We start from the raw sequence: 57,122 nt of genomic DNA, 5'->3' as shown, positions 1-57,122 counted from the left end.
CACCGGCCGCGGTGGTGACCGCCGTCCGCCAGGACAACGCGGTGCTCGGCGACACGGCGGTGCTGCGAATGGCCAGCCGGGTCCGGGACGAGCTGATCGGCGCCGGGCCACTCGCCCCACTGCTCGCCGACCCGCGGGTCACCGACGTACTGGTGAATGATCTACGGGTCTGGGTCGACCGGGGTGCCGGGCTGGAACTCACCACGATCCGGTTCACCGACTCGGCCGAGGTGCGGCGGCTCGCCCAGCGGCTCGTCGCGGCGTGCGGGCGGCGGCTCGACGACGGGCAGCCCTACGCCGACGCCCGGCTGCCCGACGGGACCCGCCTGCACGCCGTGCTGCCGCCGATCGCCACCGACGGGCCGCACCTGTCGCTGCGCACCTTCCGGCAGCGGCCGTTCCGACTCGACGACCTGGTCCGGCACGGGACGGTACCGGCGGACGCGGCCGAGGTGCTGGCCACTGTGGTCGCCGGGCGGCTGGCCTACCTGGTGACCGGTGGTACCGGCAGCGGCAAGACGACACTGCTGGCCACCCTGCTCGGGCTGGTGCCGCCGACCGAGCGGATCGTGCTGGTCGAGGACGCCGCCGAACTCCGGCCGGTGCACCCGCATGTGGTGGCGCTCCAGGCGCGTACCGCCAACGTGGAGGGCGCCGGCGCGATCGGCCTCAGCGATCTGGTCCGGCAGGCGCTACGGATGCGGCCCGACCGGCTGGTCATCGGTGAGTGCCGTGGTGCCGAGATCGTCGACCTGCTCGGCGCGCTCAACACCGGACACGAGGGCGGAGCCGGGACGCTGCACGCCAACGCGCCCGCTGACGTGCCGGCTCGACTCGAAGCGCTCGGCCTGCTCGGGGGACTTCCGCGGGCGGCGCTGCACGCCCAGGTGGTTGCCGCGCTTCAGGTGGTTCTTCAAGTTCGGCGTACGGCCGGCGGGCGCCTCCTCGAGTCGATCGGTGTGCTCGTGCCCTCCGGCGAGGACCGGCTGGCCACCGTGGTTCCGGCGTGGCGACGGGAGCACGGGCCCGGACCGGGTGCCCCGATGCTGGCCCGTCTGCTGGCCGACCGTGGTGAGACCGTCCCGGCCGCCCTGCGCTCACCGGTGCGGTCGTCGTGAGCTGGGTGCTCGCCGGGGTTCTGATCGCCGGGGCGGTGCTGGTCGCCTGGACGGGGGAGTCGGCCCGGAATCGGCTGCCCGGCCGGCGGGGACGGATCGACGTGACCGGGCTACGGCGTACCGTCCTAGGCTTTCTCGACGGATCGGTGTGGCGGCCGGTGCTCGCCGGGTCCGCGTCGGCCGGGGCCCTGGCCGGGTTGTCCGGTGGGCCGGTCGCCGGACCGGTCGCGGCGATCTATGCCGGACTGGCCGTGTACGAGTGGCGTCGCCGGGCCGGACGGAAGCGGGCGGCCGGGCAGCGGGCCGCCCACCTCGACGACCTGGCGTCCCTCGTCGCCGACCTGCGGGCGGGTATCCCGCCCGCGGCCGTCGCGACGTCGTCCATCGGCTCCGGCCGGATCAGGCGGTTGACCGAGGCCGTGTGGCGACTCGCCGAACGCACTGGCGCGCCCGCTGCTGACCTGCTCGAACGGATCGAGTCGGATGCCCGGGCGGCCGAGCGGTCGGCCCGGACCGCGCACGCTCACGCGGCCGGCACCCAGACCACGGCGGTCATGTTGGCCGCCCTACCGCTGGCCGGGATCGCGCTCGGTCACGCGATCGGCGCCGATCCCTCGGGCATCCTGCTGCACACGCCGCTCGGTGCCGCCTGCGTGTTCGCGGCGATGGTCCTGCAGTGCGCGGGGCTGAAGTGGGCGCAGCGACTCACCGAGGGAGCGACCCGATGACCGCCGGTTGTGGGGTGGCGGCGCTGCTGCGGCCGGGTGGCCCGGTCCGGGTGCCACTGCGCGAATGTTGTGTGGCCGCCCTGGTCGGTGCGGACGGTGCGGTCACCCGGTGCACGGTGGCGCCCGTGCCGGCGTCTGCGAGTTCGGAGCCGGTCTGTCGAGAGCCGATCGAGGTGTCGCCGTGAGTGGCCTGGTCGTGGCCGCGTGCACGGTGACGGCCGCCGTGCTGGTGATGCTGCCGCGCGGTCGCCGACGACCGCTCCGGGCCGTGCCCCGCCGGGAGTCGACGGAACGGACCCGGTTGCTTCTGTCCCTGCTGGCCGGGCTCGCCGTCGCCGGTCTGATCGGCACCACGTGGGGCCTCGCCGCCGGGGTCGCCGCCGGTGTCGGCACCGACCGATTCCTGCGCGGCCGTGAACCCGCCGTGGTCCGCCGTGAACGCCAGGAGGCCCACCTCGACCTGTCCCTCGGTGCGGATCTGCTGGCCGCCGCCCTCCGCGGCGGAACCGCGGTGGACCAGTCGATCAGCGCGGTCGCCGAGGCGCTCGGCGGCCCGCTCGGCGATCGGCTCCAGCGGACCGCCCGATCACTTCGGCTCGGCGCCGAACCCGCCGAGGCGTGGGCGCACCTGGCCGGCGTGCCGCAGGCCGAGCGCCTGGTCGCCGCGGCCGTCCGGTCCAGCGCGAGCGGCGGCGCGCTGGCCGGAGCCCTGGAGCGGCTCGCCGGTGACCTGCGCGCCGACCGCGCGGTGGCGATCGAGGCCGCCGCCCAGCGCGCCGGTGTCCTGATCGTGCTGCCGCTCGGGCTGTGCTTCCTGCCGGCGTTCCTGATCACCGGGCTGATGCCCACGGTGATCGCGATCCTCGGCGACGTCCTGTGAGACCTCGCCGCCCCGATTCGAGGCGGCGTGCTGTGAAACAGCCGGTACGGCGTGTGGTCGCCGTGCCGGCAAGGAAACAAGGAGGTCCTGTGTACAGACTCATCGCCCGCTACCGGCGGCTCCAGACGGAAGCCGTGGACGCCGGGATGAGCACCGCCGAGTACGCCATCGGCACGCTCGCCGCGGTCGCCTTCGCCGGGGTACTGCTCAAGGTTCTGACGAGCGGCCCGGTGTCGGCGGCGCTCAGCGGAATCATCGGCCGGGCGCTGAAGTGAGACAGCGCCGGCAGCCCGGCTGTGACCGAGGCTCGTTCACCGCCGAACTCGCGGCCGGGCTGCCGGCGCTCATGCTGCTCCTCGGCTTCGGCATCACCTCGGTCTCGGCGATCGCGACCAAGATGCAGTGCCTCGACGCGGCCCGGGAGGCGGCGCTGGCCGAGGCCCGCGGCGCGGCGCCGGATGCGGCGGCCGCCGGGCTGGCTCCGGACGGCGCGAGCGTACGTGTCGGCGGTACCACGGAGAGCGCCGTGGCCGAGGTGTCCGCGCCGATCCGGATGTTCGGCGTCGACCTGCCGGGCGCGATCGTCAGCGGGGACGCGACCGCCGCCCGCGAGCCGGACGGGGTGACCGTCCCGTGAGGCGGTTGCGGGACGACCGCGGGGCGGCGTCGATCCTCATGCTGGCGGTGGGCCTGGTGCTGGTCGGAGTGGCCCTGATCGTGGTGACCGGCGGGGCCGCCCGGGTGGCTCGGCACCAAGCCGGGGTGGCGGCGGATTTCGGTGCGTTGGCCGGTGGCGCGCACACCATCGAGGGGCAGGCGACGGCGTGTGCGGTGGCCCGGCGATACGTGGAGGCCAACCACGCCCGGATGCTGTCGTGCACCGTCGAGGGGCTGGAGATCGTCGTCCGCGCCGAGGTCCGGCTCCGGATCTATCCGGCGAGCGCCGATGTCGCCGCCCGGGCCGGCCCGATCATCGCCGTCCCGGGCCCGGTCCTGCTGGCCGGGGACCCGCGGCCGTCACGGATCCGGCCCGACGCCGAAGGGCTCCGACCCGGCGGGCCGTCAGCGGCCGACATCCTGGAAGACGGACCTGTCCGATGACGGCGAAGCAGACGAAGACGAAGCGGGTTTGCGCGGTGCCGGGCCGACGGCGGCCCGGCGCTCCGGGAACCCTTCGCTGTGCCCGGCGCGGGAACCGCCGGCGGCCGAGATCGCCTCCGCCTCCGAAACCCGCCGCACGTCGGCGACCGCCCGGCGCAGCACGGTCCGCAGCCATCGGCTCAGCGGCCGCTCGGCGAACCGGTGCACGAGCCACGCCAGTCCCAGCACGATCAGGATCGCGCCGAGGAGGAGGACCCACACCGGCAGCGTGGTGCGTTCGTGGGCGTGCCGGATCAGGCCGTACCCGACGCGCTGGTGAAGCAGGTAGAAGGGATAGGTGAGGGCGCCCGCGGTGGTGAGCCACGACCAGCGGATCCGGTCGGTCCAGCCGAGCGCGATCACCAGAACGAGCAGGTAGCAGAGGCTCACGATGGCGATGCCCGGCCAGGTCGGCACCTCGAAGCCGGGGTTGATGTCGGCCACCCGGTGTTCCACCCGGTTGATGCTGACCAGCCAGGAGAATCCGATGATCGCGAAGAGCAGCGGCGACCGCCCGAACCGGTGAATCAGGAACATCGCGATCCCGGCGATGAAATACGGCGCGTATTCCGGGACGGCGATCATATTGATGATTTTGCTGTCGAGAGTCGGTCCGATCACCGAGGCGATCATCCAGGTGACACAGAAAATCACCGTCCGGCGGTACGTGAGACCGATCGCCACGAGAGCGGCGAACACCAGATAGAACCGGAGTTCGACGAAGAGCGTCCAGTAGACCGTGTCGACCGCGGGAATGCCGAGTGGCTCGTGGAGCATGGTCATATTGGCCGCGATCTCGCGCGGCTGCGGGATTCCGGTGATCGGCACACCACCCGCCACCGGCAGGATCGTGACCACCGCCACGGTGATCAGAATGCACACCCAGTAGGCCGGGTAGAGCCGGCTGACCCGCGACACGAAGAACTCCCCGAGGCTGCGCCGCCAGCTGCTCATACCGATGACGAAGCCACTGATCAGGAAGAACAGCTCGACGCCCAGAAAGCCGTAGGCGGCGAGCGGCGCGAGGTCGGGCAGATAGTGCGTGGGTGGGCTCTGGCCGTCGAGGCGCCAGGAGACGCTGAGATGGAACACCGCGACGGCCAGCGCCGCGAAGAGGCGAAGGCCGTCGAGTGCCGCGAGGCGAGGACTGGTGTTTGCTCGGTCTCGATTCATCGGGAACGCAGGCTACCGCTTCCACTATTGGAGATCGTCAGGTCGGGGGCGAGATGTGAGTCTTCCCCGAAGCCGTAACCAATAAACGGCAGTAAATGATCACAGTGCGCCGAGCACGATATCCAGCACTTTCACGGCGTCCTCTTTATTCAGAGGATTGTTTCCGTTTCCGCACTTGGGTGACTGCACGCATGAGGGACACCCGGCCTCGCACCCGCACGAGGAGATCGCCTCCCGGGTGGCCCGCAGCCACTCGGCCGCCGTCCCGTAGGCGCGCTCGGCGAACCCCGCGCCACCCGGGTGACCGTCGTAGACGAAGACGGTCGGTGCCTCGGTGTCGGCGTGACCGGCCGTGGACAGCCCGCCGATGTCCCACCTGTCGCAGGTGGCGATCAGCGGCAGCAGACCGATCCCGGCGTGTTCGGCCGCATGCAGCGCCCCGGGGATCTCGCCCGGTTCCACCCCGGCGGCGGCCAGCGCCTGCGGCGACACGGTGAACCAGACCGCGACCGTACGCAGCTCACGCACCGGCAGATCGAGGGGACGAGTGTCGATCACCTCGCCGCTGCCGAGCCGCCGCCGCTGGTAGGAGACGACCTGGTTGGTGACGTCGACGTCACCCAGGAACAGGCCGACCGGGCCGGCGTCCACGTACGACCGGACGTTCACCACCGACAGGTTCGTCACGTCCCGGGCGTGCGTGGTCCAGTCCGGTTCCTCCTGGTGCACCAGCGCGATGGCGTCCTCCAGATCGAGGTCGTCGACCACGAACGTGACGCCCTGATGCAGGTAGACCGCCCCGGGATGGAGCATCGCGTGCGACGACCCGTGGTCGACGGTGCCGAGCAGTCGTCCGGTGGCCGCCTCGACCACCGACACCGGTGCCCCGCCGGTCCCGCGCAGGTCGACCTCGGGCCGCCCGCGATGGGTCCAATACCAGCCGGACGGCCGGCGCCGCAGCAGGCCTTCGGCGGTGAGCTGCTCGACGAGCGCGTGGCCGCCGAACAGGTCCAGGTCGGCGTCGGTGAGGGGTGCCTCGGAGGCGGCGCTGCAGAGCTGCGGGCCGAGCACGTACGGGTTACCCGGATCCAGCACGGTCGCCTCGACCGGCCGCCCGAACACCGCCTCCGGATGGTGCACCAGGTACGTGTCGAGTGGATCGTCGCGGGCGATGAGCACCGCGAGCGCCTCGTCACCGGCCCGCCCGGCCCGACCCGCCTGCTGCCAGAGCGACGCCCGGGTGCCCGGATAGCCGCAGATCAGCACGGCGTCCAGCCCGGTCAGGTCGACGCCGAGTTCGAGCGCGTTGGTGGACGCCAGCCCGAGCAGTTCGCCGGAGAGCAGCGCCCGCTCGATGGCCCGCCGGTCCTCGCGCAGGTATCCGCCCCGGTAGGCGGCCACCCGATCGCCGAGCCCGGGCACCGCCTCGTTCAGCGACTGCCGGGCTGTCGACGCGATCACCTCGGCCCCGCGTCGGGACCGGACGAACGCGATCGTCCGGGTACCGGCGATCACGGAGTCGGTGAGCAGATCGGCGGTTTCGCGCAGGGCTGATCGCCGAATCGGCTGCCCGAAATCAAGATCATCAGACGCGGGGGAGGCGGAGTCCGCGGGGGAGGCGGAGGCTGCGGAGGACTGCGGCAGCAGCGGGGGCTCCCAGAGGGCGAAGGTGACGGCCCCCCGGGGGGACGCATCAGAAGTGATCTCTGTCACCGGAAGGCCGGTCAGTCGGGCCGCCGAGCCGCCCGGATCGCCGGATGTCGCCGACGCGAGGATGAATGTCGGCGACGCCCCGTACCGCGCGGTGGCCCGCCGCAACCGCCGCAGCACGTGCGCCACATGCGACCCGAACACGCCGCGATAGGTGTGACATTCGTCGATCACCACATACCGCAACCTGCGCAGGAACACTCCCCAGCGCCCATGGCCGGGCAGGATGCTGTGGTGCAGCATGTCCGGATTGGTCAGCACGAACCGGGCGTGCTGCCGGATCCACTCCCGCTCCTCGCGCGGGGTGTCACCGTCGTACGTGGCCGGCCGCACCCCGTCCAGCCCGAGCCGGGCCACCCCGCGGAGCTGGTCGGCGGCGAGCGCCTTGGTGGGTGACAGATAGAGCACTGTCGCTCTAGGGTCCGTGGCGAGCGCGTTCAGCGCCGGCAGCTGGTACGCGAGGGACTTGCCCGACGCGGTGCCGGTGGCCAGCACGACGTGCGTGCCCTCCCAGGCGAGGGTGGCCGCGGCCGCCTGATGCTCCCACGGCATGCCGATTCCCTGCGCGACGAAGGCGTCCCGTACGGTCGGGTCGGCCCACGCCGGCCACGGCGCCGTACGGCCCTCGCGGGCGGGCACTCGCTCGATGTGTGTGACCGGGGACACTGCCGTCCCACTGCCACGGGCCCGCAGCCGGTGCAGCAGCTCAGCAGGACCGAAAGCGGTTGAGGTCACGCATTGCACTGTGACACCGGTATGCCCCGAACCTCAAACGGGTAGGACGGTGGGTGCCACGCGTCGCCCCCTTCCCGTCGGTGGTTAGATTTCGCGGGGGGAGAGATCAGGGAGGAGGACCGATGGAGCTGTCTCTCACGACACGGACCGTCGCCGGGCACACCGTGCTCGAGGTCGGCGGTGAGGTCGACGTTTACACCGCCCCCCGGCTGCGTGAGCGCCTCATCGAGCTGGTGGACGCGGGTGCGCGTGATGTGGTCGTCGATCTGGAGCGGGTCGACTTCCTCGACTCCACCGGGCTCGGCGTGCTGGTCGGCGCCCTCAAGCGGCTGCGTACGGCACATGGCACCTTCGGCCTGGTCTGCGCCAAGGAGCCACTTCTCAAGATCTTCCGGATCACCGCGCTGGATCAGGTCTTCCCGATCTTCCCGACGGTCGATGCGGCGACGGAGCGCGACGGCAGCGGTCCCGCTTCGTGATGGCTACCGTTCGGCTCTCCTTCTCACCGGCCCCGGTGCACGTGCGCACCGCTCGGCTCGTCGGCGTCGCCGTCGCGCGCCGCGCCGGGGTCGCGGAGGAGTTGCTCGACGAGGTCCGGCTCGCCATCGGTGAGGCCTGCACCCGGGCGGTCACCCTGCACCGGCAGTATGGTCTGACCGACCTCGTCACCGTCGAGATGTCCGACTCGGACTCGTACACCGTCCGCGTGATCGACCACGCGCCGATCGAGGCGAGCGTGGGCCTGGCGAAACTGCCTCCGGACGAGCTGGCTGCCGAGTCGCTGACCGACGACGCGCTGACCACCGGCGTCGGCTTCGCGCTGCTCGCCGGTTTCGTCGACGACCTCCAGGTGCGGCCGGTGGACGACGGCCCGGGCACCGAGGTCCGGATGGTCTGGCCGGTCACCCGCCGCTGACGCGGCCGCGCCAAAAATGATCGACGACCCAGTGGGTACGGCACAGCGCCGCGCCCACCATGGGCGATATTTCCGCAAATGACCGACAATTTCGGGCGAGAATCCCGACACTGGCGTCTACCCGTGTACCCGAGATCGACTCCGGACTAACACAGTGGCGTTCATCGCCGCGACACGGCTGGTGCGACATGTGACGACCACCACGTAAGCCCTATACAGTACGCGAGTTGTCAGCTACTTACCGGCCTCGCGTCCGCAGGTCTGGTCGGTCGTTCCCCTTTCCCCGGGGAATGCGCCCGGGAGGTCTCGTCCGCCCCCGGACGCCATCGGTGTACAGGAGGACATTGATGTCCGGGAGATTGATACTCGCCGCCGAGGGTGGCGGGGTATCCCTGAGCGGGTCAAACGTCACATTCGTCGTCGTCGCGCTGGTGTTCGCCCTCGTGGCGCTCGGTTTCGCCGCCGCGTTCGTCCAATCCGTGCTGCGTACCGCCCGCGGCACACCGAAGATGCAGGAGATCGCGGGCGCCGTACAGGAAGGCGCCTCGGCGTACCTGTTCCGGCAGTTCAAGACGCTGGGCATCTTCGTCGTCATCGCGGTCGTCCTGCTGTTCCTCCTACCGGTGCACGAGACCGACAACGAGACCTGGGTCAAGATCGGCCGCTCGCTGTTCTTCATCGTCGGCGCGGTGTTCAGCTCGTTCATCGGTGGCGCCGGCATGGCCCTGGCCACCCGGGCCAACCTGCGGGTCGCAGCCGCGGCCGGGGAGAAGGGCGGCCGGGAGACGGCGATGGGTATCGCCTTCCGCACCGGTGGTGTGGTCGGCTTCCTCACCGTCGGCCTCGGCCTGTTCGGTGGCGCGCTGGTCGTGCTGATCTTCCGCGGTGACGCGCCGACCGTCCTGGAGGGATTCGGTTTCGGTGCGGCTCTGCTGGCCATGTTCATGCGGGTCGGTGGCGGCATCTTCACCAAGGCCGCGGACGTCGGCGCGGACCTGGTCGGCAAGGTCGAGCAGGGTATCCCGGAGGACGACCCGCGCAACGCGGCGACCATCGCCGACAACGTGGGCGACAACGTCGGTGACTGTGCCGGCATGGCCGCCGACCTGTTCGAGTCCTACGCGGTCACCCTGGTGGCGGCACTGATCCTGGGTTCGGCCGCGTTCGGCCAGGACGGTCTGATCTTCCCGCTGATCGTCTCCACGATCGGTGTGCTGATCGCGATCATCGGTGTCTTCATCACCCGGCTGCGGGCCAGTGACCGTAACGGTCTCACCGCGATCAACCGGGCGTTCTACATCTCGGCCGCGATCTCGGCGATCGCGGTGGCCGTGGTCAGCTTCCTCTACCTGCCGAACAGCTTCGCCGGGTTCGGTGACGCCGGCATCGCCGAGGACATCCTGAACAGCGGCCAGAACCCGCAGCTCGTCGCGGTCGGCGCGGTTGTGATCGGCATCGTGCTGGCCGCCGCCATCCAGGCGCTGACCGGCTACTTCACCGAGACGAACCGCCGCCCGGTGCAGGACATCGGTAAGTCGTCGCAGACCGGCGCGGCCACCGTCGTGCTGGCCGGCATCAGCGTCGGCCTGGAGTCGGCGGTCTACTCGGCGCTGTTGCTCGGCGCCGGTGTCTTCGGCGCCTTCCTGCTCGGTGGCTCGTCGCTCACCCTGTCGCTGTTCGCGGTCGCGTTGGCCGGTACCGGCCTGCTGACCACCGTCGGCGTGATTGTGGCGATGGACACGTTCGGCCCGATCTCGGACAACGCGCAGGGCATCGCCGAGATGTCCGGTGACGTCGACGAGCACGGCGCGCAGATCCTCACCGAGCTGGACGCGGTCGGCAACACCACGAAGGCGATCACCAAGGGCATCGCCATCGCCACCGCGGTCCTGGCCGCCACGGCGCTGTTCGGGTCGTACACCAACAGCCTGGCCAGCGCGCTGACCGAGGCCGGCGTGACGAACGTCGGCGACGAGATCCTGCAGCAGCTGAACATCTCGAACCCGCGCAGCCTGGTCGGTCTGCTGATCGGCGCGGCGGTGGTGTTCCTCTTCTCCGGCCTGGCGATCAACGCGGTGTCCCGTTCGGCGGGTGCCGTGGTGATGGAGGTCCGCCGCCAGTTCCGGGAGTTCCCCGGCATCATGGACGGCACGCAGCGCCCGGAGTACGGCCGGGTCGTCGACATCTGCACCCGGGACGCACAGCGTGAGCTGCTCACCCCGGGTCTGCTGGCGATCATGGCGCCGATCGCGGTGGGCTTCGGTCTGGGCCCCGGCGCTCTCGCGGCGTACCTGGCCGGTGCGATCGGTGCGGGCACGCTGATGGCGGTCTTCCTGTCCAACTCCGGCGGCGCGTGGGACAACGCGAAGAAGCTGGTGGAGGACGGATCGTTCGGCGGCAAGGGCTCCGAGGCACACGAGGCGACGATCATCGGCGACACCGTCGGTGACCCGTTCAAGGACACCGCCGGTCCGGCGATCAACCCGCTGCTCAAGGTGATGAACCTGGTCTCGCTGCTGATCGCCCCGGCCGTGGTGACCTGGAGCTACGGCTCGGACGCGAACACGCCGCTGCGGATCGGCGTGGCGATCCTCGCGGTCGCGGTGGTGACCGCCGCCGTGGTCTGGAGCAAGCGCAAGCCGGTCGCGATCGGTGACGACAGCTCGTCGGCCTCGGCCGCCGGCGCCGCCGACACCGCCCGCGCGGTCCAGGACGCCCGCACCACCGAGGCGTCCCGGGTCAAGGACAACGTCTGAGGTAGACAAACGAGGGAGAGGCACCCGGGTCGACCGGGTGCCTTTCTCTTTGGTCGGCGATCGAGGCGTGGTTTTGCTCTGGCCGAGGCGTGTTTTGCTCTGGCCGAGGCGTGTGGAGTGTCCTACCGGAGTCGTACCCTGCTTCCATGCGCGCGGTCCGACCGATCTCCCTTGCTCTCGTCCTGGTGCTCGCCGCACCTCTGGCCGCCTGTTCCGGTCAGCCCGGCGCGCACGCCTGGGCCGCGCTGGTCTGCACCACGCTGAGCCCGTGGCGCAGCGAGATCGACACCCTGACCAGCCGCACCCAGCAGACGATGACGACCAAGACCACGCCACCCGAGGCGAAGGAGAATCTGGCCCGCCTCTTCGACGGTGCCGCGACGGCGAGCGAGAAGGCCCGCGAGGGTGTGGAGAAGGCGGGTGTCCCCGACGTGACGAACGGGCAGGCCATCGCCGACGGCTTCCTGTCCTCGCTGGCCGGCATCCGGGACGCCTACGGCCACGCCCGTACCGGTATCGAGGGGCTCGCCACCGCACCGCCGCAGGCGTTCTACGACGAGGTGGGCAAAGTGGTGGCCCAGCTCACCACCGATTACGAGGCCAGCAGCCTGGACACCACGAAGCTGGAGTCGGTCGAGCTCAGACAGGCCTTCGACGCCCTGCCCGAATGCCAGTGACACGATGACCGAGACCGGCTGGCCGCTGATCCCGCGCGAGGTCCTTCCCCCGGCGGTCCCGGTGGCGAAGAGAGCTGTCCCGCGCGGCGTGCCCGGTCCGCCCGGCGGTCGTCAGCTGTCGATGTTCGGCGCCGAGACGACCGAGCCCTCACCGGCCGATCTGGCCGGCCTGCTGGCCGGTCCCGGCCATCTCGGCCGGATGGGTGGCACGGCCCGCGTCTCGGTCCGGGTGGATGCCGCCTGGCGGGTGCATGTCCTGGTCAGCGAGTTGGTCGCCCGAGGCCTTGCGGCCACGTGGGAGCCGATCGAGGAGGTACGGGCAATCGACCTCGCAGATCACAAAGAGGCGATCGTCACGCCGGAACACCAGTCGACGCTGGAACCGGCCCGACACGCCGACGAGGGCCCCCGTGAAACGGGCGAGAACGGAACAGGCGAGAACGGGGCAAACGAGAACGGGGCGAGCGGTGACGAGGCCGAGGGCCCGGAGGACGACCGTGCCGAAGAGCTCGATCCAGCCTACGAGTCGCCCCCGGAGCCGCCCCGGCCGGTCTTCGAGGTGCGGACGGCGTACTCCCGAAGGTTGAACGCTCTTGCCCGCGCCTGGCCGGACGCATCCGCGCAGCTCTTCCTCTCCGGCCCGCGGTTACGGCTGTGGGTGGCCGCCGCCGGCGGCCCGCGTCCCGGTGGGTGGGTGCTCGGCCTGGATCCGGCCAAGGATCGTCACGCGGTGGAAGCCGCGCTGGTCCGGGCCGGTCTGGCCGGTCGGGTGTCGGAAGACGGACGGCGATACCTCATATCGGGTGCCCGGCGGCTGCGCCGGCTCGCCGAGTTGGTGGGTGAACGCCCCTCAGCAGCCCCGGAGGAATTCTGGCCGGGCGGCATGGTCGCGTGATCTTCCGGGATTGTGTCCGACATAACAGTGTCTTCCCGGTGTACGGTGTCGCGGTCAGACGCATGCGGTGGCCGGACCGTTACCATCCGACTGCGGGCTTCCCCGGGAATGCAGTCTTGTCCGGCGCGTTACGTTGAACGTCTGTGCTCCGCCGGGCGGAGCGGGGAGTGCTGAGGGCCAAATAAGGAGTGCCGTGCCGAGTGACACCAGGACGACCCGTCTGGTCATCGTCGAGTCCCCGTCGAAGGCCAAGACGATCGCCGGTTACCTGGGCCCCGACTATCTGGTCGAGGCCTCCGTCGGCCATATCCGCGATCTGCCGCGTAACGCCGACGAGGTCCCCGAGGAGTTCAAGGGCCAGCCGTGGGCACGGCTCGGCGTCGACGTCGACAACGGCTTCCACGCCCTCTATGTGATCTCCGAGAGTCGCAAACAGCAGGTGGCCAAGCTGAAGCGGCTCGCCAAGGAGGTCGACGAGATCTTCCTCGCCACCGATGAGGACCGCGAGGGCGAGGCCATCGCGTGGCACCTGATCGAGACGATCAAGCCCAAGGTCCCGTTCAAGCGGATGGTCTTCCACGAGATCACCAAGCCGGCCATCCAGGCCGCGGTGGCCAACCCCCGTGACATCGACAGGTCTCTGGTGGATGCCCAGGAGGCGCGCCGCATCCTGGACCGGCTGTACGGCTACGAGGTCAGCCCGGTCCTGTGGAAGAAGGTGATGCGCGGCCTGTCCGCGGGTCGCGTGCAGTCGGTCGCCACCCGGATCGTCGTCGAGCGCGAGCGCCAGCGGATGGCGTTCCGCTCCGCCGAGTACTGGGACATCCTGGCCCACCTGGCCGTCCAGGGGCAGGTCGAGGGCCCGCGTGCGTTCAACGCCACGCTGATCGCGCTGAACGGTGACCGGATCGCCACCGGCAAGGACTTCGAGCCCACCACCGGGCAGCTCAAGGCCGGTTCCACCGCGGTGCAGCTGGACGGTGACGGCGCCCGCGGGCTGGCCGCCCGTCTGGAGAACAGGCCGTTCCAGGTCACCCGGGTCGAGGAGAAGCCGTACCGTCGTCGGCCGTACGCGCCGTTCATCACCTCCACGCTCCAGCAGGAGGCGGCCCGCAAGATGCGGTACTCCTCGCAGCAGACGATGCGCACCGCGCAGAGCCTGTACGAGAAGGGCTACATCACCTACATGCGTACGGACTCGGTGAACCTCTCCGAGACCGCGGTGGCCGCCGCCCGCCGGCAGATCGCCGAGCTGTACGGGCCGAGTAACGTGCCGCCGCAGCCGCGCAAGTACACCACCAAGGCCAAGGGCGCCCAGGAGGCGCACGAGGCGATCCGCCCGGCCGGGGACAACTTCCGCACCCCGGGCGAGGTGGCGAACGAGCTGAGCAGCGACGAGTTCCGGCTCTACGAGCTGATCTGGCGCCGGACCATCGCCTCGCAGATGACCGACGCGGTCGGTAACTCGATCAGTGTCCGGATCCGCGCGACCACCGCCGGCGGTGAGGAGGCCGACTTCGCCGCCTCCGGCAAGACGATCACCGACCCGGGCTTCCTGCGGGCCTATGTGGAGTCCTCGGACGACGAGAACGCCGAGTCCGACGACGCCGAGCGCCGCCTGCCGAACCTGGTGAAGGACCAGCCGCTGACCGCCGACCAGCTGAACGCGACCGGTCACAACACCACGCCCCCGGCCCGGTACACCGAGGCGTCGCTGGTGAAGGCGCTGGAGGAGCTCGGCATCGGCCGCCCCTCCACGTACTCGTCGATCATGCAGACCATTCAGGACCGCGGCTACGTGGAGAAACGTGGCCAGGCGATGATCCCGTCGTTCCTGGCGTTCGCGGTGATCGGCCTGCTGGAGGGCCACTACCCGCGGCTGGTGGACTACAACTTCACCGCGGCGATGGAGGGCCAGCTCGACGACATCGCGGCCGGTGACGGCACTCAGCTCGCCTTCCTGTCGTCCTTCTACTTCGGCAGCCAGGAGGCCGGGGCGGACGACGACATCGCCAAGGCGGGCGGCCTGAAGAAGATGGTCACCGAGAACCTCAGCGCGATCGACGCCCGCGAGGTCAACTCGATCCCGCTCTTCGTCGACCAGGAAAATCGCCGGGTCGTCGTACGGGTCGGCAAGTTCGGCCCCTACCTGCAGCGTAAGGCGGTCGACGGCGGCGAGGACGCGCCCGAGGACAAGGCGTCGCTCCCGGAGGGGGTGGCTCCCGACGAGCTGACCCCGGAACGGGTCGAGGAGCTGTTCCTGGCCGGCAACGGCGACCGGGTCCTCGGTGACGATCCCGCCACCGGCGACGAGGTCACCGTCAAGTCGGGCCGCTTCGGGCCGTACGTGTCGGCCGGTGAGCGCAAGTCGTCACTGTTCAAGAGCCAGTCGCCGCAGACGCTCACCCTGGAGCAGGCGCTCGACCTGCTGAAGCTGCCTCGGATCGTCGGCAAGGACGCCGAGGGCAACGAGATCGTGGCCCGGAACGGCAAGTTCGGGCCGTACATCTCCCGGGAGAAGGACTCGCGGTCCCTCGGCAGCGAGGACCAGCTGCTCACGATCACCCTGGAGGAGGCGCTGGCTCTGCTGGCGCAGCCGAAGACCCGCCAGGCCCGGACCGCGAAGCCGCCGCTGCGTGAGCTCGGTCCCGACCCGGTCAGCGATAAACCGCTGGTGATCAAGGAGGGCCGGTTCGGGGCCTACGTCACCGACGGGGAGTTCAACGCGACGCTGCGGCGCGACCAGAAGCCGGAGGAGATCACTCTGGCCGAGGCGTCCCAGATGATCGCCGACAAGCGCGCCAAGGGTCCGGTGGTGAAGAAGACCGCCGCGAAGAAGGCCCCGGCCAAGAAGGCGGCCCCGAAGGCCGACGGCGAGGCGACCCCGGCCAAGAAGGCACCCGCCAAGCGGGCTGCCCCGGCCAAGAAGACGACCGCCGCCAAGAAGGCCGCCCCGGCCAAGAAGGCGGCCCCGCGTAAGGCGGCGACCGCCGCCGAGTGATCATGCTCGGGAGCTGAGCCTGGTTGCTCAGCTCCCGAGAACCCGCTTCAGGTAGTCGTTGGTGAATACCCGGTTCGGGTCCAGGCGGTCCCGCACGGCCAGGAAGTCGTCGAAACGGGGGTACGCCGCCCGCAGTGACTCGGCATCCCGGTAGTGCAGCTTCCCCCAGTGCGGCCGGCCGCCCAGAGCCGTGCAGACCTCCTCGACGGCCCGGAAGTACGGCTCGTACGGGGCGCCCCGGTACTGGTGCACGGCGATGTAGGCGGACTCCCGGCCGTACCCGTGCGACAGCCAGATGTCATCCGGCCCGGTGAACCGCACCTCGACGGGGAACTGCACCTTGAACGGGAGCCTGGCGAAGATCTTCGCGAGCTCGTCGAGAACCTCGGGGAGGGCGGCGCGCGGTACCTCGTACTCCATCTCGGTGAATTTGACCTTGCGGGGTGAGCAGAAGACCTCGTCGGATCGGCCGGTGTAGGTGCGGGCGCTGAGTGCGCGGGCCGAGATCGCGTTGAACGCCGGAACCGTCGCCGGCATGCGCCGCCCGAGCGCGCAGACGCCCTGCCAGACGGTGTTGGAGAGGAAGTCGTCGTCGAGCCAGCCGCGGAAGCGCCCGAGCGGCTGATCGTCGGTGGGCACCTTCCGGTTGCGTTTGAGCTGCGCCCGATCGGTGTACGGATACCAGAAGAACTCGACGTGGTCGTTCTCCGGGATCCACTCGTCGAGACCGGCCAGCACATCGGTGAGCAGCATCGGCCGCTCGTCGGCGAGCAGGGTGAACGCCGGCACGCAGCGCAGCGTCACCTCGGCGATCACACCGAGCGCGCCGAGCCCGACCCGGACGGCCGGGAACTCGGGCGAGCCGGCGGTGTAGCGCTCGACGGTGCCGGACGCGGTCACCATGGTCAGCGCCTCGACGCAGGAGGCGATCGTGGAGTACGCGATCCCGGTGCCGTGCGTGCCGGTGGAGATCGCCCCGGCGATGGTCTGCGCGTCGATGTCACCGAGGTTGGGCATGGCCAGCCCGTGTTCGGCCAGGATCGTGTTCAGTGTGGACAGGGTCATCCCGCCCTGGACGGTGACCAGCTCGCCGTCGACGGCGACCAACCCGGCCATCCGGTGCACGAACATCCGCTGGTCGTCGGCGACCGCGATGGAGGTGAACGAGTGCCCGCTGCCGACGACCTTGATCCGCCGGCCGCTTTCCGCGGCCTGCTTCACTTGGGTGGCGACCTCGTCGATGCTGCCGGGGGTCAGCACCTCGGCGATCGACTCCTGATTGCGGCCCCAGTTGGTCCACCGGCGGGCGTTAACGGGTGTAGTCATTCCGGCCTTTGTCCTCCGTCCGAGCGGACACCGTCACCCGGCGTCCCGTCGATGCGCCTCGCTCGTTGATCCGAGTAACGTTCTTCTTAATACTGCTGAGAGGGAGTGGCGACGCGTGTCGACACCAACCGTCAGCACCGGACCGCTGAGGCGGGTTCCGGTGCAGGGCAGAAGCGTTGCCCGGGTGCAGCGCATGCTCGACGCATGCGCTGAACTGGTGGACGAGGTCGGTTATGAGGGGTTGACCACGACGCTGCTCGCCGAGCGCGCCGAGGTCGCCATCGGCTCGGTCTACCAGTTCTTCCCGGACAAGCGGGCCATCGTCCAGGCGCTTGCGCTGCGCAACATGGACGCCTATCTCCAGAGCCTGTCCGATCGTTTCGCCAGCGAGATCTTCACCCATTGGTGGGATGCGGTCGATGCGGCGATCGACGCCTACATCCACATGCATCGCAGTGTGCCCGGGTTTCGGACGCTGCATTTCGGCGACGTCGTCGATCTGCATCTGCTGGATTCCGACCGGGACAACAACGCGGTCATCGCCGAGCGTCTGGCCGAGCTGCTGATCGAGCAGTTCAAGCTGGCCGATCGGGGCCGTCTGCGGTTCGCGCTGCAGATCTCGGTCGAGGCGGCGGACGCGCTGATCAAACTGGCGTTCCGCCGTGACACCGGCGGTGACGAGTCGGTTCTCACCGAGGCGAAGGCGCTGATAAGGGAGTACCTGCACCGCCACGTCTCCGCCTGAGACCCGCTCACCCCAGGAAGGCACGGCCTTCTCCTCGGTACGTGAGGGCCGGCGCGCTCGTCTCGCCGTCGACCAGCTGCAGCTCGTTGACGTGCTCACAGAGCTCGCCGGCCTTGGCATGCCGGAACCACACGCGGTCGCCGGGGCGCAGGTCTTCGGCGGCGGCGCCCAGCAGCGGGGTCTGCACCTCGCCGGCGCCCTCGTCGGCCTTGAACCTCAGCCCCTCGGGCAGCCACGGGACGGGCAGCCGGGACGCCTCGGGTGTGCCGGAGGCGATCCAGCCGCCGCCCAGCACGGTGGCGATCCGCGGCGCCGGGCGGCGCACCACCGACAGCGCGAAGTAGGCCGCCGGGGTGGGTCGCCAGCTGCGGTAGGAGTCGAAGAGCGTGGGCCCGTAGAGGCCGGAGCCCGCGGTCACCTCGGTGACGGCCGGGTCGGCGCTGGTGGCGGAGACGCTGCCGGTGCCGCCACCGTTCACGAATTCCAGGTCGGCGTGCTCGCGGACGGCCCGGACCGCCGCGGCGCGCCGGGCGCGCAGCTCGGGGAAGGCACGGCTCTGCATCAGGCGGATGGCCCGACCGCGCAGGGCCTGGCCGGGCGGGTCGTCACCGACACCGGCGATATGCGCCTCGTAACACATCACTCCGACCAGCCGGAAGCCGTCCCGCTCGGCGATCTTGCGGGCCAAGGCGCCCGCTTGTGCGGCCGAATGGACCGGCGAGCGGCGCACCCCGATGTGCAACGGCCCGGCCGGCCGCCAGGACGCATCAAGATCAATACATAGGCGTACGGCCGGACGCGCGCCCGGAGCGGTCACTCGATCCACCACGTCCAGATGTGACGGATGGTCCACCATGAGAGTGATCGCGGCGGCCAGTTCCGGATGGTTGGTCAGCTCGCGCAGCCCGGCTCGATCGACAGTGGGGTACGCCACCAGCACGTCGTCGGTCACGCCGGAGCGCACCAGCCAGATCGCCTCGGGCAGGGTGAACGCCATCACCCCATGCCAGCCGGGACGGGCCAGGACGCGTTCCAGCAGGGTCCGGCAGCGCACCGACTTGCTCGCCACCCGGATCGGTTTACCGCCCGCGCGCGCGGTCAGGCGCTCCGCGTTGTCGTCGAAGGCCGCCAGATCCACCACGGCGACCGGAGTCTCCAGGTGGCCGGTGGCCTTGTCGAGTCGCTGTCGCAGGCTGATGCGGTCAGTGAGCACGCCAGCACGGTATCCCGTGATCGGGTAACGCGAAAGACATTCATCTCTGCTCCACCCGATCGTGGTTGCCCCCAACCCGTGGGAGTGGCCGGTTACAGTGCTCCGAGCACTGACCACGGGAGGTAGGGCCATCAACACGGACACGCAGCAGGACCCGGGGCCCGCCGACCTCAGCGGTCTGGCGGCGCTGCGCTCGGTTCTGCGCCTGCGCGGTTTTCGCCGGCTGTGGCTGGTGCTGGCGGCCGCCTCCTTCGGCGACTGGATCGGCCTGCTCGCCACCGCCCTCTTCGCCTCGGCCCAGTTCGAGAACACGGCGGCCCAGGGCGCGGCGTTCGGCGTCACCATCGCCGTGCGCCTGCTGCCGGCCCTGCTCCTCGGCCCGATCGCCGGTGTCTTCGCGGACCGGTTCGACCGCCGTTACACCATGGTCACGGTCGACCTGCTGCGGTTCGTCATCTATGGGTCGATCCCGCTCGCCCCGGTGTTCGGCGCCACCTCGACACAGACCGCGGCCTGGGCGACCTTCGCCACCCTGCTCGGGGAGACGATCACGCTGATCTGGATCCCGGCCAAGGAGGCCGCGGTCCCCAACCTGATCCCCAAATCCCAGATCGAGGTCTCCAACCAGCTGACCCTGATCACGACGTACGGGTTCACGCCGATCCTCGCCGCGCTGTCGCTCGCCGCGCTCTCCGCCGGTCTACAGCAGTCCGGCGCCTCCCTGCCGGACTGGGCCCAGCCGGTGTCGATCGCCCTCTACATCAACGCCCTCTCCCGGCTCGCCACCGCGATAGTGGTCTTCTTCGGCATCCGGGAGATCGGTGGCAAGAGCCCCGAGCGGGAGAAGGCCGCCGAGCAGAGCATGACCCGCCAGTTCCTCGAGGGGTGGAAGTTCATCGGCACCACCCCACTGGTCCGGGGCCTGGTGCTGGGCATCTTCGGCGCCTTCGCCGCGGGTGGTGTGGTGATCGGCGCCGCCCGTACCTTCGCCTATTCGTTGGGCGCCGGCGAAGCCGCGTTCTCCCTGCTCTTCGGTTTCATCTTCATGGGCCTGGCGCTCGGCATCGGCCTCGGCCCGATGATCGTCAAGGACTTGTCCCGGCGGCGCTGGTTCGGCATGAGCATCGTGCTGGCCAGCGGCTCGGTGATGTTCCTCGGCCTCGCGTTCCACCTGTCCATCGCCCTGTTCGGTGCGCTGATGGTGGGTGCCGGCGCGGGCATGGCCTTCCTGGCCGGTACGACGATGCTCTACGGCGAGATCGAGGACGCCATCCGCGGCCGGGTCTTCGCGGTCGTGCAGATCGGCGTCCGGACCGTGCTGCTGCTCGCCATCACGCTCGCCGGCCTCCTGGTCGGCCTGGGCAGTTCCCGCCGTATCGAGTTCGGCGCCTTCCACATCGACATCTCCTCCACCCGGGTCCTCCTCCTGGTGGCGGGGGCCATCGGCATCTGGGTGGGCATCGGCTCGTTCCGCCAGATGGACGACAAGCCGGGTGTGCCGGTCTTCGCCGACCTGATCGGTTCCCTGCGCGGGCGCCCGCTCTCCCCGCCCGAGGAGTTCGCCCGCTCCGGCGTCTTCGTGGTCTTCGAGGGTGGTGAGGGCGCCGGCAAGTCGACGCAGGTCACCCGGCTCGCCGAGGCACTCAAGGCGGACGGGCGCGACGTGGTGGTCACCCGTGAACCGGGCGCGACCGACATCGGCGCCCGGATCCGGGGCCTGGTGCTCGACCGGGACAAGACCGAGGCGCCGTCCGCGCGGGCCGAGGCGCTGCTCTACGCCGCGGACCGGGCGCACCACGTCGCCACGGTGGTCCGGCCGGCCCTGGCCCGGGGTGCCGTGGTGATCAGTGACCGGTATGTCGACTCCTCGCTGGCCTATCAGGGCGCCGGGCGTACCCTGCCGGTCCAGGAGGTCTCCTGGCTGTCCGCGTGGGCCACCGGCGGCCTCAAACCAGATCTGGTCGTCCTGCTCGACGTGGACCCGGGCGTCGGGCTCACCCGGGTGGACACTCGGGGCGAAGGCGCCGACCGGCTGGAGAGCGAGTCCCGGGCCTTCCACGAGCGGGTCCGGTACGCGTTCCTCGACCTGGCCGCCTCCGACCCCAAGCGCTACCTGGTGCTCGACGCCGCCCGGCCGGTCGACGAGATCGCCGAGGCGGTCCAGGAGCGGCTGTCAGGGGTGCTGGAACCCGCCTAGGCGTACCGCTGCGGCCATCGCGGCCATCCCGGCGTCGTTGGGGTGCAGATGGTCGCCGCTGTCGTAGGCGGCGGCCAGGCGCAGCGGGTCGGCGGAGTCGCGGACCGCGGCGTCGAAATCGATCACCTCGTCGTACTCGCCCGAGGTCCGGATCCAGCGGTTCAGGGCGGCCCGCTTCCGCTCGTTCTCCGGTGTGTAGAACCCGAGGGTGTCGCCCTTGAACGGCAGGATCGTCGCGCCATGGGTACGTAGACCGGCCTGCCTGGCCCGGGCGATCAACTGGCGGTGCCCGGCGATCAGGTCGTCCGCGGTGACCACCTCGCTCAGCGGGGCGACGGTGCCCGGATGTCCGAGATCGTTCACCCCGAGCAGCACCACCAGATGCGCGGCGCCGGGCTGGGCCGACACGTCCCGGTCGAAACGGCGCAGGGCGCTCTGGGCGAAGTACGCCGCGAACGCCTCGGCCGGGTCGCCCGCGGGCGGGTTCGGGTCGTGCAGCAGCCGGTTGCCGGAGACGCCCACGTTCGCCACGCCCAGGTTGATCCGGGCCGTCCGGAACCGGGCGGCCAGCAGGTCCGGCCAGCGGTGGTCGGCGTTCGTCTCGGTGTTGGCGCCGTTGGTGATCGAGTCGCCGAGCGTGACGACCGTGCCGCCGCGGCTGCGCACGCTCACCCCGGACAGGAACAGGTACTGCGTGATCGTGCTGGTCGGGGTGATCCGGGCGGCCCCGGTCACGTTGCCGACGGCGATCGCGTTCTCCTGGAAGGCGAAGGCGGCCAGCGTGGTGACCGGGGTGCGGTCCGGCAGCCAGAGGCTGATCACCAGGTCGGCGCCGGGCGGTACGGCCAGGCCGACCGGGTCGCTGATCAGGGGCGCTCCGGCGGGAACGGTGGCCGAGCGGTGCCCACTGAAGGTGACCCGCCGATCGGTTCCGGGCCGGGCGTCGGTGCTCGACCCGCTGCCGGCCCGGATCGCCACGTGCACCTCGCCGACGTGCAGCGGGGTGGCGCCGAACTCGTTGGTCAGGCGGATCCGGAGCTGATCGCCGCCGATGCTGGTGTGCACCACCTGCCGTACCGTCTGGCCGGCGAGTTCCAGTGGTGGGCCGGGCGGGATCGTGGTCGGCGCGGCCGCCCACGTCGCGGTCCAGCCGTCGTCGCGGCCGCTCGCGCCGGCCGGTTCGGGAAAGGTGGCGGCGGTGATCGCCGCACCGGAGGCCAGGGCCAGGATCTCGCGTCGAGTCGACATCTTCACTCCGAAACTTTTCTTCACTCCGAAACTTTCGGAAACCGGGCAGTCGAGTGCCCGTAACGTAAATCGACGTTCTTCCACAGTCAACCATTGACCGACGTCGGTGTGTGTGCCTAGCGTTGCGCCCTGACACCGAAACAACTCCGAAACTTTCGGGAGAGTTGGATGGCTACCCGACGTAACGTCCTGGCTGTCGTGGCGCTGGCGCTGGCGACCGCCGTGAGCAGCGCCGCACCGGCCGTCGCCGGATCGGACAACGACACCCTACGAGCCGCGGCCCGCGGCAGCGGCGTGCGAATCGGCACCGCCGTCGACATGAACGCGCTCGCGAACGACGCCGAATACCGGGCCCTCGTGGCCGCCCAGTTCGACTCGGTGACCGCCGAGAACGTGATGAAGTGGGAAGCGATCGAACCCCAGCAGGGGCAGTACGACTGGGCTCCCGCCGACCGCCTCGTCGACTTCGCCAAGGCCAACGGGCAGGTCGTCCGCGGGCACACGCTGGTCTGGCACAACCAGAACCCGTCCTGGCTCACCGAGGACGCCTTCACCCCGGCGCAGCTCCGGCAGATCCTGCGCGACCACATCAAGACCCAGGTCCGCCACTTCAAGGGCAAGGTCTACCAGTGGGACGTGGTGAACGAGGTCTTCAACGAGGACGGCACGCTGCGCGACACGATCTGGCTGCGCAACCTCGGTCCCGGCTACATCGCCGACGCGTTCCGCTGGGCGCACGAGGCCGACCCCAAGGCCAAGCTGTACCTCAACGACTACAACAACGAGGGGATCAACGCGAAGAGCGACGCCTACTATGCGCTGACCAAGCAGCTGCGGTCACAGGGCGTGCCGATCCACGGGTACGGCATGCAGGGTCACCTCGGCGTGCAGTACGGCTTCCCGGGCAGCGTCTTCGACAACGTGCGGCGCTTCGACGCACTCGGGGTGCAGACCGCGTTCACCGAAGTCGACGTGCGGATGATCCTGCCCGTCGACGCGACCAAAGAGCAAGCCCAGGGGTACGGGTTCAGCACCCTCCTGCAAGCGTGCCTGCTCGCCCGGCACTGCGTGTCCTACACCGTCTGGGGATTCACCGACAGGTACTCGTGGGTGCCCGGTGTGTTCGACGGGCAGGGGTCGGCCACCCCGTACACCGAGGCGCTTGAACCGAAGCCCGCTCGTGAGGCGATCTTCCACACCTTCCAGCTGGCTCGCTGACCGCCTGGTCGTCTTTCCGCTGACCGCGTCGTGGTCGCGCCGGCCCGTCCGCCGGCGCGGCCACGACGCCCTTTCGTCGGGTCTCACCCTTTCCAGAGGGTGACCATGATCGCCTTCGTCGGGTCTCACCCTCTCCAGAGGGTGACCATCATCGCTTCCAGGGCGACCTGTGGCTTGACGTTCTTGTCGATCGCCTCACGGCAGGTCAGCACCGCCTCCAGGCGGCGCAGAGTGCTTTCCGGCGACCACTTCTCGGCGGCCGCCGACGACACCGTCGCCAGGTCGCCGTGCACCACCGGCACCGGCGCTCGCATCGAGGTGACCAGCACATCCCGGTAGAAGCCGATCAGATCCTGAAGAGCACGGTCTAGGGCGTCCCGCTGGGCCCGGGTGGCCCGCAACTTCTGATTGCGCTCCAGCTCCTTCAACTGGCCGGCCGCACCCCGCATCGCGCCCGTCGCGCCCCGGCCGGTGCCACCCGCACCCAGCGCCCGCTCCAGCGCCGCCCGCTCGTTGACATCCAGCTCGGCCACCGCGTTGGCCGCCTCGGTCTTCGTCGCCGCCTCCAGCTTGGCCGCCACGTCGAAACAGGCGCCGATGCTGGTCAGCCGGCGGGGAACGGACAACACCTCCTCGCGGCGGCCGCGAGCCTCCGGGTCGGCGGCCAGCTGGCGGGCCCGCTCCACATCACCCTGCGAAGCCGCCGCAGCCCAGCCCGCCTGCTCCGGCGCGACGCCGAACCGCTGCACCAGGAAGTCGGCCACCGCGGCCGACGGCGGCTGCCGCAGCGACACCAGACGGCACCGGGACCGGATCGTCACCAGGATGTCGTCCGGATGCACCGACGGCGTGCAGAGCAGGAAGACCGTCCGTGGTGACGGCTCCTCGATCGCCTTGAGCAACGCGTTGCTGGCCCGCTCGTGCAGCCGGTCGGCCGCCTCGATGATCACCACCTGCCAGCGGCCGCCGGTCGGTGCGCTCGCCGATCGCAGCACCACCCCACGCGTCTCCTCGGTCTTGATGGTCAGACCCTCGGTCGTCACCACCTGGACGTCGGCGTGGGTGCCGGCCAGCGTGGTGTGGCAGCCGTGGCACTCGCCGCACCCGACCCCGTCACGCTGACACTGGAGCGCCGCGGCGAACACGCGGGCGGCGACCGTGCGGCGCGACCCCGGTGGGCCGGTGAAGATCCACGCGTGGGTCATGCCACCACCGGCGGCCGGCTCGCCGGCCACGATCCGCGCGGCGGCCGCGGCGGCCCGGCGCAGGGTCTCGACCGGCTCGTCCTGACCCACCAGCTCGGAGAAGACGTCATGCGGAGTCACCCGACGATGGTATTGCGAGCCTCCGACAGAAACCGCCACCGGTTAGTGTTGATCACTAAAGGTAGTCGTCTTGTCGGCCATCCGTGACTCTCTGTGGTGCTGTCGGAAGTTATCCACAGGGGACGGATGGGCCGTAGCGGGACGGTCGCCGGAGCGGGTACGGTCTCCATCCGGAACGCGACGGCGACATGACGCGCGGTGAGGAGCCATGGATGGCCCGCGAGATCGACGAGGCGTGGATCGACGAGGCGATCGACCGATATCGGCACATCGAAGACCTGCGTGCCGACTTCGACAAGGCGGTCGCCACCCACACCGTGTCGGTGCACTCTCCGGACCAGTCGATCGAGGTGGTCGTGACCGCCGCGGGAGACATCGTGGACGTTCGCGTGCACGGATCACTGCAACATCGTCAGCCGTCCGAGTTCGCCCGTGAGATTCGTACCGTGGTCACCAGCGCGGCCAAGGCCGCCCGCTGGGCCAGGGAGAAACTGCACGGTGAGGTGTTCGGATCGTTCCGCGCCCTGGAGGAGCACTGAAGTGGACCGACTCGCCGACCAGATCGACCATGCCGCCGCGGCGCTGGCCATCATGGACCGTCGGGTGCCAGAGCTGCTGCCAGGCGCCGCCGACTTCGCCGCCGACGACGCCGGACGCCCGGGCCGGATCGGCCGTGCCCTCTACGCCGGATGGTCCGCGGCACTTGCCGCCCGCGCTCGGGAGGCCGCCGACGCCTCGTCGAAACTGACCGAAATAGCAGGCTCGGTCCGTTCCGGCGCCGACGCCTACACCGAAACCGACGACCTGGTCCAGCGCCGCTTCCAGAGAGGTCTCTGATGCCCAACCCGGGCACCCGAATCTCCGAGCGGCCCCGCCTCGACCGCCACCCCGAAAGGCCGGCGACGACCGAGGCCGGCGCCATGCGAACCGCGTTGTCCGGCCGTCTCACCCCCAAGCCCACCGTGCCCGGCGTGCGGCCTGTCATGCCCGGCCATCGCGTCTTTCGGCCCTTGGTGGCCGGCGGTCGCGCCCTTCGGCCGGCGGTGAGCCGGTGCCGAGCCGACACCGCTGTGCGACGAGCTGATGTGCTCGGCGTGCTGGGAATGCGGCGAGGCTGCTGATGGATCGACTTGATGAACTTCTCAATGTTGCCGGTGACCTGCTCGAACGGGTCGACACTGTGCTCTCCGAGGTCGGCGCGCCGGGCGGACACGACGTCTGGCGGGAGCTACGTCGGGTGCGGCTCCTTCCGGGAGACGCGGCCCGTGCGGTAGCCGCCCTGCACCCGACGGCCATCCTCGACGCGGTACCCGAGCTCCGCGCCGACGCCCGCGTCTACGCGGACCTCGCCGACGCTCTGCCCCTCGCGAGCGGCTGGACCGGTGAGGCCGCCGAAGCCTACGAGACGGCCCGCCGCACCGCCGCCGAACACCTCAACGGCGGCCCCGACAGCCTCGGCCACCGGATGTCGGCGACCGCCGATCTGGCCGACTCGCTCACCGGTTGGATGCTCCGCACCCGGGCCGGGGTGGCCGCGGTCCTGGCCGGGGCGATGCTCTCCACCGAGGCGATCGTCCTGACCGCCGGCGACCACCCACCATCCGACCAGGCAGACGCGGCAGCAGCGATCGGAGCCCGCCTGCTCCGAGCCGCCGCCGACGCCTACGACGAGGCCGAAGACCTACTGACCGGCTCTGCCGACCTGCAGACACCCTTGTCCGTCTGACCGACCACGGTCCGGCATTCCAGCGGTCGGTGCTGTTTCGGTGCCCTCTGCGGGGAGAGGCAGGCGGCGGCAGAGGCGCGCGGGGGTCGAGCGCACACCTCTGCCGCCTGGCTCCTTCTTCCCGCTCCTCAGCTCGATGTGCCCATGCGGTCCAATGTGGCCTTCAGGGGTCGCCGTGCCGAGATCATGAGCGCCGCCGGCGACGGGAGGTCAGATACACGGCTGCGGCCCCGACGCCGATCATGGCCACACCGGCGATCAGTAGGGACACCACTCGGGGACCGGTGATCGGGAGAGCCGCGCCGCGTAGACCCGCGCCGGGACCGGCCAGACTCTGTCCAGGTGTGCCGTTCTGTCCAGGTGTGCCGCTTTGCCCGGAAGTGCCCGAGGCGCCAACCCCGCCCAGCGCCGCGTCCTGGCTGGATCCGCTTCCAGCGTCAGGAGAAAGGCTCTGGCCGTCCGAGCTTCCATCACCGGATCCGATGCCCGGGCCGGAGACATCTCCGTCGCCGCGCGCGAATCCCTGGCCGGGGGTGTTTCCCGCGCCGGTCGTGGTGGCCTGGCCGGGGGTGTTTCCCGCGCCGGTCGTGGTGGCGTTTCCCTGGCCGGGTGTTGAACCTCGGCCCGATGCGTTTCCCTGGCCGGGCTTGAAAGTCTGGCCGGAGATGTTTCCGGGGCGGGCCGCATCGCCCCAGCCGGCGGTGGCGCCCCGACCGGACTTGCTGCTGTAGCCCTTGCCCGCGGGACTCGCCTGGGCCGGCTTGTCGCCGGCGGACGAGGAACGGCCGGACGTTCTGCCGTTCGGGGCTACGGCGGCGGCGGCGAGCATTCCGATGCCCAGATCGGCGACCACACCGGACGGTCGGTCCGCGGCCGAGGCGGCACCGTTGTCCACATTGCGCGTCAACGTCACCCGGATCGCCGTGGCGCGGGCCGCGACGGCGTTGTTCTTGCTCGCCTGGCGTACCTCGCCGAGGGCGATTCGCAGCGTCGAGCCGGGCTTGACGTCCGGCGAAGGAGTGGTTTCCGTCCGGGCGAGCACCGGCAGGCCGGAAACCTGGGGCAGCGGCGGGTCCCCGATCGGGTCGAGACGCGACGGAAGCGACTCTAGCGACCGCGACTCCTCACTCAGGGTGATCGCAATGTGGTCACCGGCAGTGCTGAGGCGGTTCTTCTTGCCGTCCCTGCCGACGACTTCGACGACCGGGGGCCGGTACTCGACCCGGCTCTGGCCGGTCGCGGTCATGCTGGCCCGCAGTTCCGGGGCTCGGAGCACGCGGATCCGGACCTCGTTGTCGACCAGGCTGATCCGTCCGGCGGTGATGGTCGAGGAGCCGACCGACTGCGGGACGCCGCCACGGAGCCGCAGGGCCGTACCGCTGCGGCTGGTGATCTTCTCCGGCACCCGGACCAGTGATGCGCTGCCGCCTCCGGCGATCGTCACTCGGCTGATCTCGGCCGATGCCGACGAGGTGTCACCCGCTGCTTTTCCGCAGGCCATGCCGTGGGCCCACACCGCGCGGGCGCTCAGGTTGCCGGCACCGACCTGCATCGGGCCGAATTTCTTCGATGCGGTACGTCGGGTGTCCGCCTTCGGTTTGACCGGTGGCGCCTTCTGGATGGCGATGTCGCCCCGTTCCTTAGAGCCGGCGACCTTGCCGTCGAGGGTCCGGGCGGCGCCGGCCGAGGTCACCGGCCCGTCCGCGATCACCACGGTGCGGGCGTCACCGAGCCCGACACCACCGAGTGCCGAGTCGGGTTTGCCGCCCTGCTGCTGGGCTGCTCCGCCCGTACCGGATGAGCGGTTTGTCGGTTTGTCGCTCGACGGAAGGTGGAGCCGGTCTATGCGGAGAAACTCGGCCGAGGATTGGGCGGCATAGCGCTGTGGCCGTTCACAGGTCCGGGGTGCTGCCGGGGCCGCCGGTAAGGCGGCAGCCGTTCGCGAAATCGGCCCCACGGGGACCGCCCTGGAGGTCCGCGAAGTCGGTCCCGCGGGAGCCGTCGTGAAGATCGGCGTGGCCGACGGTGGGACGAAAGCGCCGAAAGGTGCCACCGCGAACGCCGGCGAAGGGGCGATCACCACCCCCGCCAACCCGAGCGCTACGACATTGGCGGCCACCGAGCGAGCGCGAGTCATGGCTGTCCTTTCGAGGCGTAGACGTCTACGGGACTGGCCAACGAGGGTCGATTCGTCCGGTTGCGCGGCATCTATGCGACAACCCTCGCGGGTAGTTCAAATCCGGCATTTGGTACGGCTTGCCAATCGTCGTAGGGTTGATCGCATGGGCATGCTGTGCGCGGTCAGTTTCAACCGGTACGGCCGCCTCTACTACCTCGATCCCGCCGGTTTCACCCCGGCTGTCGGCGACCGCGTGCTGGTGCCGACCGATGACGGTCCCGAGGTGGCGGAGTGCGTCTGGGCGCCGCAATGGGTCGACGAGGAAACCGACGGGTTCCCCAAGGTCGTCGGGATCGCCGACGACCAGGACCTGCGCCGCGACGAGACGCTGCGGAAACGCAAGGCCGAGGCCAAGGTCGCCGCAAAGAAACTGATCAAGGCGCACGACCTGCCGATGAAGGTCGTCGCCGTCGATCATGTGCTGGACGCGCCGGGCAACGGCGGCGCCCGCACCACGATCTACTTCACCGCGCCGCACCGTGTCGACTTCCGATCACTGGTCCGCGACCTGGGCGCGACCCTGCACTGTCGGGTCGAGCTACGCCAGCTCTCCGCCCGCGACTCGGCGAGAGTCCAGGGCGGTATCGGCTCGTGCGGGCGGGATCTTTGCTGTGCGACGTTCCTGACCGATTTCGAGCCGGTCACCATCCGGATGGCGAAGGATCAGGACCTGCCGCTCAACCCGCTGCGCATCTCCGGCGCGTGCGGCCGCCTGATGTGCTGCCTCAAGTACGAGCACCCGCTCTACCAGCAGTTCCAAGCGTCGGCCCCGGCCATCGGCACACGCGTGACGACTCCGGAGGGTGACGGTCGGGTCGTGGCGCACAGTGTTCCGAAGGACTCGGTGGTGGTCCGGATGGACGCCGACGGGTCCCGCTGTTCCTGCAGCCGGGCGTCGGTGTGCGCGCCCCGCCAGGCCCACGACGCGCACTACAACGCGGGCGACTAGGAGATCGTGATCGGCGGTTCGATCCGGTGCACGGTGAGCGGTGTCCTCGGGCGTAGCCACGAGGCGTGCGGGTCGCCCTCCGGATCGGCCTCCCAGTCCTTGCAGATCCGCTGGACACCGAGCGGGTGGATGGTCAGGTCGCCGTCGGCGCTGATGTGCAGGCGCAGGAAACTCTTCGCGTGCTCGATGCCCTGTCCGGCGTACAACTCGTTGAGGTTGACGTCGAAACGTGCCGCGATCAGCAGATACACCGCCAGGAGCTGGGTGGACACGATGGCGATCAAGGGGCTGTAGCCGACCGCCGCGATGGCCAGCGGCCCCGGCCACTGCCAGTTGCGGAACGGGAACTGCTCCCACACCCAGGTGCCGCCGACCGCGAGCCCGATCTGACTCAGGCCGTGCGCCGCGCCGAGGACCCAGTGGCGTGCGTGTCCGTCCGGCTTCGCGAACAGGACCGTACCCGCCATGATCAGAAACAGCATCAGAACCAGCGGGATGCTGAACAGCCGCTGGATGTTGCCGCCCTGACTGACCGCGCCGGCCATGGCCAGCATGGTGAGGGTGTGGATGATGCCGAGCATGGTGGCGAACCCGGCGTTGCGATGCGGCACCCGGTGAAAGACACCGAAGCCCAACCGCCACGACGATTTCGGGTCGGGGAAGGTCGCCTTCCGTTCGTAGCGCCGGCTGCGACTCCTGCTGCGGGCCAGCGTCTCCTTCGGCGGCACCATCAGGTGATCCGGCAGGTTCTGGGTGCCGAGCGTGTACGCCCCACCCCCACCACAGGTGATCAGCTCCCGGTCCTCGCCGGAGTAGCGGGCATAGTGGTGCAGGTCCCCGGAGACCAGCACCCGGACCTGGGCCTGCGTGGGCGCGAGGATGGTCCGGATGAAGTAGTCGACGGCGTCGTACGCGTCCGGATCCTGCCGGGCTTTGACCCAGGTCGGTGACGGCGTCATCAGGATGACCCGGTCCTCCGGCCCGACGTGCTCGGCGGCCCGCTCGAAGTAGAGCAGCTGCGGATCGTCGATGTACGCCCCGAACTGCTCGTCCACCGCGAACAGCCACCAGTTCCCGGGCAGTTTGACCGCGAAGTACGACCGTCGCTGCTCAGTCCGCCAGCCGCCGATGTGCCCGTCCTTGCGCCGTGCGAAGAGCCGCAGGAACGCGGTCAGCCCGTCATACCAGTCGTGGTTGCCGGGCAGGGCGAACAGGGTGGGCCGCGGTGCTCCGGCCGGCGCCTCGGGCAGGGCCGCGCGGTACGGCCCCTTCATCCGGTTCTCGTAGCCGTCCCCGCTGGCCAGCGGATACACCTGGTCGCCGCCCATCAGGAGCAGCCGCCCGCGGGGCAACCGATCGCCGTCGACCTCGAGTTCCTCCTGGGCCAGCAGGTAGGCGACCGAGTAGGTGGCGTTGAACCCGTCCCCGAGGTCGGCCACGTAATCGAGCCACAGTTCGCCGGTGGCGGTCGCGGAATGGTCGAAGACGTCCCCGTCGAGCGCGTTCTGCAGTTCTCGCTTGTCGAGGTAGGCCCCGAACAGGATGTGCAGCAGCGTCCGCAGCCCGGTGCTGAGCAGTAGTAGCGGCGCGAGCCAGCCGATCGGTCCCTTCCGGGTGAACCCGAGTTCCTGCGGGTCAAGGCTCCGTGGCCGATTCGGCACACTGGTTTCGGACTCGGCGAGACGCTGTCGGGGAACGATGGTCACCGAACGATCCTCCCCGGTGAGGGCGTGTCCGTCTATGCAGTACACTTGGCAATCGTTGCCGCCTTAGCTCAGTCGGCTAGAGCGACGCACTCGTAATGCGTAGGTCGACGGTTCGATTCCGTCAGGCGGCTCAGATAACGACCCTGACCAGCAAGTTTGCTGGTCAGGGTCGTTTGCGTTGAGCGCATGCCGCCGGAGCCTGGCCGGGCGTGGCTGCGGGCTTCGTGGCCGAAACATGCCCCCTCCGCTCCGGTTCGGTCTCCCGCGTGCGGTCGACGGCCGCGTCTGGTTTGGCGAGCTGCAGCGCCGGCCCTACCACCACCGGAATGCACCGGCAACCGCGTTCTCCGTAGCTGAACAGTCGCGATGGCATTTTCACCGAGGAATCAGCGGCGCCGTGCACGTGCTATCTGAAGGGCCTCTGAACAGCGGGTTCACCGTCAACGGCAGGCTCACGTCGTATTCCGGTCGGCCCCCAATAGCGCACCGGATCAACAGCCGACGAAGTGGAAAGGATCGATGATCGCTGATAGCATCCTGCCGTCACATGATTTTTGATCATTCTTTTCGACTACGGGGGAATTCAATGTCGAGAAGTGTGCACAGACTCCCACGTCTGTGGATGCTGGTCGCCGCCTCGATTGCGGTGACCGTCACGGGCGGTGTCGCCCTCCCGGCCGAGGCGATCGCCGCGCCGCCGGTGTTCGCGCAAGTCGCCGCCGATCCGACCGACATCGATGAGAAATACGCTGCGGCCGCCGTTCTCGCCTGGGTGCCGCGCGAGGAGGTCACCCTCTCCGATCGTGACTTCGCCTCGGTGCTCTGGGAGAAGGCCTCGGAGAAGCACAATTCCCAGGTGAAGGCGGCCGCGCTGGCCGCCTTCAGCGACGCGACCGACGCCGAGGCCGCCTCCGCGGACTTCATCCGGACCGGCATCTTCGCGGCGAACGACCGCGACGTGGCGCTGAAGGCCCGCAAGGCCCAGCTCGACACGATCCGGCTGCGTGCGGCTCAGGAGATCAACTGGGTGCCGGCGAACAACACCGAGCGGTCCACCATGCTGGACCAGACGTTGCAGAACTACCTGTTGGCGTTCTGGCGTAAGGCGGCGACCTGGCCGGAGGTCAAGGCGGCGGCCGAGCCGCTGACCGTGGCCGACGCCACCGATGAGCAGCGCCTCGACTTCCTGGAGCACGCTCTCTTCGACAAGGCCGAGACCGACCGGCAGAACGAGATCGCCAACGGCAACGCCGAGGAGGTGGCCGCGCGGCAGGCGGCGGCGCTGCGCTCGGCGAAGGAGAAGGCGATCGCCACCGCGTTGAAGCGGTCGGCCACGCCGTACGAGCTGGACGACCTCGAGATGCGCGAGCTGATCCACCTGTTCGCGACCGACAGCACCGGGCGCAAGGTCAAGGCCGAGGCGACGATCACGTACGCGAATCCGTCCGAAGAGGCCTGGGTCGCCTACATCTTCACCGGGGTCCACCTGGCCAACAAGGTCGACCTGGACGAACGTGACCTGGCCGAGGCGCGGGCCAACGAGGTCAAGGTGCGCGACATCATGTACGCGGCCGAGGCCGACGGGTACAAGCCCACGGTGGTCGCGGCGTCCAAGAAGGCCCTCGAGGGTGTGGCTCTCGACCGCAGCCTGTTCCTGCTCGGCGGGTACGACACCGCCCGCGAGGCCGACTACATCCGGCCGTCGGCCGGCAAGTTCGTCATGCTCCAGGCGGCCGGCTTCAACGGCTGCGCCGGTAACCTCACCGAGTTCCGGGTGTCCGCGACCGAGAACCCGTCCCGGGTCGATCCGTGCAACGACAATCTCCGGGGGCAGCGCTGGGAGCTTGTGCCGGACGCCACCGCAGGCCGGTACAAGTTGCGGAACGGAGGGTCGTGCCTGCTCCCGGAGCGGGCCAAGATCCAGCAGGACGGCGCGCCGATCGTGCTTTCCGGCTGCAGCCAGACCACGGGCGCCTACATCTGGGAGCTGCTCGACGGTGGCCAGGGCAACGTGGAGATCCGCAATGTCACCAGCAACAAGGTGATCACCGCGGTGCCGGGTTCGGTGGCCGGCGCGCTGGCCATGGTGCAGAACCCCAACGGGCACCTGGCCTCCCAGCAGTGGCGGCTGATCGACCCGTCCCGCCAGGCCGCCGCGAGTGCGGCGCCGACGGGGTCGTTCCGGATCAAGGGTGCCCGATCGGGTCGCTGTGTCCGGCCGGCGGGTGCGCTGGACAAGCCGGGTGAGGGCGCTCTCAAGTTGGGCGCGAGGATGGAGTTGCGGGACTGCGGGAGCGGCACCGAGCAGATCTGGGATGTGACTGCGGTCTCCGGCGCCCGATTCAGGCTGCAGAACCGTGCCTCCCAGCTGTGTCTCGCGTACGGCGCCCCGGACCTGCAGGAATACTTCGTGGCCCAGAACGGCTGCGAGTGGTCCGGCTGGACCGTCATGTTCAACTCGTCCGGCGGTGGCTACCTGAGGACCCTGTCCGGTGGCAGTTACCTGGGAGTTCGTGATGCCGGCACCGCCAACGGCGCGATTTTGACCATCGCGGATTATGCCGTCACCACGGACCAGCGGTGGATCCTGGAGCCGGTCTCGGAGGGGGCGACGCAGCCGCAGCAGATCTGGGCCTCGACGGGCAAGCCGCACGCTAGCTTCGCCGGCACCGCCGTCACCTTCGTGCCGCAGTGCACGTCGACCAAGGCCTACTTCGCCTTCGAAAATGGGACGACGGCGCCAAAGGGGATGCGGGCGCACACGGCGAACTCGATCAAGAACCTGGTGCGAGCGGACGTGGCGAACTTCACCCCCATCCCCGCCGAACAGTCCTGGCAGTTCTGCGCCCACGCGATTCTGTCGAACACCACGCTGGACATCACCATGAAGAGCATCCAGGCGAATGCCTGGGCCCGCGAGGTGACCAATCCGAGCGCGGGGCTGGCCGCCGATCAGGCCAGCGCGGCCAATGCCGGACGTTTCATCCTGCACACCCGCTCCGCCAGGAACAGCGAGGGTACCTACGTGGGCGTTCTGCAGTCCAAGACCAACGGCAAGTACGCGGTCCCGGACACGGCCGCCACCGGAACCCTGAACCGGGCCATCCGGTTCACGAGCGCGACGCAGACGGTCGCGGCGGAGTTCAACGCGGTCACCTGGCAATAACGGCACCCGTCGGAAAGGCCCCGTCGTCCCGACTCTGCGCCGGGACGACGGGGCCTCCGTGCCGGGTGTACCCGGTGGTGTTCGGCTACGAGAACGGCCTGGTCACCGACGTGCCCGGCTCGACGACGTGTCGGGCCGGGCACGTCGAATCGACTACGCCTCGAAGCGGGCGCGGCGCCGGCGTCCGATCAGGTAACCGGCGCCACCGAGGAGCAGGAGCGCGCCGCCGATGCCGGCCACCATCCCGGTGTCGGTACCGGTCACGGGCAGCCCGCCGTCCTCGCCGTCTCCCTCGTCCTCGCCGTCGGGCGTGGTGCCCGGGGTGGCCGAGGCGGAAGCGGTCGGGGTGGCGCTCGGGGTGACGCTGGGTGATGTCGAGGGCTGCGCCTTGCAGTCGAGCTCACGTGCGGCGTACAGGCCCTCGTTGAGGTAGGCCAGGGTGGCGTCGATGCCCCCGTCGTCGAGCGCCTTAGTAGCAGCCACGTTCACGTTGGAATCGGTCTTCGTCATCGTCTGGCCCACGGCGATCCGCAGGGAGACCTTCCAGGCGTTCTGCACGCTGGACTTGAGGAATTCCCGCACTTCCGCCGGCTTGTCGACCAGATCCAGTTTCTGCTGAATCGCCTCGGCCAGAACGCCCAACGACTCGGTCTTCGCCACGCTCAGGAGCTGGTTGGCCAGCACCCGTACCTCGGTGTCGGTGGCGGTGTCCAGATCGATGGTGATGCGCGTGCGGATGTCCGTGTACAGCTTGCGCTCAACCGTCTGGCAAGACGCGTCGAGCCCCGGCGCCGCGGCCTGAGCCACCGCCGGTGCCGCCGGAATCAAAAGGGCCAGCGTCAGCACGACGCCGGCGGAGATCTTCTGTCGCATTCGGTTCTTCCTCCCCGTTTCACAGCCGAAGCCCGGAGATACTACCGTCAATGGGCTTCGCCCTTTCAACCCGATTGCGCGGGGGTACGCCCGGAGCCGCGCCGTGACTAGCGGACGCCGGCCGGTTCGCGCAGCGCCGGTGTCAGCGCGAGGGACAGCACCAGCAGCATCGCCACCGCGAGCAGGCCCCGGGAAACCGTGAAATGGTCGCCGAGGAAACCGATCAGTGGCGGCCCGCCGAGGAATGCGCAGTATCCGATCGACGCCACCACACCGACCCGGGCCGGGGCCTTGGCGGGTTCGTCGGCGGCCGCGCTCATGCCGACCGGGAAGCCGAGTGACGCGCCCAGGCCCCAGAGCAGCGCCCCGCCGAAGGCGACCGCCGGGTGCGGTCCGAAGACGAAGATGAGCAGCCCGGCCAGCCCGGTGACGGCCAGCAGCCGGAGCACCGGCACCCGCCCGTAACGGTCCAGCAGGTTGGGCCCGAACCAGCGGCCGATCGTCATCGCGGCCAGGAACACCGCGAACCCGAGGGTTCCGGTGGAGGCGTCGGTGCCCTGGTCGTCGATGAGCGCGATGTTGATCCAGTCGATGCCGGCGCCCTCGGTCAGCGCGAACGCCAACACGAACAGGCCGATCAGCAGGGTGCGGGGTTCCCGCCAGGCGGCCAGGGCGCCACCCGATCTCCCGGCCCTCTCCTCGGGGGTGCTCTCGTCGGGGATGAACCCGCGGACCGCGACCACCACCGCGATCACGACCAGGACACACGCGATGATCACATGCTGGGTGACCGGGAGCCCGGCCTTGACCGCGCCCGCCCCGGCCAGGGCGCCGGCGACCGTGCCGACGCTGTAGCCGGCGTGGAAACGGGACATGATCGAGCGCCCGAGACGGCGTTCCACCACGGCGGCCTGCACGTTCATGGCGACGTCCCAGGCACCCGTGGAGAACCCGTAGACGTAGAGCGCGATGACCACCGGGACCACGCCGTACTGGTAGCCGATCGCGGCGCCGGCCAGTGCCGTACCGAGCAGCACGGCCATCGTGCCGACCATGGCGCGCGAGCCGAACCGGTGGACCAGATGCCCGGCCAGCGGCAGCGACGTGATCGACCCGGCGGCGATGGCGAGCAGCACGAGCCCGATTCCGGACGGGGTGAGTCCGAGGTGGTCGCGGATCTGCGGGATACGGGCGGCGAAGCTGGCCATGGCGACGCCGAGGAAGATGAAGGTGATGTAGACCGATCGGGTCGTGGCCCGCAGGTCGGCTGTCTCGACCGTACTCAAACGATGACTCCGTGAAACGTGAGAGCGTTTTCTCTGCTCACGGTATCGAGAAATCCGAGTTCATGGTGAGGGCGGGCGGCCGGCTCGGCCACCCGCCCCGTTGATGACGGCGGTCAGAGAGAACGACGCTGCCAGGGCGCCCACTGGATCGCCGCGGCGAAACCACCGCGGCGGGCGTCCCGGGCCCCGGCCGCGGACAGCGGCCCTTCCCGGTCGGATTTGACGCCCGTGCCGATCAGCCTGGTCTCGAACCAGGACCCGCTCAATCCACGGCGTACGCGTTCCCACAGCCCACCCTCGATGAGCGCGTCGGTGTGGATGCGCAGCCGTTCGGCCAGGATGGCCGGGTCCTCGTCGCAGGTCTCGCAGGCGCATGCCGGAAGTGACTCCGCCCACCATCGGCCGAACCGGACCGCCAGCCCGGGCTCGGTGAAGTGGACCGCCAGGGGAGCGGCGGTCGGCATGCGGGGGATGAGCCGGACGGTCCGCACGAGCGCGTCGTCGAGCCCGAGCGGTTCCTTGCTCTCCCGGCGCTCCACCAGGTAACGCTCGGAGAGTTCGTCCAGCAGGATTTCGGCCGCCTCGTGCAGAGTGGCGAAGCGGTCGGTCTCGGTGGCACCCGGTTTGCCGTCCACCAATGCAGTATGCCGCGTGCGACCCGCGGCGCCGGGTTCCACCGGAGGAAGGTGAGTCATCAGAAACCGAAGGTTCCCGCCTTGACTCCTGCCACGAACGCGTCCCACTGCTCCTCGGGGAAGCTGAGCGGGTGCGTGCCGAGGTTCTTCGAGTCGCGGACCAGGAACCGGTCCGCCAGCCTCGCCACCTCGACGCAGGCGCCGTGGGAACATCGACCGCTTCGGCGCCAACGGGGCTCTTCCGTCGGTTTGATCATTTTGTGCACCTCCGTGACGGTTCGGAATCCACGTTAAGCGAGGGACTCGTTACTCAGCGGAAGGTCACATGAGTGAAAATGAAAAACGACGCTTTCCTCCATCAATGGGAGTTATGCGCCGCCTATTTATTACCATTAATCTGTTTTGTGAATTTTTTGGACCGGCCCGCTCTGATTTCTCCCCACAGTCAGAGCGGGCGCGACCGAACGACTTCAGAAGCGGAACTCGCCCGCGGCCACACCCTCCACGAAGGCGTCCCACTCGGCCTGCGTGAAGCTCAGAGCAGGGGCCTCGGGGTTCTTCGAGTCGCGGATCAGGTACTGATCTTCGACCTTCGCGACCTCGACACACGTCGACGTTCCGCAGCGGCTGCTCTTCCGCCAGGCGGGCACGTTCATCTCTTCCATCGGGGACCTCTCGGAAATGGGATTCATGTATTTTCTGGAGACGCGGTACCTGTATTCCCGCGTTCCAGTTCCTTGATCTGCCGATCGATGAATTGGATCGTGTCTTCCTCACCGGCGGCTTCGCGCCAGACCCGGTCGTAACGAGCGCGATGTTTCGCGATCGCCTCCCGGTCTTCGATCATTTCGTCATTGAGACCGGTTTCCCGGTAAAGCACTTCACCCTGACCCAGTTGGAGCAGGTCGAAGCTGGCATTGTTGGTCACCGACGCGTCGAGGGAGAACGGCACCATCCGGATGCGGACATAGCCGTTCTCAGCGTTCTGCTTCAGGTGGCGGAGCTGCTCCGCGAAGACCTCCGGCCCGCCGATCGTGCGGCGTAGCACCGATTCGTCCACCATCAGCAGGAAGGTCACGGGCCGGGTCTCCAGGACCTCGCGACGTTTGTTCCTCGCCTCGATGCGCCTCGTACGCTGATCCTCGGTGAGTTCGTCCTCGAACCGGGACATCAGCGCTTCCGCGTAGGCGGGCGTCTGTAGGTGACCCGGGATGTAATAAATCGAGTACGAACGAATCTCCGAGGCTTCGCTCTCGTACTCGATCAGTTTACGCATGCCATCGGTGAGGGTGTCGCGGAATTCCGCGGCCTGATACCACGCCTGCTGGCGGGTCCGGGAGATGCGTGCGGCGGCGACCAGATCGGTGACGACCGCCTTGTCCTTCACGCCGAGAAGGGCCAGTAGTGGTCTCAGGTCATTCTGGGAGATGCTGACATCCCCGTTCTCGATCCGGATGACCTTGCTGTGGGACCACTCCATCGCCTCGGCGACCTGATTTTGGGTGAGTCCGGCTCGCTCGCGCGCTTCACGGAGCGCGAGACGTACGCGCCGGCGCGCAATGGTCGGCGAGTCACCCTCGGTCATGAGTCCTTCATCGTCGAAGTGTTCCGTGACGCCCAGTAACGACTAAGCTTCGTTAAGCCACCTCGCTGACTGCCAGGTGGCAACCAGCGAGGTCGCGGACATCCTATTACTGTCCTATCAGAACGACGGGTGCAAGGTGCGGTTTTGATCAATTCGCAATCTCACCCGAGAGGTCTTCACGAATTCGCAGGTCAGGCGGCTGCCAGTCCGTAACCCCAGGAGGTTCGGCGGCGATCCTCCATGGCGCGCCGTAGTGCTCTGCTCACTTGATTGAAGACTCGTGGGTCGGCCGACGAATAGAGCACCACGGCGGTTCCGCGGTACTGCGCGTGCAACTCCCAGCGACCCGGTTCGCGCCACATCATGGCTACTCCGGGTATGGCCAGGGCGAGGAAGACGAGAACGTAGACCGCCGGATCCGGCAGCAGGATCCAGCCGGCGGCCGCCATGGCGATGGCCACCGCGGCGATGGCGGGAGCGTAGGGGCGGACCCGGGCCGGTGCCTGAACGAGGCCGACGTTTCGCAGGTCCGGAATGGTGAAGATCAACGGCGTGGTGGTGGGGTGCCAGACGAACCGATCGTCGGACACCAGGGCGTCCGGCCCGCGATAGTAGATCCGTGTGCGCATGGCGAACTCCTCTTCACGGATTCTTGCGAGAAGGGAAGGAGTGGAGCCACCATTGGCGCGAGAGACCCATCCCCGCCTCGCTCGAGTCGCAACGAACGCAGTCGCTGGGAAATCTGCCGCTGAGGAGTGAGCCTCAGAGGCAGACAACGGCACCCGTTTGCCGCCGGGTGCCGTTGCTTGTCTCTCCCTCCAACTCCGCCCTTGTTGCCCTGTAAGAAGTGAAGCACGCCACCCTGCAGTCCGCCATCACTCAATCTGCCATGTTGCAGATTGCGTACAAGCTGTGCGACGTTCGGCTCTGCCGTCCATCGGCGGACGCCAACGTGTTTGCCTCCGGAAGCGACCGGGTAGGCCAAGCTCGGATGCCATTACGAACCTGCGTTTGTGCAGGTAGGAAGGGCGAAACCGAATGGAGAGCCGATTGAGCGTCGCCGGTCAGGCGGTGCAGCCGATTCTGGTGATGTTCCCGTTGGGGCTGTTCGCGATGGCCGTAATGTTCGATATGGCGGATTTGTTGGGTGGGCCTGGCATCCTCGGTGCCCTCGCCTACTGGAACATCGTGGCCGGACTGGTCGGCGGAGCGCTGGCCACCGTGGCGAGCGCTGCCGACGTGATGTTCGCCCGCCGCTCGCAGGACCGCCGGCTCGGTGCGCTGCGCAGCCTGATCAACGTGGGTGTCCTCGTCGTGTTCGCGGTCATCGCGATGCTGCGGGTGCAGGCCGCCGACCGGGTCGTCGGCGGGGGACTGTTCGCCGTCGAGGTGCTGGCCCTCGCACTGGCCGGCTTCGGGGCCTGGTTCGGCGGCGAGATCGCCAACGGCCGCCCACCGGCGTTTGCCCGCGCCGCCGTCGGGAACCGCAACTACTGACGGATTCCCGGCGACGGAAGGGGCGACAGTCATGACCACCGCATCGATCAAGGGGAAGCGGGTCGCGTTCCTCGCCACCGACGGTGTCGAGGAGATCGAGTACACCGAGCCCCGCAAGGCGGTCGAGGCGGCCGGCGCGCGGGCCGAGCTGATCTCACTGAAGGACGGCGAGATCCAGGCCGTGAACCACATGGACAAGGGCGGAACCTACCGGGTCGAGAAGACCGTGCAGGACGCCGACCCAGAGCAGTACGACGCTCTGGTTCTGCCCGGCGGCGTGGCCAACCCGGACTTCCTGCGGGCGGACGCCGACGCGGTCCGGTTCGTGCGCGAGTTCGTGTCCGCCGGCAAGCCGGTCGCGGCCATCTGCCACGGCCCGTGGACGCTGGTCGAGGCCGGTGTCGTCGACGGCCGGACGCTGACCAGTTGGCCCAGCCTGCGCACCGACCTGGTCAACGCGGGCGCCACCTGGGTCGACGAGCAGGTCTTCGTCGACGACACACTGATCACCAGCCGGAAGCCGGACGACCTGCCCGCCTTCTGCGAGGCCCTGGTCGATCGCCTCGCGGCCTGAACCCCGCCGAATGGCGAGGCCGACAGAAGTAGGGCTCAGGGGAGCGGCTGCTCCGAACGGGAGGCGGCGGTGGCGTTCCATTCGTCGTCCGCCGCCTTCTTCAGTGCCATGCCGTGTTCGCCGTCGTAGCGCAAGAACTTCGGCAGGGCCGCGGCCAGGGCCAGACTGCCCGCCACGCAGAGCACGCCGCCGACCCAGATCGCGCCGGCCACACCCAGCCCGGTCCGGGCCATCGCGCCGGCCCGGAGCTGACCGAGCAGGGGACCCGTGGTGTACGACAGCATCTCGATCCCGGCCAGGCGACCGCGCAGGTGGTCGGGGATGGTCTGGTTCCAGATGATCATGCGGAACAGGCCGGACACCATGTCGGCCGCGCCCGCGAAGGCCAGGCAGAACAGGGTCAGCCACAGGGTGTTCGAGAGGCCGACGCCGACGATGCCGACACCCCACAGCGCCGCCGCGATCAGGACCATCAGGCCGTGCCGGTGCACCCGGGCGGTCCAACCGGAGCCGATCGTGGCCAGCAGAGAGCCGATCGCCGGCGCGGCGTAGAGCAGACCCAGCACCTTCGGGCCGCCGAGGTCCTCGGCCAGGAACGGGTACAGCGCGGACGGCATGCCGAAGAACATCGCGTTGATGTCGACCAGGTAGGTGCCGAGCAGTTCGGGCCGCGACTTGGCGTACTTCAGGCCGATGACCACGCTCTTCACCGACGGGCGGTCGGCGGCCACCGGCGGCGGGACCGCCTTGACCAGGAACAGGCAGAGCAGCGAGACCGCGAAGGTCAGCAGGTCGAACGCGTACACCCAGGCCAGGTCGAAGGTGGCGAGCAGGATGCCGGCCAGTGGCATGCCGGCGAGTTGAGCGAACTGCATGCTCAGCGACTGCAGCGACATGGTGGCCGGCAGTTCCTCCGGCTTCACCAGCCGCGGGACCATCGCCTGCAGTGCTGGACGCTGCAGTCCCGCGACCGCGGCGGTCAGGAACGCGGCCACGTAGAGCAGCCACAGGTGCGGCTCATCGGAGAGCGAGTTGACCAGCAGAATGCCGCAGATCACCGCGAGCGCGGCCTCGCTGCCCCAGACCAGCAGGCGTCTGTCGATGTAGTCGGCCAGTGCTCCGCCGACGAACGACATGAAGATCAGCGGCAGTAGCTCGCAGACACCGATCAGGCCGACCATCAGCGGGTCGTCGGTCAGCTTCGCCACCTGGTACGGGATGGTGACGTAACTGATGAACGAACCGAACGCCGTCACCAGGCCGGCGATGAAGACGAGCCGGAAGTCCCGGGACGTGCGTAACGGGGACAGGTCCAGGCTCAGGCGGCGCTTCGAGGTCACGAACGGCAATCCTGCCCCAGCGAACCGGACGCCGCACCGCGATTTAGCCCACCCTTACCTACTTCATGATGAGCGTGCCGGTCTCGCGGAAGGTGGCCAGGTCGGCGAGGGCCTCGTCGATGACGAACGACTTCGGGCCGGGCAGCGCGTCCAGCGGGAAGAAACCGGCGTCCACACTCTCGTCGGTCTGCCGGAGCAGCTCGCCCTCCCACGAGTGCACCACGAACGTCATGAGTACCTGCTGGTACGTGTGCTCGTACTCGTTGGTGTAGGTGTGGGCCGTGTGGAAGACATACGGCGTGAGTGACGTGGCCCGTAGGCCGGTCTCCTCCCACAACTCGCGGACGGCGCACTCCGCCATGCTCTCGCCCAGCTCCATGGCCCCGGCCGGGATCGCCCAACGGTGGTTGTCCGACCGCTGGATCAGCAGCAGCCGGCCCTGCTCGTCGAACACCACGGTGCGGGCGCCGACGAAGAAGATCGTGTCGGTGTCGCCGATACTCGCGCGCACCTTGCCGAGGTAGGACTCCGCCCATGCAACTCCCATAGGAGAAGATTAGTCACGCGGACTTCTTGGTGGCCTTCCGCGGCGTGGTGGTCTTCCTCGCCGGAGCCGCCTTCTTGGCCGCCGTGGCCTTCGCCCGGGGCGCCGACGACGCCTTCTTCGCCGGTCGGTGCGCGTCGTCCGTACCCTCGCCTCGTGCTTGTTTGGCTCTTTCGACGGAGGCCTTGAGCGCGGCCATCAGGTCGATGGCCGCCGCCGGCGCCTCTTCGGCCTCTTCCGGCTGGACCACCTCGCGGCCCTCGATCTTGGCGTCGATGACCTCCTGCAACGCGGCCCGGTAGTTGTCGGTGAACTCGTCGGGCTGGAAGCTGCCGGCCATCGAGTCGATCAGGGAGGCGGCCATCGCGAGCTCGGCCGGGCGGGTCTCGATGTCGTCGTCGAGGAAACCGAATTCGGGGGTACGGACCTCGTCCGGCCACATCATCGTGTTGAGGACGAGCACGTCGTCACGGACCCGGAGGGTGGCGAGCTGTTCGCGCTGCCGGATCGCGATCTTGACGATGGCCACCCGCTCGGCGTCCCGCAGGGCGTCGCGCAGCAGCACGTAGGGTTTCGCCGCCTGGCCCTCGGGTTCCAGATAATAGGCCTTCGCGAAGAGAATCGGGTCGATCTGCTCAGCCGGGACGAATTCGAGCACGTCGATTGCGCGTGACGTACTCAACGGAAGATCGGCGAAATCCTCATCGGTCAAGATCACCATTTCGCCGCCGCCGATGTCATAGCCCTTGGCGATGTCGTCGTAGCTGACCGCCTCGCCGTCCACCGAGCAGGTGCGCTGGTACTTGATCCGGCCCCCGTCGGTGCGGTGCACCTGGTGGAAGCGGATGTCCTTCTCCTCGGTCGCCGAGTAGAGCTTGACGGCGATCGACACCAGACCGAATGAGACAGCGCCCTTCCAGATCGCTCGCATGTCCTCAGAATGGCATCACTGGGACGCCTGCGTAAGGTGATTGCTTCTGCCTATGGTGATCGGGTGGCCGGATCACCGCTCACCCCGATGCTCGCGACCGCGGGCGGGTTGCCGGTGGGCCCGGACTGGAGTTTCGAGTTCAAGTGGGACGGCGTCCGCGTCCTGGCGCTCTTCGGCGACGGTCCGCCCGCCCTCTACGCCCGGTCCGGCGCGCTGGTCACCGCCGCCTATCCGGAGATCGCCGACCTGCACCTGCCGGAGGGCACTCTCCTCGACGGCGAGATGGTCGTCCTCGACGCCGCCGGGCGGCCCTCGTTCACCGCGCTGGCCGAGCGGATGCACGTCCGCGACAAGAACAAGGCGGCGCGGCTGGCGGCCACCCTCCCGGTCACCTACCTGATCTTCGACCTGCTCTACCTCGACGGCATGGACTACACCGGCCTGCCCTACCTGGCCCGGCGCGAGCGCCTGGAGGAACTCGACCTGGCCGGCTCGCACTGGATGGTGCCGCCGTCGTTCGGCGACGGGCCGGCCACCGAGGCCGCCGCCCGGGAGAACCGGCTCGAAGGGGTGATGGCCAAGCGTTCCGACTCGGTCTACCTGCCCGGACTCCGCTCGACGGACTGGGTGAAGGTCAAGTTCGACCAGACCGGCGACTACGTCATCGGCGGCTGGCGGCCCGGCGCGCGCAAACTCGGTGGCCTCCTGATCGGGGTGCCGACCGCGGACGGCCTGGCCTTCCGGGGCCGGGTCGGCGGCGGCATCGGCGCGGCCGCCGAGCGCGACCTCCTCTCGCGGCTGACGCCGCTCGCCACTCCGGATTCGCCGTTCGCTCCCGGCGCGGTGCCGCGCGAGGATTCCAAGGGAGCACATTGGGTACGCCCGGAGTTGGTCGCCGAGGTCCGCTACGGCAACCAGACCCCCGACCGTCGTCTGCGTTTCCCCCGCTTCCTGCGGCTACGTGACGACAAGAAGCCATCGGAGTGTGCCGACGATGCCCCGTGACCGGATCCCGGTGACCATCGAGGGCCGTGACCTCGAGCTCTCCAACCTGGACAAGGTCATGTATCCGGCGGCCGGATTCACCAAGGGCGAGGTGATCGACTACTACACACGGATCGCGCCGGTCCTGCTGCCGCACCTGCGGGATCGGGTGGTCACCCGGATCCGCTACCCCAACGGTGTCGACGAGGCGCATTTCTTCGAGAAGAACAAACCCGGGGGTACGCCCGACTGGGTCCGCCTCGAGACGCTGCCGGTGCCCGGTTCCACCAAGAGTCGGGAGACCATCGACTTCGTGGTCGTCGACGAGCTGGCCACCCTGGTCTGGCTGGCCAACCTGGCGGCGATCGAGCTGCACACCCCGCAGTGGCGGGTCGGCGTCGACCCGGACCTGCTGGTCGTCGATCTGGACCCGGGCGCACCGGCCGGTCTGCGCGAGTGCTGCGCGGTGGCGGTGTTGATGCGGGACCGACTGGCCGCCTCCGGGATCGCCGCCCACCCGAAGACCTCGGGGAAGAAGGGCATGCAGCTGTGCTGTCCGATCTCGGGCACGCAGTCCGCGGACGTCGTCGCGGCCTTCGCCCACACGGTCGCCGAGGAGCTCGCCGTGATGGTGCCCGGCTCGATCACCGCGAAGATGGCCAAACAGCTCCGGCCGGGAAAGGTCTTCATCGACTGGAGTCAGAACGTCGCGGCCAAGACCACGGTCACGCCGTATTCGCTGCGCGCGGGCTCGTCGCCGACCGCCTCGACCCCGCTCACCTGGGACGAGGTCGTGGCCATGGCCACCGGCGAGATGCCGGCCCGTCAGTTCGGCCCGGCCGAGGTCCTGGACCGGGTCGCCGCCCATGGCGATCTGCTCGCCGATCTACTCCGAGGGGGGCCGGTGGTTCCCGAATAGCGTGCGGAGGTATATAACTGTTCTAGAACTCAGTTCTAGAACAGTGGAGGTGTGTCATGACCGAGATCGCGCTGCCGCGACCGGCCGCCAGTGTCATGAGCGACCCCGGCTCGATCGGCCGGTTCGGGGAGTACGGCGGGCGCTACGTGCCCGAGTCGCTGATTCCGGCGTGTGCCGCGCTGGAGGAGGCGTTCCGTGACGCCTGGGCCGACCCGCGGTTCCGGCGTGACCTCGATCGGCTGCTCGCCGTGCACGCCGGACGACCCACCGCCCTCACTCCGGCCTGGAGGCTGTCCGCGGAGCTGGGTGTGAACGTGCTGCTCAAGCGCGAAGACCTGGCGCACACCGGCTCCCACAAGATCAACAATGTGCTGGGGCAGGCGCTGCTCGCCAAACGGATGGGCAAGACCCGTCTCCTCGCCGAGACCGGCGCCGGACAGCACGGGGTCGCCACCGCCACCGCCGCCGCACTCCTCGGCCTGGAGGCCACCGTCTACATGGGTGAGGTCGACATCGAGCGGCAGGCCCTCAACGTGTTCCGGATGAAGATGCTCGGCGCCGAGGTCATCCCGGTCACCAGCGGCACCCGCACTCTCAAGGACTCCACGAGTGAGGCGCTCCGGCAGTGGGTCACCTGTGTGGACGAGGCCCACTACTGCCTCGGCTCGGTGATGGGCCCACACCCGTACCCATGGATGGTCCGGGAATTTCAGCGCGTCATCGGGGACGAGGCCCGGCAACAGTGCGCGGCCGAACTCAGCATCGGGGTGCCCGACTACGTGGTCGCCTGTGTCGGCGGCGGATCCAACGCGGCGGGTACGTTCGCCGGTTTCGTCGACACCCCGGCCCGGCTCGTCGGAGTCGAGGCCGAAGGTGGGGCGGCGATCGCGTTCGGGCAGGTCGGTGTGCTCCACGGGTTCCGGTCCTACCTGATGCAGGACGAGAACGGGCAGGTCACCGAGGCGCACTCGATCGCGGCCGGGCTCGACTACCCGGGCATCGGACCGGAGCACGCCCATCTCAAGGACAGCGGGCGGGCGCGGTATGTCACGGTTCGCGACGAGGAGATCGTCCCGGCTGTGCACCGGCTGGCCCGTACCGAAGGAATTCTTCCCGCTCTGGAATCCGCCCACGCCATCGCCTGGGTGATCCGGGCCGCCGAATCCGGCGAACTGCCGCCGTGGTCGACGGTGCTGGTGACGCTCTCCGGGCGGGGCGACAAGGACATGGCGACCCTGATGGCGGCGTCATGACCACCCTGCCGCGCACCGGCCGCCCGCTGCTGGTGCCCTACGTGACCGGCGGCATCCGCCCGGACTGGATCGACTACCTGCACGAATACGCCCGCAACGGCGCCGACGCCATCGAGATCGGATTGCCGTTCTCCGACCCGATCCTGGACGGACCGACCATTCAGGAGGCATCCGACGTCGCCCTGCGTCGTGGTGTGACGGTCCGGAGCATCCTCGACGACGTCACCGCGATCGACGTCGGTGTGCCACTGATCGCGATGACCTACTACAACCTCGTGGTGCATCGGGACGCCTCGACGTTCTGCCGTGACCTGGCCGCCGCCGGGATCGGTGGGCTGATCGTCCCGGACGTGCCGGTCGACGAGTCCGCCGGGCTCGCCGCCGCGGCAGCCTCGGCCGGGATCGACCTGACCCTGCTGGCGGCCCCGACCACACCCGCCGCCCGGCTCGCCGAGATCGCGGCGGCGTCCCGCGGGTTCGTCTACGCGGTCTCGACGATGGGCACCACCGGCTCGACCTTCTCCGCCTCGGGTGGGCGGCTGGCCGCCGAACTGCGGACACTCACCGACCTGCCGGTGCTGCTCGCCTTCGGGATCGCCAGTCACTCCGAGGCGGTGACCGCGGTGCGGTCGGCCGACGGTGTGGTGATCGGAGCCGCGCTGATGCGACGCATCCTCGACGGTGGCACTCCCGCGGAGCTCGGTGCGGTGCTGGCCGGGTTCCGCCGGGCACTCGACGAGGATGGGCCACACTGTGTTCCGTGAAAATTCCCGCATACCGGCGCATCGCCACCGACCTCGCCGACCGGATCCGGGCCGGGGAGTACCGACCGGGTGACGCGTTGCCGGCCCAGCGGGAGCTCAGCGCCAGTTACGGGGTCACGCTGATGACGCTGCGGCAGGCGTTGCAGGAGTTGCGCGACGAGGGTCTGATCGTTCAGCAGGCCGGGCGGGGGACCTTCGTCGCGCCGGTGCAGGCCGCCTACCGGGTCGACACACTGCGCAGCTTCGTCGAGGACCTGCGCGAACAGGGCCGCCGGGTGACCACCGAGGTGGTGTCGGCCGCCCTGGACGACGGCCTTCGTCTGGAGCGGGTCCGTCTGCTCGACGATCAGCCGGTGATCCACCAGACGTCGTCGGTACCCGCACCCTGGGCCGCCGCGATCGCCGGTGAGGACTTCCGGCGGGTGTCGCTCTATGTGGCGCTGGCCGAGGCCGGAGTGACCATCGTGCGGGCCTCGGAGCGGATCGTGCCCGGGCTGCTGACCGAGCCGGTCGCCGGGCATCTGCGGCGGCCGGCCGGGGAGGCCGTCTTCGTCAGCGAACGCACCACCTACGCCATGGACGAGCAGGTGGTGGTCGTCGACCGGGCGGTGATCCTCGGCGATCTGATGGAGATCCGCGCCGAGCGGGCCGCCACCCGACTGTCTCTACAGTGGAGATCAACCTAGACGAGTAAGTCCTAACTCATAGGGCTTGGTGAGGCCCGGGAGAGGGCTGTACGGGTGACCAGCGCCGAGTTGGGCACGTGACCGTAGTAAAGGGTGAAGGGTGTCAATGATCTGTTTGTGACGACAGACATCAACACCTTCTCACCGCACCCTACGTGAAGATCGATGACTGGCTCGGCAAGCCCTGCCGGGCCGGTCGGCCACCGAAGCTGTCCGACGCCGAACTGATCACCATGGCCGTCGCCCAAGCCCTGCTCGGGATCCGGTCCGAAGCCCGCTGGCTGCGGTTTCTTCCCCGCCACCTGCCCGGTGCGTTCCCGTATCTGCCTGGGCAGTCCGGCTACAACAAGCGGCTGCGTGCCGCGTTGCCGTTGCTGAAGAAAGGCCATCCAGGTGGTCGCTGCGGACACCGACCTGTGGTTCGACGACGTCTGGGTCACCGATTCCACACCGGTCGAGTGCGGCCGATCCAGGCCGACGGTGAAGCGTTCCGGCCTGGACGGCTGGGCGGTCTACGGCTAATGCTCGTCACATTCCCGGTTCTTCTGGGGCCTGCGGCCGCACCTGGTCTGCACACCGTCCGGGCTACCGATCGCCTGGGCTCTGGCCGACGCCAAAGCCGACGAACGTCAGGTCCTGGCCGCGGTGCTGGAAGAGAACCCCGGTCTCCTCGCCGCCCGGCCCGGACAGCTGATCATCGCCGGCAAAGGCTACGTCTCGGCCGAACTCGACCGGTGGCTCGCCGAACGCGGGGCACGGCTGCCACGGCCGTCCTACCGCAACCGGACCCCACGTCCTGGCGAGCACCTGCTCAAACCCGTACGCCAGTTGATCGAGTCGGTCAACGACACCCTGAAAGGGCAACTCGACATCGAACTGCACGGCGGCCGCGGCATCGAAGGCGTCGGCGCCCGTATCGCCCAGCGCCTGCTCGCCATGACCGCCGCGATCTGGCACAACCGCGCCACCGGACAGCCCGTGACCAGGTCATTGATCGCCTATGACCACTGGCCTGGGTTAAGACTTACTCGTCTAGGTCCGGCACAGCCGGGCGGCGGCCTCGCCCAGCCGGCGAGGAAGGCGTCGATCGTGACCCGGTTCCGTGCCCGGCGATGTTCACGCCGGGCACGTCACTCAGTCGATCTTGGGGAGGGGTGGGCCGAGAACGTCGTCGGCGTCGATGATCTTGTAGGCGTACCCCTGCTCGGCCAGGAATCTCTGACGATGCGCCGCATACTCGGTGTCGATCGTGTCGCGGGAGACCACCGTGTAGAAGTGCGCCTGCCGCCCGTCGCCCTTCGGCCGCAGCACCCGGCCCAGACGCTGCGCCTCCTCCTGCCGCGAACCGAACGTGCCGGATACCTGGATCGCCACCGCCGCCTCCGGCAGGTCGATCGAGAAGTTGCCGACCTTCGACAGCACCAGCGTCCGCAGTGAACCGTCGCGGAACGCGTCGAACAGGCGCTCCCGTTCCTTGTTCGTCGTCGAACCCTGCACGATCGGCGCGTCCAGGAACTCGCCCAGCTCGTGCAACTGGTCCAGGAAGCCGCCGATCACCAGCACCTGCTCACCCGGATGGCGCTCCACCAGGGCCTTCACCACGGGCAGCTTGGTACGTGCGGTGGCCGCCACCCGATAGCGTTCCTCGGCCTCGGTCACCGCGTACGACATCCGCTCCGCATCGGTCAGGGTGACCCGGACCTCGACGCACTCGGCCGGCGCGATCCAGCCCTGGGCCTCGATGTCCTTCCACGGGGCGTCGTAGCGTTTCGGCCCGATCAGCGAGAAGACGTCACCCTCCCGGCCGTCCTCCCGGACCAGCGTCGCGGTCAGACCGAGCCGGCGGCGGGCCTGCAGATCCGCGGTGAACCGGAAGATCGGCGCCGGCAGCAGGTGCACCTCGTCGTAGATGACCAGACCCCAGTCGCGGGCGCCGAACAGATCCAGATGCGTGAACGTGCCACCGCGCCGCGACGTCAGCACCTGGTACGTCGCGATGGTGACCGGGCGGATCTCCTTGCGCTCGCCGCTGTACTCACCGATCTCGTCCTCGGTCAGCGTGGTCCGGGCCAGCAACTCCCGTTTCCACTGCCGGCCGGCGACCGTGTTGGTGACCAGGATCAACGTGGTCGCCTTGGCGGTCGCCATCGCCGCCGCACCGACCAGCGTCTTACCCGCCCCGCAGGGCAGCACGACGACCCCGGAGCCACCCGCCCAAAACCCGTCAACGGCCTCTTGCTGGTACGACCGGAGCGTCCACCCGTCCTCAGCGAGGCCGATCTCGTGCGCCTCACCGTCGACATACCCGGCCAGGTCCTCGGCGGGCCAGCCCAGCTTGAGCAGTGCCTGCTTGAGCCGGCCGCGCTCCGAGCCGTGCACCGCGATGGTCTCGTCGTCGAGGCGGGCGCCGAGCATGCCGGCCAGCTTCTTCGACTTCGCCACCTCGATCAGCACGATCTTGTCGAGGCCGCGCAGGACCAGCCCGTGCACCGGATCGTTCAGCAGCTGCAGCCGCCCGTACCGGTCCATCGTCTCGGCGACGTCCACCAGCAGCGCGTGCGGCACCGGATAACGAGAGAATTTGATCAGCGCATCGACCACGCTCTCCGCGTCGTGGCCGGCGGCCCGAGAGTTCCACAACCCGAGCGGCGTCAGCCGGTAGGTGTGCACATGCTCCGGTGACCGCTCCAGCTCAGCGAACGGCGCGATCGCCATCCGACAGGCCTGGGCATCCGGGTGATCCACCTCCAGGAGCAGAGTCTTGTCCGACTGCACGATCAGTGGTCCGCCACTCACGCGTACACCCTCCGAAGGCCGAAAAAGACGACCCTCAAGTGTGCCACGAAATTCGTATACAACCTTTCGCCCCGCTCGCGCGTCGGTACTTACGGCCGGGTCGTGCGCTGTGAATCGGGGGCGCACGACCCGGCAATAGCCCTACCGCTCGGTCAGCAAGCCGATCAGCTCGTCCGGATCGTCGAACGCGGCTCGTTCGGCCGCGGTGAGGGGCGCTTGTCGAATGAGCGCGTCAGCGATCAGCTTCGCCTGTTGCTCGTCGACCCCGCGATGCACCAGAAGACGCACAGCGTCGTCGTGTGCGCCCTGCAAGCGGCCTTCGATAAGGCCTTCGGCGTGGCCCTCGGCGTGGAGCTCATCCGCCCACGTCAGCTCGCTGTTGTTGTCGATGGTCATGCCGGCCTCCCTCAAGGCTCCCTTGATATCTTCTCGTTTCATCACGATGGCGGCAAAGGCCAGCGTGATCCGGGTGAGGTCCCGAGAGAGGGACTTCGAGTCGACCGATGATGCGGTTCGCAGGATCTGTATGAGTCGTGCCTCCCGCTCCTTGCGGTCGAGGGTGCCGGCCAACATCGCCCACGGAGCCGTCAGCGGTTGGGCGAGTGCTCTCGCTGGATCGAGGTCACGGACATAGTGGGTCTCGAAGGCGAAGACGAGATCGGGTGGCTCGTCGATCCGGCTGGGCGATCTGCCCTCTCCCAGAACGATGACGTGCTGCTGAATGCGCTTGCCGGCGCAGGCGGGTTCGACCCGGAGCAGGCCTCGATAGATGAGCATCCGGTCCGCCATGCTGGGATCGGCCCGGCGCTGAAACTCGAGATGAAGTACCTGATTGTCTCCGGACAGCACCAGATCGGCGTTTCGCCGGTCGGCGTGGATCTGCGCGAGATTGAGTTCGGTGGCTCCGACCTTGGCTTCGACCGGCACAGCGATCCCGAAGACCTCTCCGAACAGGTCAGGATCGGCGTTGACGAGGCGTTTGGTGACCACGTCGTATTGATTTGCTGCAGGCGCGATGGCACTGCCCTCCCCATGGTTAGCGAGCGACTAGCTGAACAGGGCCTATAGGCTCTGTTCAGCTAGTCGCAAGCTAGCTAGGTCAGGGACTACTCTTCGGTCACCGCCGCGGTGATCCGGTGCAGGGCGAAGGTGTGCAGGCTCTCGCCTCGTTCGTCTTCGGCCCGTAGGTAGCCGGCCGACAGGGAGACCGGGCGGACCAGGCGGGACAGGGTGGCGCCGTGCGAGTCGACGTAACCGACCCAGACGCGGGCCTTGTCCCGGACCGCCTGCTGTAGCACCGCCATCGCCTGGGTGTGCTGCTGCACCGCGGTCAGGCCGGGAATCGCCTGGCCGTGCGCCGCCCGGACGGTCACCGGAGCACGCCGCGCGGCCCGGGTGGCGATGTCGCCGCGACGAAGCTGCTCGACCACGCCGGCCAGGCGGGGACCGGTCAGGACCGGGCTGGACGGTTCGGCGATCCGCGGCGTACGCGTCGGCGCCCGTCGAACCTTCGGCCTGGTCAGCACCGTGGTACCGCCGCCGTCCTCGGCGACCGGTGCGTATCCGTTCTCGCGCAGCGCCCCGAGCAGTCTCGCCACCGGGCGCGGGCTGACCAGCACGGTCGGCGCGATCCGCCGCAGGTCGAGGGTGCCGAGGCGCCGGTCGGCGACCACCTCGGCCAGCAGTGCCTCGTCATCGCTGCGCAGGTAGGAGCCCGCCGAGCCGCTGCGCAGACCGCCGTGCCGCCGTGCGGCGTCGTCGATCAGGTAGGTCAGCGTCTGCGGGACCGGGGTGCGGGACCGTCGGCGGAACAGTGCGTGCAGGTCGGCGGCCTGGTAGCCGACGTCCAGGGCGCGCCGCACGCTGGCCGGGGTGACCCGGAAGACGCTGGCACCACCGGCCGACTCGGGCTCGGCGAGCACGTCGAGTTCGGTGGCGAGGTCCGGTTCGGGTGGGCCGGGCACGATCACCGTCAGGTCGGCCTGCACCAGGATGTGGTCGACGGGCGCGGGCAGCAGCTGGTCGAGGGCGCGCACGGCGTCGGCGTGGGCGTCCTCCGGATGCACCCCGAGCGGGTCACCGTCGTCCGGGCCGTTGTCGGTCAAGAGCAGGCGGGCGTACGACGTGAGCGCCCCCAGCCCGGTGATCCCGAGGAGGGCCGCCCCCGCGTACGCGTCCCGATGTGCCGTCTCCCGGCCGCGGGCCCGCCGTGGCGCCTGCCAGGCGAGCAGCTCCAGCAGGGCGTCGGGCGCGGGCGCGGCACCCGGGTCGAGTTCGGCGAGGGCGACGAGCGCCTCCCGGCGGGCCTGTGGCGCGCCGGCTCGTTCGGCGTCGGGGGCGAGGGCGTTGATCGGCCGATCCCGTTCGTCGCGGCGGCCGATGAGTCCGGGCTGCCTGGTCATGGTGAGCCAGGCCCGGGCCAGGGCGGCCCAGCGGTGTGCGATTCCGGCGGCGCGCCACAGGTCGTACGCCGCGGTGGGAAGGAAGTTGTCCTGGTTCTGCCCGTTCTCGGACTCGCCGAGCAGGCCGGCCGCGTAGGTGATCTCGACGAGCAGCGCGGCGCCCGCCTCGTCGACGCCGGCCGCCTTGGCGACGCGTTTGAGGTCGCGGACGCCGAGCCCGCCGGCACGCAGCACCGGCGCCGGTTCGGTGGCGAGGGACTCCAGGATCGCCTCGGTGGCCCGAACCGCCTCCATCGTCTGTCCGGCGCCGGCCGAGTCGGCGGCCTGCGGGGTGCGGGCCGGGCCGTCGGGGGTGGGCGCGGTCGGGCGCAGCACGCCGAGCGGGCCGGTGTCGCGGCGCAGCAGCATGCCGATCTCGCGGGGCAGTTCGACGAGCTCACCGTCCGGGCGTGGGGCCCGGCCCGCCTCCGAGACCGGGACCAGCACGTGCTGGTCTACGAGCCAGCGGACCGGTTCGGCGACGGCGTCGCGGGTGAGTGCCCCGATCGGCGGCCCGGCGGCGAGCCGGTCGAGGACCGCGCGGGCACCCGGCGGGGCGGCGAGCACGGTGCGGCGGAGCTTGGCGCGGTCGGCGACGAGGGCGGCGGCCCGCGGGTCGAGGAAGTCGGCGGGGCGACCGAGTCCGGCCGGGTACGGCGAGGTGACCTCGTCGACGGCGCCGACCACCTGGAGCCCGTCCTCCGGCCCGTGCAGCAGGAACCGGATGCGGAGCCGGTCGATCGCAAGCCGGGCCTCGTCCTCCGGGATGCCGGTGGTCAGTTCGAGGATGGCGGCGACCGAGGTCAGTGCGGTGTCGGCGGCCCGGGTGAGGCGGGCCGCGTCGAGGATGACGAGGGTGAACTCGTCGAGGCCGTCCAGACAGCGGGCGACCGAGTTGCGGGACTGTGCGCGTACGGCGAGGGCCGAGATGTCAGCCGGCACCGGGATGACGAGATCAGGGCGCAGTTGTATGAGCGCGCCCAGAGCCTCGTCGGGCAGCGACCGGAGTTGATCGGCGAATGTGGTGGCCATCGTCTTCAACGCTAACGGTCATGGGACGATGGTGGTGGGTCCGGGCGTGGCCGGACCTCTATCTGAGGAGGACCGAAAGTGGCTAAGGCCAAGCTGCCGGGTACCCAGGTGTCGACGGGCGAGAATTCCGCCGGGCCGCGTGGCGTGGACATGAAGGGCCGGATGCACGTGTCCGAGCTGATCTCCGACCGGGCCGCCGCGCCGTCTCCTTTCGGTGACGACCAGACGTTCCCCCTTCCGGTGGAGAGCCTGACCTACCGGGCCACGCACGCTCAGGGTGACTGACACTCCGGCGGTCGGTTTCGACCTGGACATGACCCTGATCGACTCCCGTCCGGGCATCCGGGCGGCGTATCGGGAGCTCACCGCCCGGACCGGCGTCTTCGTCGACGCGGATCTCGCGGTGTCGCGGCTCGGCCCGCCACTACGTGCCGAGCTGCGGCACTGGTTCCCGGCGGACCAGGTCGAGGCGGCGGTCACCACCTATCGCGGGCTCTATCCGGAGTTCGCGATCACCCCCAGCGTGCCCACGCCCGGCGCGGTCGAGGCGCTCGAAGCGGTGCGGGCGGCGGGTCTGCGGGTCGTGGTGGTGACCTCGAAACTCGGCCGGCTGGCCGGCCTGCACCTCGATCACCTGGGCATGCGGGCCGACGAGCTGGCCGGTGACCTGTTCGCCGAGGGCAAGGCGTCCGCGCTGGTGGAGCACGGTGTGCGGTGGTATGTGGGTGATCACACAGCGGACATGGTGGCGGCCCGCACCGCGGGTGTGCCGGGTGTCGGTGTGACTACCGGCCCGTGCTCGGAGTCGGAGTTGCGGGCGGCCGGTGCTTCGTACATCTTGTCCGATCTGACCGTGTTCCCGGCGTTACTCAGTGAGATTGCAGTTGGGCCGGAGGCGTCGGCTAGATAGCCTTGGCGTGAGCGGTTGTGTCCATTGAGTGAAGTTGAGGTCAGCGGTGCCCACGGGTCGAGTGAAGTGGTACGACGCTACGAAGGGGTTCGGTTTCGTCACCAGTGATGAGGGCGGAGACGTTTTCCTTCCCAAGGGCGCGCTGCCGGCGGGGGTCACGGAGTTGAAAACCGGGCAGCGGATCGAGTTCGGCGTCGTCGACAGCCGGAAGGGCGCGCAGGCCATGGGTGTGAAGCTCCTGGACGCCCCGCCGTCCCTGGCCGAGTTGCGCCGCCGCCCGGCGGACGAGTTGGCCAGCATGATCGAAGACATGATCAAGGTCCTGGAGAGCTCGGTGCAGCCGTCGCTGCAGCGAGGTCGCTACCCGGACAAGAAGACCTCGCTGAAGATCGCGCAGCTGGTGCACGCGGTCGCCCGCGAGTTCGAGATCTAGGTTCAGCGAAGACAGGTATCACAGGAACGACGGCACAGCAGGCGTGAGACCCGCCGCCGCCGCGCGCCCGAGCAGGGCGTCGGCGGCGGCGAGTCCGTCTTTGCCCAGTTCCAGGGTGAATTCGTTGACGTAGAGCTCGATGTGCTGGCGGACCACCGCGGGCTCCATCTCCTGCGCGTTGGCGAGGATGAAGTCGTGGCTGGCGGACCGGTCGCGCCAGCCGTACCGCAGCGACTCGCGGATCCAGCCGGTCGCCTCGGCCGGGTCGACGGTGCCGCGTTTGGCCAGGATGGCGCCGAGCGGGATGGGCAGGCCGGTGTCGCTCTCCCACCACTCGCCGAGGTCGACCAGAGCGGTCAAACCGTACCGCTGGTAGGTGAACCGGGCCTCGTGGATGACCAGGCCGGCGTCGAAGCGGCCGTCGGCGACCCCGGGCATGATCTGGTGGAACGGGACCACCTCGATGCGGGCCGGTCGCTGGTCGGCAGCCCACAGGCGGAACAGAAGGTACGCCGTGGTGCGGTCACCGGGGACGGCGACCGTCGCGCCGTCGAGGTCGGTGCGGCCGTTGGTCAGCACGAGCGGTCCGCAGCCTCGGCCCAGCGCCCCTCCGCAGTGCAGCAGCTCGTAGTCGTCGAGCAGCCACGGCAGCGCCGCATAACTGACCTTGACCAGGTCGAACGTGCCGTCGAGGGCGGCCGTGTTGGTGACGTCGACGTCGGCGAAGGTCAGGTCGACCGGCGGGGCGCCGGGGATGAGACCGTGCACGAGCGCGTGGAAGACGAAGGTGTCGTTGGGGCACGGTGAGACAGCGAGAGAAAGCGCCACGGTCTCACGCTAGTCCGTCCCTCAGGGAAAATATTCACGTCTCCCTCTGGCCCTGAAGGTGTGATCCTTCCTACACTCCGCCTT

At 69.4% G+C, this 57,122-nt stretch carries 52 protein-coding genes, 1 tRNA gene and 1 pseudogene (1 of these 54 only partly in view); 32 read left to right on the top strand and 22 right to left on the bottom strand.

Features of this window, described 5'->3' with window-relative positions; all coding sequences use genetic code 11:
• The 6 genes from Q0Z83_RS42160 to Q0Z83_RS42135 form a co-directional block, all read left to right on the top strand.
• Window positions 1–1,118, top strand: partial view of a TadA family conjugal transfer-associated ATPase gene (locus Q0Z83_RS42160; protein WP_317789032.1) — the 3' portion only. 55 nt of this gene lie to the left of the window's left edge; only the last 1,118 of its 1,173 coding nucleotides appear in the window; its start codon lies off the left edge, out of view; its stop codon occupies window positions 1,116–1,118.
• A complete protein-coding gene (locus Q0Z83_RS42155; RefSeq protein WP_317789031.1) occupies window positions 1,115–1,846 on the top strand; it encodes a type II secretion system F family protein in 732 nt (243 codons plus the stop codon). The genes Q0Z83_RS42160 and Q0Z83_RS42155 overlap by 4 nt, the downstream gene beginning before the upstream one ends.
• A 232-nt stretch (window positions 1,847–2,078) precedes the next feature.
• Window positions 2,079–2,726: a type II secretion system F family protein gene (locus tag Q0Z83_RS42150; RefSeq protein WP_317797271.1), complete on the top strand. Its 648-nt coding sequence runs from the start codon at window positions 2,079–2,081 to the stop codon at window positions 2,724–2,726.
• A gap of 89 nt (window positions 2,727–2,815) precedes the next feature.
• The gene (locus Q0Z83_RS42145; protein WP_378079320.1) at window positions 2,816–3,001 is read left to right on the top strand and encodes a DUF4244 domain-containing protein; all 186 of its coding nucleotides are present in this window, start codon (window positions 2,816–2,818) and stop codon (window positions 2,999–3,001) included.
• Window positions 2,998–3,363: a TadE family type IV pilus minor pilin gene (locus Q0Z83_RS42140; RefSeq protein ID WP_317789030.1), complete on the top strand. Its 366-nt coding sequence runs from the start codon at window positions 2,998–3,000 to the stop codon at window positions 3,361–3,363. Before Q0Z83_RS42145 ends, Q0Z83_RS42140 begins: the two co-directional genes overlap by 4 nt.
• Window positions 3,360–3,827, top strand: coding sequence for an Rv3654c family TadE-like protein (locus Q0Z83_RS42135; protein WP_317789028.1), 468 nt, complete (start codon window positions 3,360–3,362; stop codon window positions 3,825–3,827). The genes Q0Z83_RS42140 and Q0Z83_RS42135 overlap by 4 nt, the downstream gene beginning before the upstream one ends.
• Here the strand turns inward: Q0Z83_RS42135 and Q0Z83_RS42130 are convergent.
• Complete coding sequence (locus Q0Z83_RS42130; protein ID WP_317789027.1) at window positions 3,789–5,039, bottom strand: acyltransferase family protein; 1,251 nt, start codon at window positions 5,037–5,039, stop codon at window positions 3,789–3,791. The genes Q0Z83_RS42135 and Q0Z83_RS42130 overlap by 39 nt on opposite strands.
• Window positions 5,040–5,138: 99 nt before the next feature.
• Entirely contained in the window at window positions 5,139–7,493 is a 2,355-nt protein-coding gene (locus Q0Z83_RS42125) for a DEAD/DEAH box helicase (RefSeq protein WP_317789026.1), read from the bottom strand.
• A 113-nt stretch (window positions 7,494–7,606) separates the two neighbouring features.
• Between Q0Z83_RS42125 and Q0Z83_RS42120 the strand changes: the two genes are divergently transcribed.
• From Q0Z83_RS42120 to topA, 6 genes are all read left to right on the top strand, one after another.
• Window positions 7,607–7,963 (top strand): STAS domain-containing protein, encoded by a 357-nt coding sequence (locus Q0Z83_RS42120; RefSeq protein WP_317789025.1) that lies wholly within the window; start codon window positions 7,607–7,609, stop codon window positions 7,961–7,963.
• Window positions 7,960–8,400, top strand: coding sequence for an ATP-binding protein (locus Q0Z83_RS42115; protein WP_317789024.1), 441 nt, complete (start codon window positions 7,960–7,962; stop codon window positions 8,398–8,400). The genes Q0Z83_RS42120 and Q0Z83_RS42115 overlap by 4 nt, the downstream gene beginning before the upstream one ends.
• Before the next feature lie 347 nt (window positions 8,401–8,747).
• Complete coding sequence (locus Q0Z83_RS42110) at window positions 8,748–11,156, top strand: sodium-translocating pyrophosphatase (RefSeq protein WP_317789023.1); 2,409 nt, start codon at window positions 8,748–8,750, stop codon at window positions 11,154–11,156.
• Window positions 11,157–11,302: 146 nt separating this feature from the next.
• Window positions 11,303–11,833, top strand: a complete 531-nt coding sequence (locus Q0Z83_RS42105) for a hypothetical protein (protein WP_317789021.1) — start codon at window positions 11,303–11,305, stop codon at window positions 11,831–11,833.
• Window positions 11,834–11,837: 4 nt separating this feature from the next.
• Complete coding sequence (locus Q0Z83_RS42100) at window positions 11,838–12,728, top strand: hypothetical protein (protein ID WP_317797411.1); 891 nt, start codon at window positions 11,838–11,840, stop codon at window positions 12,726–12,728.
• Window positions 12,729–12,921: 193 nt separating this feature from the next.
• Window positions 12,922–15,729, top strand: a complete 2,808-nt coding sequence (topA, locus tag Q0Z83_RS42095) for a type I DNA topoisomerase (protein ID WP_317789020.1) — start codon at window positions 12,922–12,924, stop codon at window positions 15,727–15,729.
• A 27-nt stretch (window positions 15,730–15,756) separates the two neighbouring features.
• On the opposite strand, the gene Q0Z83_RS42090 is transcribed toward topA, so the two are convergent.
• Entirely contained in the window at window positions 15,757–17,055 is a 1,299-nt protein-coding gene (locus Q0Z83_RS42090; RefSeq protein ID WP_317789019.1) for a D-arabinono-1,4-lactone oxidase, read from the bottom strand.
• A 115-nt stretch (window positions 17,056–17,170) separates the two neighbouring features.
• On the opposite strand from Q0Z83_RS42090, the gene Q0Z83_RS42085 reads away from it, so the two are divergent.
• Window positions 17,171–17,800, top strand: coding sequence for a TetR family transcriptional regulator (locus Q0Z83_RS42085; protein WP_317789018.1), 630 nt, complete (start codon window positions 17,171–17,173; stop codon window positions 17,798–17,800).
• 7 nt (window positions 17,801–17,807) lie between these two features.
• On the opposite strand, the gene Q0Z83_RS42080 is transcribed toward Q0Z83_RS42085, so the two are convergent.
• A complete protein-coding gene (locus Q0Z83_RS42080) occupies window positions 17,808–19,013 on the bottom strand; it encodes an amino acid deaminase/aldolase (RefSeq protein WP_317789017.1) in 1,206 nt (401 codons plus the stop codon).
• A 97-nt stretch (window positions 19,014–19,110) separates the two neighbouring features.
• On the opposite strand from Q0Z83_RS42080, the gene tmk reads away from it, so the two are divergent.
• Entirely contained in the window at window positions 19,111–21,210 is a 2,100-nt protein-coding gene (gene tmk / locus Q0Z83_RS42075) for a dTMP kinase (protein ID WP_378079321.1), read from the top strand.
• Here tmk and Q0Z83_RS42070 read toward each other — a convergent pair.
• Window positions 21,187–22,458 (bottom strand): SGNH/GDSL hydrolase family protein, encoded by a 1,272-nt coding sequence (locus Q0Z83_RS42070; RefSeq protein WP_317789016.1) that lies wholly within the window; start codon window positions 22,456–22,458, stop codon window positions 21,187–21,189. The two genes, tmk and Q0Z83_RS42070, sit on opposite strands and share 24 nt — an antisense overlap.
• Before the next feature lie 168 nt (window positions 22,459–22,626).
• Between Q0Z83_RS42070 and Q0Z83_RS42065 the strand changes: the two genes are divergently transcribed.
• Complete coding sequence (locus tag Q0Z83_RS42065) at window positions 22,627–23,676, top strand: endo-1,4-beta-xylanase (protein ID WP_317789015.1); 1,050 nt, start codon at window positions 22,627–22,629, stop codon at window positions 23,674–23,676.
• A 125-nt stretch (window positions 23,677–23,801) separates the two neighbouring features.
• Here Q0Z83_RS42065 and Q0Z83_RS42060 read toward each other — a convergent pair whose 3' ends face one another.
• Window positions 23,802–25,001 carry a DNA polymerase III subunit delta' gene (locus Q0Z83_RS42060; protein WP_317789014.1) on the bottom strand — a complete coding sequence of 400 codons (1,200 nt, stop codon included), beginning with the start codon at window positions 24,999–25,001 and terminating at the stop codon, window positions 23,802–23,804.
• Window positions 25,002–25,213: 212 nt separating this feature from the next.
• Between Q0Z83_RS42060 and Q0Z83_RS42055 the strand changes: the two genes are divergently transcribed.
• From Q0Z83_RS42055 to Q0Z83_RS42045, 3 genes are all read left to right on the top strand, one after another.
• Window positions 25,214–25,540 carry a YbaB/EbfC family nucleoid-associated protein gene (locus Q0Z83_RS42055; RefSeq protein WP_317789012.1) on the top strand — a complete coding sequence of 109 codons (327 nt, stop codon included), beginning with the start codon at window positions 25,214–25,216 and terminating at the stop codon, window positions 25,538–25,540.
• A gap of 1 nt (window position 25,541) precedes the next feature.
• Window positions 25,542–25,838 carry a hypothetical protein gene (locus tag Q0Z83_RS42050; RefSeq protein ID WP_317789011.1) on the top strand — a complete coding sequence of 99 codons (297 nt, stop codon included), beginning with the start codon at window positions 25,542–25,544 and terminating at the stop codon, window positions 25,836–25,838.
• Between the two features lie 283 nt (window positions 25,839–26,121).
• Complete coding sequence (locus tag Q0Z83_RS42045; protein WP_317789010.1) at window positions 26,122–26,727, top strand: hypothetical protein; 606 nt, start codon at window positions 26,122–26,124, stop codon at window positions 26,725–26,727.
• Between the two features lie 184 nt (window positions 26,728–26,911).
• On the opposite strand, the gene Q0Z83_RS42040 is transcribed toward Q0Z83_RS42045, so the two are convergent.
• Window positions 26,912–28,441, bottom strand: coding sequence for a hypothetical protein (locus Q0Z83_RS42040; RefSeq protein WP_317789009.1), 1,530 nt, complete (start codon window positions 28,439–28,441; stop codon window positions 26,912–26,914).
• 568 nt (window positions 28,442–29,009) lie between these two features.
• Here Q0Z83_RS42040 and Q0Z83_RS42035 point away from each other — a divergent pair.
• On the top strand, window positions 29,010–29,855 hold the full coding sequence (locus Q0Z83_RS42035) for a PSP1 domain-containing protein (RefSeq protein ID WP_317789007.1): 846 nt from the start codon (window positions 29,010–29,012) through the stop codon (window positions 29,853–29,855).
• Here Q0Z83_RS42035 and Q0Z83_RS42030 read toward each other — a convergent pair.
• Window positions 29,852–31,561 carry a metallophosphoesterase gene (locus Q0Z83_RS42030; protein WP_317789006.1) on the bottom strand — a complete coding sequence of 570 codons (1,710 nt, stop codon included), beginning with the start codon at window positions 31,559–31,561 and terminating at the stop codon, window positions 29,852–29,854. The genes Q0Z83_RS42035 and Q0Z83_RS42030 overlap by 4 nt on opposite strands.
• 57 nt (window positions 31,562–31,618) lie before the next feature.
• Here Q0Z83_RS42030 and Q0Z83_RS42025 point away from each other — a divergent pair.
• Together Q0Z83_RS42025 and Q0Z83_RS42020 are read left to right on the top strand one after the other, a co-directional pair.
• Window positions 31,619–31,692: transfer RNA gene (locus Q0Z83_RS42025), tRNA-Thr, on the top strand.
• A 467-nt stretch (window positions 31,693–32,159) separates the two neighbouring features.
• Window positions 32,160–34,727 (top strand): RICIN domain-containing protein, encoded by a 2,568-nt coding sequence (locus tag Q0Z83_RS42020; protein ID WP_317789004.1) that lies wholly within the window; start codon window positions 32,160–32,162, stop codon window positions 34,725–34,727.
• Between the two features lie 153 nt (window positions 34,728–34,880).
• Here Q0Z83_RS42020 and Q0Z83_RS42015 read toward each other — a convergent pair whose 3' ends face one another.
• From Q0Z83_RS42015 to Q0Z83_RS41985, 7 genes are all read right to left on the bottom strand, one after another.
• Window positions 34,881–35,600, bottom strand: coding sequence for an LPXTG cell wall anchor domain-containing protein (locus Q0Z83_RS42015; protein ID WP_317789003.1), 720 nt, complete (start codon window positions 35,598–35,600; stop codon window positions 34,881–34,883).
• A 107-nt stretch (window positions 35,601–35,707) separates the two neighbouring features.
• A complete protein-coding gene (locus Q0Z83_RS42010) occupies window positions 35,708–36,886 on the bottom strand; it encodes an MFS transporter (RefSeq protein WP_317789002.1) in 1,179 nt (392 codons plus the stop codon).
• Between the two features lie 113 nt (window positions 36,887–36,999).
• A complete protein-coding gene (locus Q0Z83_RS42005; RefSeq protein ID WP_317789001.1) occupies window positions 37,000–37,521 on the bottom strand; it encodes a DUF6226 family protein in 522 nt (173 codons plus the stop codon).
• A gap of 59 nt (window positions 37,522–37,580) precedes the next feature.
• Window positions 37,581–37,778 (bottom strand): DUF397 domain-containing protein, encoded by a 198-nt coding sequence (locus tag Q0Z83_RS42000; RefSeq protein ID WP_317789000.1) that lies wholly within the window; start codon window positions 37,776–37,778, stop codon window positions 37,581–37,583.
• 213 nt (window positions 37,779–37,991) lie between these two features.
• The gene (locus Q0Z83_RS41995) at window positions 37,992–38,186 is read right to left on the bottom strand and encodes a DUF397 domain-containing protein (protein ID WP_317788999.1); all 195 of its coding nucleotides are present in this window, start codon (window positions 38,184–38,186) and stop codon (window positions 37,992–37,994) included.
• A gap of 23 nt (window positions 38,187–38,209) precedes the next feature.
• Window positions 38,210–39,106, bottom strand: a complete 897-nt coding sequence (locus Q0Z83_RS41990; protein WP_317788997.1) for a helix-turn-helix domain-containing protein — start codon at window positions 39,104–39,106, stop codon at window positions 38,210–38,212.
• A 191-nt stretch (window positions 39,107–39,297) separates the two neighbouring features.
• On the bottom strand, window positions 39,298–39,735 hold the full coding sequence (locus tag Q0Z83_RS41985; protein WP_317788996.1) for a DUF6232 family protein: 438 nt from the start codon (window positions 39,733–39,735) through the stop codon (window positions 39,298–39,300).
• A 421-nt stretch (window positions 39,736–40,156) separates the two neighbouring features.
• Between Q0Z83_RS41985 and Q0Z83_RS41980 the strand changes: the two genes are divergently transcribed.
• Both Q0Z83_RS41980 and Q0Z83_RS41975 read left to right on the top strand, forming a co-directional pair.
• Window positions 40,157–40,603, top strand: a complete 447-nt coding sequence (locus Q0Z83_RS41980; protein ID WP_317788995.1) for a DUF2231 domain-containing protein — start codon at window positions 40,157–40,159, stop codon at window positions 40,601–40,603.
• Between the two features lie 31 nt (window positions 40,604–40,634).
• Complete coding sequence (locus Q0Z83_RS41975) at window positions 40,635–41,177, top strand: type 1 glutamine amidotransferase domain-containing protein (RefSeq protein ID WP_317788994.1); 543 nt, start codon at window positions 40,635–40,637, stop codon at window positions 41,175–41,177.
• Window positions 41,178–41,212: 35 nt separating this feature from the next.
• Here Q0Z83_RS41975 and Q0Z83_RS41970 read toward each other — a convergent pair whose 3' ends face one another.
• The 3 genes from Q0Z83_RS41970 to ku are packed head-to-tail and all read right to left on the bottom strand — an operon-like array spanning window position 41,213 to window position 43,992.
• Window positions 41,213–42,517: an MFS transporter gene (locus Q0Z83_RS41970; protein WP_317788993.1), complete on the bottom strand. Its 1,305-nt coding sequence runs from the start codon at window positions 42,515–42,517 to the stop codon at window positions 41,213–41,215.
• Between the two features lie 58 nt (window positions 42,518–42,575).
• Window positions 42,576–43,064, bottom strand: coding sequence for an NUDIX domain-containing protein (locus Q0Z83_RS41965; RefSeq protein WP_317788992.1), 489 nt, complete (start codon window positions 43,062–43,064; stop codon window positions 42,576–42,578).
• A 13-nt stretch (window positions 43,065–43,077) separates the two neighbouring features.
• On the bottom strand, window positions 43,078–43,992 hold the full coding sequence (gene ku / locus Q0Z83_RS41960; RefSeq protein WP_317788991.1) for a non-homologous end joining protein Ku: 915 nt from the start codon (window positions 43,990–43,992) through the stop codon (window positions 43,078–43,080).
• Between the two features lie 63 nt (window positions 43,993–44,055).
• Here ku and ligD (Q0Z83_RS41955) point away from each other — a divergent pair, with 63 nt between their 5' ends.
• The 6 genes and pseudogenes from ligD (Q0Z83_RS41955) to Q0Z83_RS41930 form a co-directional block, all read left to right on the top strand.
• The gene (ligD, locus tag Q0Z83_RS41955) at window positions 44,056–44,997 is read left to right on the top strand and encodes a non-homologous end-joining DNA ligase (RefSeq protein WP_378079322.1); all 942 of its coding nucleotides are present in this window, start codon (window positions 44,056–44,058) and stop codon (window positions 44,995–44,997) included.
• On the top strand, window positions 44,987–45,895 hold the full coding sequence (gene ligD, locus Q0Z83_RS41950) for a non-homologous end-joining DNA ligase (protein WP_317788990.1): 909 nt from the start codon (window positions 44,987–44,989) through the stop codon (window positions 45,893–45,895). Before ligD (Q0Z83_RS41955) ends, ligD (Q0Z83_RS41950) begins: the two co-directional genes overlap by 11 nt.
• 56 nt (window positions 45,896–45,951) lie before the next feature.
• On the top strand, window positions 45,952–47,148 hold the full coding sequence (gene trpB / locus Q0Z83_RS41945; RefSeq protein WP_317788989.1) for a tryptophan synthase subunit beta: 1,197 nt from the start codon (window positions 45,952–45,954) through the stop codon (window positions 47,146–47,148).
• Window positions 47,145–47,912: a tryptophan synthase subunit alpha gene (gene trpA / locus Q0Z83_RS41940; protein WP_317788988.1), complete on the top strand. Its 768-nt coding sequence runs from the start codon at window positions 47,145–47,147 to the stop codon at window positions 47,910–47,912. The genes trpB and trpA overlap by 4 nt, the downstream gene beginning before the upstream one ends.
• Window positions 47,909–48,598 (top strand): GntR family transcriptional regulator, encoded by a 690-nt coding sequence (locus Q0Z83_RS41935; RefSeq protein WP_449701849.1) that lies wholly within the window; start codon window positions 47,909–47,911, stop codon window positions 48,596–48,598. Before trpA ends, Q0Z83_RS41935 begins: the two co-directional genes overlap by 4 nt.
• Window positions 48,599–48,753: 155 nt before the next feature.
• Window positions 48,754–49,606, top strand: a pseudogene (locus tag Q0Z83_RS41930) (IS982 family transposase); the annotation flags it as partial.
• 126 nt (window positions 49,607–49,732) lie between these two features.
• Here Q0Z83_RS41930 and Q0Z83_RS41925 read toward each other — a convergent pair.
• From Q0Z83_RS41925 to Q0Z83_RS41915, 3 genes are all read right to left on the bottom strand, one after another.
• Window positions 49,733–51,394, bottom strand: coding sequence for a DNA repair helicase XPB (locus Q0Z83_RS41925; protein ID WP_317788986.1), 1,662 nt, complete (start codon window positions 51,392–51,394; stop codon window positions 49,733–49,735).
• A 141-nt stretch (window positions 51,395–51,535) separates the two neighbouring features.
• Window positions 51,536–52,384 (bottom strand): RpnC/YadD family protein, encoded by an 849-nt coding sequence (locus tag Q0Z83_RS41920; RefSeq protein WP_317788985.1) that lies wholly within the window; start codon window positions 52,382–52,384, stop codon window positions 51,536–51,538.
• A gap of 116 nt (window positions 52,385–52,500) precedes the next feature.
• On the bottom strand, window positions 52,501–54,867 hold the full coding sequence (locus tag Q0Z83_RS41915) for a helicase-associated domain-containing protein (RefSeq protein WP_317788984.1): 2,367 nt from the start codon (window positions 54,865–54,867) through the stop codon (window positions 52,501–52,503).
• A 78-nt stretch (window positions 54,868–54,945) separates the two neighbouring features.
• Here Q0Z83_RS41915 and Q0Z83_RS41910 point away from each other — a divergent pair, with 78 nt between their 5' ends.
• Genes Q0Z83_RS41910 through Q0Z83_RS41900 form a run of 3 tightly spaced genes read left to right on the top strand, consistent with a single transcriptional unit; the run spans window position 54,946 to window position 56,210 of the window.
• On the top strand, window positions 54,946–55,152 hold the full coding sequence (locus Q0Z83_RS41910; RefSeq protein ID WP_317788983.1) for a hypothetical protein: 207 nt from the start codon (window positions 54,946–54,948) through the stop codon (window positions 55,150–55,152).
• On the top strand, window positions 55,145–55,777 hold the full coding sequence (locus Q0Z83_RS41905; RefSeq protein ID WP_317788982.1) for an HAD family hydrolase: 633 nt from the start codon (window positions 55,145–55,147) through the stop codon (window positions 55,775–55,777). Before Q0Z83_RS41910 ends, Q0Z83_RS41905 begins: the two co-directional genes overlap by 8 nt.
• A 46-nt stretch (window positions 55,778–55,823) precedes the next feature.
• Window positions 55,824–56,210 (top strand): cold-shock protein, encoded by a 387-nt coding sequence (locus Q0Z83_RS41900; RefSeq protein ID WP_093620145.1) that lies wholly within the window; start codon window positions 55,824–55,826, stop codon window positions 56,208–56,210.
• Window positions 56,211–56,228: 18 nt separating this feature from the next.
• Here Q0Z83_RS41900 and Q0Z83_RS41895 read toward each other — a convergent pair whose 3' ends face one another.
• Window positions 56,229–57,038, bottom strand: coding sequence for a 1,4-dihydroxy-6-naphthoate synthase (locus tag Q0Z83_RS41895; protein WP_317788980.1), 810 nt, complete (start codon window positions 57,036–57,038; stop codon window positions 56,229–56,231).
• Window positions 57,039–57,122 lie beyond the last annotated feature (84 nt).

Origin of the sequence: Actinoplanes sichuanensis, assembly GCF_033097365.1 — a bacterium.
GTDB lineage: Bacteria > Actinomycetota > Actinomycetes > Mycobacteriales > Micromonosporaceae > Actinoplanes > Actinoplanes sichuanensis.
The sequence above is the reverse complement of the archived record's forward strand: the minus strand, read 5'-3'. Positions and strand labels throughout refer to the sequence as shown.

Excerpts from the sequence above, each read along its gene's own strand:
- Q0Z83_RS41995 (WP_317788999.1), bottom strand. The coding sequence starts at position 38,186 with ATGGAAGAGATGAACGTGCCCGCCTGGCGGAAGAGCAGCCGCTGCGGA.
- Q0Z83_RS42090 (WP_317789019.1), bottom strand. The coding sequence starts at position 17,055 with ATGACTACACCCGTTAACGCCCGCCGGTGGACCAACTGGGGCCGCAAT.
- Q0Z83_RS42065 (WP_317789015.1), top strand. The coding sequence starts at position 22,627 with ATGGCTACCCGACGTAACGTCCTGGCTGTCGTGGCGCTGGCGCTGGCG.
- trpB (WP_317788989.1), top strand. The coding sequence starts at position 45,952 with ATGACCGAGATCGCGCTGCCGCGACCGGCCGCCAGTGTCATGAGCGAC.
- Q0Z83_RS42110 (WP_317789023.1), top strand. The coding sequence starts at position 8,748 with ATGTCCGGGAGATTGATACTCGCCGCCGAGGGTGGCGGGGTATCCCTG.
- Q0Z83_RS42000 (WP_317789000.1), bottom strand. The coding sequence starts at position 37,778 with ATGATCAAACCGACGGAAGAGCCCCGTTGGCGCCGAAGCGGTCGATGT.
- Q0Z83_RS42105 (WP_317789021.1), top strand. The coding sequence starts at position 11,303 with ATGCGCGCGGTCCGACCGATCTCCCTTGCTCTCGTCCTGGTGCTCGCC.
- ku (WP_317788991.1), bottom strand. The coding sequence starts at position 43,992 with ATGCGAGCGATCTGGAAGGGCGCTGTCTCATTCGGTCTGGTGTCGATC.
- Q0Z83_RS42070 (WP_317789016.1), bottom strand. The coding sequence starts at position 22,458 with ATGTCGACTCGACGCGAGATCCTGGCCCTGGCCTCCGGTGCGGCGATC.
- Q0Z83_RS42055 (WP_317789012.1), top strand. The coding sequence starts at position 25,214 with ATGGCCCGCGAGATCGACGAGGCGTGGATCGACGAGGCGATCGACCGA.
- Q0Z83_RS41990 (WP_317788997.1), bottom strand. The coding sequence starts at position 39,106 with ATGACCGAGGGTGACTCGCCGACCATTGCGCGCCGGCGCGTACGTCTC.
- Q0Z83_RS42100 (WP_317797411.1), top strand. The coding sequence starts at position 11,838 with ATGACCGAGACCGGCTGGCCGCTGATCCCGCGCGAGGTCCTTCCCCCG.
- Q0Z83_RS41975 (WP_317788994.1), top strand. The coding sequence starts at position 40,635 with ATGACCACCGCATCGATCAAGGGGAAGCGGGTCGCGTTCCTCGCCACC.
- Q0Z83_RS42150 (WP_317797271.1), top strand. The coding sequence starts at position 2,079 with ATGCTGCCGCGCGGTCGCCGACGACCGCTCCGGGCCGTGCCCCGCCGG.
- Q0Z83_RS42015 (WP_317789003.1), bottom strand. The coding sequence starts at position 35,600 with ATGCGACAGAAGATCTCCGCCGGCGTCGTGCTGACGCTGGCCCTTTTG.
- Q0Z83_RS42120 (WP_317789025.1), top strand. The coding sequence starts at position 7,607 with ATGGAGCTGTCTCTCACGACACGGACCGTCGCCGGGCACACCGTGCTC.
- trpA (WP_317788988.1), top strand. The coding sequence starts at position 47,145 with ATGACCACCCTGCCGCGCACCGGCCGCCCGCTGCTGGTGCCCTACGTG.
- Q0Z83_RS41915 (WP_317788984.1), bottom strand. The coding sequence starts at position 54,867 with ATGGCCACCACATTCGCCGATCAACTCCGGTCGCTGCCCGACGAGGCT.
- ligD (WP_317788990.1), top strand. The coding sequence starts at position 44,987 with ATGCCCCGTGACCGGATCCCGGTGACCATCGAGGGCCGTGACCTCGAG.
- Q0Z83_RS42035 (WP_317789007.1), top strand. The coding sequence starts at position 29,010 with ATGGGCATGCTGTGCGCGGTCAGTTTCAACCGGTACGGCCGCCTCTAC.
- Q0Z83_RS41965 (WP_317788992.1), bottom strand. The coding sequence starts at position 43,064 with ATGGGAGTTGCATGGGCGGAGTCCTACCTCGGCAAGGTGCGCGCGAGT.
- Q0Z83_RS42130 (WP_317789027.1), bottom strand. The coding sequence starts at position 5,039 with ATGAATCGAGACCGAGCAAACACCAGTCCTCGCCTCGCGGCACTCGAC.
- Q0Z83_RS41985 (WP_317788996.1), bottom strand. The coding sequence starts at position 39,735 with ATGCGCACACGGATCTACTATCGCGGGCCGGACGCCCTGGTGTCCGAC.
- Q0Z83_RS42045 (WP_317789010.1), top strand. The coding sequence starts at position 26,122 with ATGGATCGACTTGATGAACTTCTCAATGTTGCCGGTGACCTGCTCGAA.